Consider the following 57,377-nt stretch of genomic DNA (forward strand, 5'->3'; position numbering starts at 1 on the left):
GAGCCCGGAGCCCGGAGCCCGGAGCCCGGAGCCCGGAGCCCGGAGCCCGGAGCCCGGAGCCCGGAGCCCGGAGCCCGGAGCCCGGAGCCCGGAGCCCGGAGCAGATGATCAACGCCCGGCACGACGGCGGCGCGTTCGGGCCGGCAGTCGGCCGGCCGGTCGCCGTGGCACCGGATCAGGCCAGACCAGGCCGCTCCTGATAGACGTCCGGCACGCCGTCGGCATCGCTGTCACGTTCTTCGACCGTGCACAGCCGCCGGTAATGGCGGTTACGGGCGCGCAGCACGACGGTGGCCAGCAGTGCCGCCAGCACCGACCCGAGCAGTACGCCGATCTTGGTGTGGTCGTCGCGCTCGCTGCCGGCGCCGAACGCCAGCTCGCCGATCAGCAGTGAGACGGTGAAGCCGACCCCAGCCAGCAACGCCAGCCCGAACACGTCCCACCAATCGAGCCCCTCGGCGAGGCGGGCCCGGCTGAACCGCTGCACCAGCCAGGTGGCGCCGAAGACCCCGACGGCCTTGCCTGCGACCAACCCGACGATCACCCCCATGGCGACCGAGTCGGTGAGCGTCGCGCCCAGACCGCCCGCGCCGGCGATCGACACCCCTGCGGCGAAGAACGCGAACACCGGCACCGCCACGCCCGCGGACAGCGGACGGAACCGGTGCTCGAAATGCTCGGCCAGGCCGGGACCGGGCCCGGGCTGGCGGCGCAGCACCGGCACGGTGAACGCGAGGGTCACCCCGGCGACCGTAGCGTGCACCCCGGAGGCGTGCACGAGGGCCCACGTGATCACGGCCAACGGCAGCAGCAGCCACCAGGACCGGACGCGGCGCTGCACCAGCAGCCCGAACACCGCCAACGGCGCGAGCGCCAGCAGCAGCGGCCCGAAGTGCAGCGAACCGGTGTAGAACACCGCGATGATCACGATGGCCAGCAGGTCGTCGACCACCGCGAGGGTCAGCAGGAACGTCCGCATCGCCGCCGGCAGGTGCGTGTTGATCACGCCGAGCACCGCGAGGGCGAAAGCGATGTCCGTGGCCGTCGGAATCGCCCAGCCGGCCAGCGCGCCGTCACCCGCCCGCGCGTTGAAGATCGTGTAGATCACCGCTGGCACCGTCATCCCGCCGAGCGCTGCGGCGACGGGCAGGAGCGCCCGCCGTGGTTCGCGCAGGTCACCGGCGACGAACTCGCGTTTGAGCTCCAGGCCGGCGACGAAGAAGAAGATCGCCAAGAGACCGTCGGCGGCCCACTGCGCCAACGAGAGGTCCAGGTGCAGCCCCGCCGGGCCGATCTCCAGGTGGCTGATCCGCCGGTACGCCTCCGACCACGGGGAGTTCGCCCAGGCGAGCGCGAGCACCGCGGCGGCCAGCAGCAGTATCCCGCCGACGGTCTCGGTACGCAGGATGTCGCCGATTCGGCGTACCTCCGGCCAGCTGCCGCGGCTGAGCAGGCGCGGCGTGCGGTCGGTGGGCGTGGTCATGGGGTAGCTCCTCTGGCTGGGGTCGCTGACTGCACCGCCGACCAGACTTCCCGGCACACCGCTGTCAACCCTACCCGTTCGACGATCATCAAGCCGGGGCGGCCGTGCACGCTCGGTCCCGTACGCTGCTGTCTGCCAGCCGCGCGAAGACCTTGGATGCGGCGGCGACATGGAGAGAGGCGGCTCGAGCGTCATGAAGCCCTGGCATTTCGCCGTACTGCTGGTCGTCCTCGCCGTCGTCGGCTACCTGGCGTGGCTCGTTGCCGCCTTCAAGCAGGGGAAGCGCGGCCGCTGAGGCGGCGTCGCCTGCTCATCGGGTCTCCGCTGTCGGGCGGGTACTGCGAGCGGCCGGCTGGAGCCGAGGCATGCTCAGGCGGCGGCGAAGTGCTCGCGGTGGTCGCGGACGAACTCCGCGATGCTCCGCGGCGACCGCCCGAGGATGCTGGCGACATGGTCGTTGGTGAAGTCGCCGAACCCGGAGCCGTACGCGGTCCGGTACTCGGCGAGGGCCTCGGCCATCCACTCGTCGATCCCCGCCTGCAGCAGGCCGTCCCGGGTCTCGTCCGGGGTCTGCGGCACGTACCGCACCGGCCGCCCGACCGTGCGGCTGACCTCCTCCGCCGCCTGGTGCAGGGTGATGCTCTCCGGGCCGGTGAGCGTGTAGATCTTGCCGGCGTGCCGCTCGGGTGCGGTGAGGATCTCGGCCGCGACCGCGGCGATGTCCCGTACGTCGATACCGCCGACCCGGCCCTCACCGAAGACCCCGTACAACTCCTCGCCGTTCACGGTGAAGAGCAGGTTCTGCATGAAGTTGGACGGTCGCAGGATCGTCCACTCCATGCCCGAGTTCTGCAGTTCGGCGTCGGAGAGCGCGTGCAACCGTCCGTTGCGGGTGGGAGCGTCGTGGGCGGCCCCGATCGCGGAGAGCCGGACGACGTGCCGTACGTCGGCCTGCCGGGCGGCCCACACCGCGTTCGCGCTCTGGGCCGGTGCGAGCGGGCCCATCGGGGTCAGCAGCCAGAGTGTCGTCACGCCGTCGAACGCGGGCCCCAGCGTGCTCGGCCGGTCCAGGTCACCCTCGACGTGCTCGACGCCGTCGATCCGGGGTGCGCGGGACGTGTCCCGTACGAGGGCGCGCACCGGCGCCTTGCCGGCCAGCTCGCGCAGCACCTCGCTCGACACCATGCCGGTCGAACCGGTCACCAGAATGGTCATGACTCTCCTCAATGATCACAAAGGGGGTGTGATCCTGCTGCGGTTGTTCCACGGCAGGCTGCGCGACTGCGCCGGCGCTCGTCGGGTCGAGAATTGACCTGTGGCGAGTGGGTGGCTGCTGTCGCGCGCACCGGTCGGCCCTACTGTCAGTCAGGTACGGGGCGGTGGTGCCGCCACAGACGATATAGTCCAAACTCAAGACCGTCCAATGATTGGACTAAAGATGAGGCGTAGCACACGTAAGGAGCAGGATCCCGACCTCGGCATCCTGGCCGTCCAGCTCTCCGCGCGCGTCCAGCGCGAGATCTTCGCCCGCGCTGCCCAACACGGGTTCGAAGACGTCAGGCCCCGGCACGGTGCGGTCCTCGCATTCCTCGACGCGGAGGGCACCCGCCCCGGCGAACTGGCCCGGTTGGCCGGCCGCAACAAGCAGACGATGGGCGCGATCCTGGACGAGCTGGAACGCCTGGACTACGTTCGGCGCGCCCCCGACCCGGTCGACCGCCGGGCACGGCTGATCATGCCGACGGAACGCGGCCTGCAGTTCATGGAGCTCTCCGACGTCCTCGTGAGCCAGATCGAGCAGGACCTCTCCGAGGTGCTCGGCCCGGACCTCTACGGAAAGTTCAGAGACGGGCTGCGTCGTGGGGTGGCGAGCCTCCCGGCGACCGGCCGCGACACGGAGGGCTGAGGACAGGGCAGACGCCACATGGGGATCTCTCGTGACCGGTCGCCCGGCGCGGATGATCAGCTTGTCGCGGTGGCCGTACGCAGGCGACGGTGTGCTCGAACGGCGAACACCAGCAGGCCGATGGTCCCCACCCGGTGCGCGCCGATGGGGACCCCGGACGCTCGTCGAGGGCTACGGGGCCAGGGACGGTGTCGGTCCGCCGGCATCCTGGTTCGCGTCCGGCGGAGCGCTGCTGACCTGGGCGTTCCTGCCACGTAGGACGGTGAGGCTGGTGATGGTGGCGGCGATGAAGAGGACTCCGGCGACGAGGAACGCGGACCGGTACCCGGCCAGGTAAGCGCCGAGCTGGTCGCTCGGGTCCTCGCCGAGACGAGCTCGCGTGGTGGTGGTGTAGAAGGTGTTGAGCAGGGCCACTCCGAACGCTCCGCCGAGCTGCTGCGTGGCGTTGAGCACCGCGCTCGCCACACCCGCGTCGGCGGGGTCGACGCCGGTCAGCGCGGCGCTGTTCATCGGAGTGAACACCAGTCCGAGGCCCACGCCCATGAGCAGTTCCGGCAGCAGCGTGCCACCCAGCCAGGCCGGGGATCCGTCGATCGTGGTCAGTGTGAACATGCCGATCGTCGCCAGGGCCATGCCGAAGGTCATGAGCACCTTCGGGCCGGTCCGGGGCAGGATCGTGGGCATCGCGAGCGCCGCCAGGATGATCCCGGCGCTGAAGGGCAGGAACGCCAACCCCGCCCGGATCGGCTGGTAGCCGAGGTTGACCTGCAGGTAGTAGGTCAGGAACAGGAACATGCCGAACATGCCGGCGCCGGAGAACACGGCGGTGACGAACGAGCCGGCGCGGTTCCGGTCCGTCAGTACGCGCAGCGGCAGCATCGGATGGTCGGCGCGGGACTGCCGGAGCACGAAGGAGACCAGCAGCACCAGCGCGGCGCCGAGGGTGAGGAGAGTGGTGGGGCGGAGCCAACCCCCGTCGCCCTCGCCGGCGATCGTGAAACCGACGACCAGGGCCACGGAACCCGTCGTGGCCAGCACGGCGCCGAGGATGTCGTAGCGGCGGTCACCGGCGACGCGGCTCTCCCGCACCGTCGGGACCGCGCCGAGGACGGTGACGACCGCGATCGGGACGTTGATGAACAGGCACCACCGCCAGTCGAGGTATTCGGTGAGGGTGCCGCCGAGGAGGAGCCCGATCGCGCCGCCGAGGCCCTGCACGGCCCCGTAGACGCCGAACGCGCGGGCGCGTTCGCCGGGGTCGACGAACGTGACGGTGACCAGGGACAGTGCCGCGGGCGCGAGCGCGGCGGCGAAGACTCCTGCAACGCGCGGGCGGTGATCAGCATGGCGGGATCGACCGCGAACCCGCCGAGGACGGAGGCGAGGGCGAAGCCGGTCAGGGTGACGAGCATGGTCCGTTTGCGGCCGGCGATGTCGGCCACGCGGCCGCCGAGCAGCAGCAGACCGCCGAAGGTGACCGCGTACGCGGTGACGGCCCAGTGCCGGTTGGCGTCCGAGATGTGTAGCGAGTGCTGTGCCTGTGGGAGTGCGATGTTGATGACCGAGGCGTCCAGCACCACCATGAGGGTGGCGAGGGCGATCACGCCCAACGCGAGCCAGCGGCGTGGGTCGGGTCGTGCAGCGCTGGGGTGCGGGGCGCGGCCCGTGGTCGTCGGGTGGACGGACATCGGAGGCGTTCCTTCGGATCGGCGAGGGCGGCTCATGACAGGCGCAGTGCGACGGCAGCCGTGAGTTGGGATTCGAGCGGGAGCGAGTGGTCAGCCGCGGGCGCACAGAAGCCGCCGGTGACCGTCGACCGGCGCGGCCGCGGGGCAGCGGGACGCGCGGGTGCCCCGCGGGCGGGGCGATCAGGTCACCGACCATCGAGGCGGCCGCGCGGTCGGCCGGCGTACGTCTTCGCTTGCCGACGGGCGTCATTGACGCGGTCAGCTGTTGCGCGACGAGGCCGTCGAGTTGAGTTGTGCCGGCGGCGCGGTGGCGGCGCCCGTCAGGTAGGTCGTTCTGCGGGTTGAGCGGTGCGTCGCCCGCGCCGAGGCGGCGGGTGTTCTCGCAGCCCCTCGGCGCCTCGGCGATGTTTGTTCACGCGTCCTACTGTCCCCAGCCACGCCCCGGCTCGCAAACCACCTTGCGATTTCCGCAAACGTGCGCGGCGGGGTCACGAGTCCCGGATGTGGATCCGTTCGCCCTGCGGGCTGAAGAGCGCCATGACCTCGACCGGCTGCTGATCGGCGCTGGCGATGGCGTGCGGTGTGCGCGTGTCGAACTCCGCCGCCTCCCCCGCCACGAGAGTGGTGAGACTGTCGCCGAGGGCGAGGTGCAGGGTCCCGCTGAGCACGTAGATCCACTCGTAGCCCTCGTGGACCCGCTGCGCGATCCGCGCGTCCTCCTGGCGGGGCGGGAGGATCAGCTTGAACGCCTGCACGCCGGAGGTGTGACGGGTCAACGGGATGTAGATCATTCCATCGCGGCGGACGGGCTTGGGGTGAATCCTCGGGTCGCCCGACTGGGGCGCTCCGACCAGGTCGTCGAGCGGCACCCGGTACGCCTTGGCGAGGGGGAGGAGCAGGTCGAGCGAGGGGCGCCGGACCCCGGACTCGAGCCGGGAGAGAGTGCTCACCGAGATGCCGGTGCGCTCGCTGACGTCGGTGAGCGTCAACCGGCGCCGGCTCCTCAGGTGCCGCAGGCGCGGCCCGACTCCGGCCAGCGCCGCGTCCACGTCCTCGTCGGTCATCTCGATGCACCTCCCTTTTGCGGAGGTGGCAAGTCTACTTGCAGCGGGCGCGTGGTCGACGATGTGCCGGTGACGCACCGCGCGCTGACCGCACCGCGGGACAGCCGGACCGGCCGAGCATCGCGCGGCCCCGGACGAGGTCGGTGGTGATGGCCCCGCGCCCTGGGCCGGGATCTGGAGTACCGAAAGGCTTTCGCAAAGATTTCAGGCGTACGGGCCGCGCGCACGAACCTCCACTTCGCACAGGCGTAGTGCCCAGACTCGACACCGAGACGGCGAAGTCGGCCGACGAAAGCCGCTCTGGTTTTACCCGTTGGACACCTTGCCGAAATCGTTTTCGTGCGACACGCTAGCGGCGGACAGTGATACTCACCACCTCGGGCGCGGCGGAGACGATCGATGCGTTGGCCGCGCCGGATCCGGCGGGAGGCGGATACGCGATGGCGAGGCAGGAGGCATCGCGCGGCGGCCGTACGAGAAGCCGCCGTTCGCCCGTCATCGCCGCCGTAGCGCCCACCGCCGGCTCACCCAGCGGTTCGGTCCCGCCCGATCGGAAGCACCACCTGCACCACCGGATTGAGCCTCCACTCGCAGGGACCGCGTAGCGGCTCCCTCCGATCGATAGACCCGAGGAGAGGAATCATGAGGAAAGCCCTGGGCAGGCGCACTGCCCTGCGTTCGATGGCAGCGATCCTGGTGGCCGCGTTGACCATCGGCGCGGCCGCTTGCGGCGGTGACGAGCCGGAGGGCTCGACCGCCGCCGAGGCGGGACCGGACGGGGTCGATGACGGCAGCGAACTCACCATGTGGACCCGCGCTCCGCTGGAGAAGCAGGCGAAGCTCCTCGTCGAGGCGTACAACTCCAGTCATCAGAACAAGGTCAAGCTGACCGTCGTACCGAACGACGACTACGTGGCGAAGGTCGGTGCGGCGGCCGGGGCGGACGGTCTGCCGGACCTCTTCGCCGCGGACATCGTCTACGTGCCGAACTGGGTGAACCAGGGGCTGTTCCAGGACATCAGCGCGAACATCGACGGCCTCGGCTTCAAGGACTCCATCAACAAGGGACACCTCTCGGCCGGCACGGTCGACGGCAAGGCGCACGTCCTGCCGTTCGTGCTCGACCTGTCGATGCTGTTCTGGAACAAGCAGTTGTTCAAGGAGGCCGGGCTCGACCCGGAGAAGGCCCCGGCCTCGCTGGAGGAGTACGCCGCCGCCGCGAAGGCGGTGCAGGGCTTGAAGAAGGAGGGCGTCTACGGCACCGCCGCCGGCCTCAACTGTGGCGGCTGCCTGGTCTTCACCTGGTTCCCCTCCATCTGGGCCGACGGTGGCCAGGTGCTCAGCGAGGACGGCACCGAGTCCAAGCTCGCCGACCCCATCGCGCAGCAGGTCTACCGCACCTGGAACGACCTGTGGAAGTCCGGTGCGGTGCTGCCCGCCTCGGAGGGGGAGACAGGTCCGACGTGGACCGCGGCGTTCACCGAGGGCAAGGTCGGTCTGATGTTCTACCCGGCGACGCTGCTCTCCTCGACCCCGTTCGACGCGGGCGTGGCCGGCATCCCCGGCCCGAAGGGCGGCGCCTCCACCTTCGTCGGCGGTGACGGGATCGGCGTGTCGAAGGATTCGAAGAAGGCGGCGCAGGCCTGGAACTTCCTGAACTGGATGATGTCCGAGCAGGCACAGGTCGAGGTGTTGGCGAAGAACAAGGACGTGGTCTCCCGCGTCGACCTCGCGAACAACAAGTACGCCGCCGAGGACCCGCGGCTGGTCACCATCAACGAGGTGGCCGGCAAGGGTGAGACTCCCGTCGCGCTGAACTTCCAGCAGGCGTTCAACGCGCCGAACAGCCCCTGGCTGACCCTCGTCCGCAACCAGGTGCTCACCGGCAGCGGCGATCTGCAGAAGGACAACGTCGAGATCACCGGCGTACTCAAGCAGTAGCCGACGGCCGGCGCGGGTGGATGCCGACGAGAGGCCCGATCGGCACCCACCCGCGGCGTGGCCGCGACCCCGACGCGCTGAACGACCTGCCCCTATCGCGGAGAAACGAGAGGTTCCCCGATGACAGTCACCGCACCGTCTCGCCCGCCCAGTGCGGCGATGCGGGGCCGCGCCCGTCGCCCCGGCCGTCGCGGCCTGCTCGGCTGGCTCTACGCGACACCGACGGCGGTCTTCGTCGTGGCGTTGTTCGTGGTGCCGCTGCTGCTGGTCGTCAAGATGTCGCTGTCGAGATGGCCTCTGCTGACCGGGGACCAGGGGATCAACGCTCCGGACAACTTCACGAAGGCCGTCGACCACCGGTTCTTCACCGACTCGGTGGTGTTCACCATCAAGTACACCGTGCTGGCCACCGTGCTGCTGCTCGCTCTCGGGCTGGGGCTGGCCCTGCTGGTGCAGGAGTCGAGCCGATGGAACAGCCTGCTGCGCGCGTCGTTCCTGATTCCCAGCGCCCTCGGCCTGGCTTCGGCGTCGCTGCTGTTCTACGTGCTCTACTCGCCGTACGCGAGCCCGCTGGCACCCGTGATGGACAGTCTGGGCTTCACCTTCCTCGGTTCACCGACCGCGGCGCTGCTGTCCACGACCTTCCTCATCGTGTGGCGTTATGCCGGCTTCTACATGGTGCTCATGCTCGTCGGCCTGCAGGGCATACCGGCGGACGTGTACGAAGCCGCCCGCTCGGACGGCGCCAGCCGGTGGCAGACCTTCCGGAAGATCACTCTGCCGTTGCTACGTCCGACGCTGGCGCTGACGACCGTGCTCTGCGTGACCGGTTCGCTGCTCGCCTTCGAGCAGTTCTACATCCTCACGAAGGGCGGGCCGGACAACAGCACGATCACCGTCGTGCAGCTCATCTACATGGTGGCGTTCCAAGGTCAGAACGATCTCGGTGTGGCGGCTGCGCTCTCGGTCATCGTGCTGCTGGCCCTGATCGTCATGAACGCCCTGCAACTGCGCGCCTTCCGAGCCGAGGAGAGGTGACGTCGATGGTCACCGTTTCCCGTTCCCGTTCGACCGCCGCCGGCGGATCGACTCCGCACGGTGTGCCCGCCGGTCCGAGCAGATCGCGCGGCGTCACCATCGCCGGCATCGCGCTGCGGACGCCGTACTGGGTGTTCACCGGGGCGGTGGGCCTGATCTTCCTGGCTCCGCTGCTCTGGACGGCGGTGGCCTCGGTCGCCCCGCAGGCCGGCACGAACCAGGTGGACGGCTGGGGGCTTGGCAACTACCAGACGCTGGCGAACTACCAGGCCGGCATCTGGCGGTACCTGGCGAACTCGACACTCGTGTCGCTGCTGACGGTCGTGCTGACCCTGCTGGTGTCCCTGCTCGGCGGTTATGCGTTCGCCCGGTTCCGCTTCCCCGGCCGGAACATCCTGTTCCTGCTCACCCTCGCCATCCTGATGGTGCCCTACGCGACGTTGCTGATCCCGCTGTACGTGCTGCTCAACCAGGTCGGGCTGCAGAACTCCCTCGTCGGCGTGGCTCTGGTGCTCACGATGTTCCAGCTGCCGTTCGCCACCTTCCTGATGCGCATCTCGTTCGAGGCGGTGCCACGGGAGCTCGACGAGGCCGCGATGGTCGACGGTTGCTCGTCGTTCGGCGCGCTGCGGCGGGTGTTGTTGCCAGCCGTGAAACCGGGTCTGATCACCGTCGGGCTGTTCGCGTTCCTCGCCGCCTGGAACGACTTCATGGCGCCGCTGATCCTCATCAACGACAGCGAACGGATGACGCTGCCGCTCGCGGTGTCCAACCTGCGCGGCCAGGTCCAAGGTGTCGTCGACTACGGGGCGACCGAAGCGGGCGTCGTCGTTCTCGCCCTTCCGTGCATCGTCCTGTTCCTGCTGCTCCAACGACACTATGTGCGCGGCTTCATGTCCGGCGCGCTGAAGGGATGACCATGAGCGCACCCATGGCCGCGCCCGTCCTGCCGGTCCGTGGCCGACTACGGCCGCTGGGGCTGGACGACGTCCGGATCACGGGCGGCTTCTGGGCCGAGCGTCAGTCGACCAACGCCACCGCGACTCTCGCGCACATCGAGTACTGGCTGGAGCGCGCCGGCTGGCTCCGGAACTTCGACCTGGCCGCGCGGGGTGGCCTTCCCGACGGCCGCCGTGGGCGGGAGTTCTCGGACTCGGAGATCTACAAGTTCCTCGAAGCGCTGGCGTGGGAGATCGGGCGGAGCGGGGACGCCGAGCTCGAGTCGAGCTTCCGCGGCATCGTCCGGCGGGTGGCCGCGGCACAGGAACCCGACGGTTACCTCAACACCAGGTACGGCCGGCCGGGGCAGGCGCCGCGGTGGTCCGACCTCGAATGGGGCCACGAGCTCTACTGCGTCGGGCACCTCCTCCAGGCCGCGGTCGCCCGAGCGCGCACGCGTCCGGGTGCGGACGACGGACTGCTCGAGGTCGCCTGCCGCGCCGCCGACAACGTGTGCGCGACGTTCGGGCCGGACGGCATCGACGGCGTCTGTGGGCACCCGGTCATCGAGACGGCGCTGGTCGAGCTGGCCCGGGCCACCGGCGAGGACCGTTACCTGGCGCAGGCTGCGCTCTTCGTCGACCGCCGGGGCCATGGCCGGCTCAGCGACGTGGAGTTCGGTCGGGAGTACTTCCAGGACGAGCGTCCCGTCCGGGAGGCGACGGTGCTGCGCGGGCACGCGGTCAGGGCGAACTATCTCGCCGCGGGCGCGGTGGACGTCGCGGTCGAACTGAAGGACGCCGGCCTGCTGGAGGCGGTACGCAACCAGTGGAGCAACACGGTGGCCAGCCGCACGTACGTCACGGGTGGGCAGGGCTCGCGCCACCAGGACGAGGCGTTCGGCGAGGACTGGGTGCTGCCCCCGGACCGCGCCTACTCGGAGACCTGCGCCTCGGTCGGTTCGGTGATGTTCGCTTGGCGGCTGCTGCTCGCCGACGGTGACCCCCGGTACGCGGACCTCATCGAGCGGACGCTGTTCAACGTGGTGTCGACCTCGCCGGCGGCGGACGGGCGGAGCTTCTTCTACACGAACACGCTGCACCGCCGTGAGCTGGGCACCCGGCCCGACGCCGATCGGCCCAGCCTCCGCGCGGCGTCGTCGCTGCGTGCGCCATGGTTCGAGGTCTCCTGCTGCCCGACCAACGTCGCCCGTACGCTGGCCAGCCTGGCGGCGTACGTCGCCACCTGCGACGACGAGGGGCTTCAGCTCCATCAGTACATGCCCGCCACCGTCGAGCACCGTCTCCCGGACGGGCGTGAGGTGCGCCTGACCGTCGCGACCGGCTACCCGCACGACGGGGAGATCCGGGTGCGCGTCGACAGCGACGAGGACCGCCCCTGGTCGCTGTCGTTGCGGGTGCCGGCCTGGGCCGACAACGGCGCGACGGTCACCGTCGACGGAGACGTCCGGCCGGTCGGCCCTGGCTTCGTCACCGAGCGCCGGACGTGGCGATCCGGCGACGAGATCGTCCTGTCGCTGCCGGTGGCGCCCCGGTTCACCTTCCCGGACGAGCGCATCGACGCCGTGCGGGGCTGTGTGGTGGTGGAGCGCGGCCCCCTCGTGCTCGCGCTGGAGTCCGTGGACGTGCCCGGTGTGGACACCGTCGACGAGCTTCGCGTCGACGTGGCCGAACCGCCTCGTCTGGTGGACGGCCGGGTCACCGTCCGGTGCCGTCGGGTGCATCCCAGTGATCATGAATGGCCCTACCGGCCGGAGCGCGACGGAGCCGCGCTCGTCGGTGAGGTGCTCGACGGGGTGGCCCTGGTGGAGTACCACGCGTGGGCGAACCGCGGGCCGTCCACGATGCGCGTCTGGCTTCCCGCGATCGCCGACGACACCGAACTGGACTGACGGGCGGGCCTGAGGTCACCGCCTGACCGGTCCGGTTCTTCCACCCCTTGTTGTTAACGCTAACACCGACGTCCACTCCCTCCGGCCACGACAACGCCAGTCCGCGCGACCGACCACCGAGGTGCAGCACGGTGCCTCCTCAGCAGCCCAGCAGCACCGACGACAAGGAGGAAGGAACATGACCCGTAGACGCGTGAGAAGGGCACCCCTCTGGGCCGCCCTGGCCGCGCTCGTGGTGGGAGGGACGATCGGCGTGGGATCACCGGCCCACGCCGACGGCCCCGTCCTGCCCGGCAACGAGGGTGACGTCGGGATCTACACCGACGGGCAGAGCCACGTGATGGACATCGGCGACCCGGTCTACAGCAACGTCGCCGACGTCGCCGACCGGCTCAAGCCCGGCGTGCCGTTCACGGCCGGGAACATGCACCAGTCCATCTTCGACAAGGACCTGGCCGCCGGCGGCACGGACTACTACCTCGACCGTGTCCTGGGCGTGCAGGGAACGATCGGGTCGGCGGTGCTGATGACCCGAGGCCGCTCCCTGTACATGCGCGGCGCGAGCAACAACAACTTCACCGTCATGGGCTTCGCCGGCAGCGCGTACGTCGGCGGCCCCAACAACCTCGGCAACCTCTACACCGTCACGGTGCCGGGGCAGACCGTCACCGAGGTGAACGCGAACCGGTTCAACGCGCCCAGCCACGCGAAGAGCCGGTACACCATCGGCGCGACCGGGGTCACCGCCGACCTGACCAAGTTCATCACGTACGACAACGTCGCCGTCACCGCCATCGACTTCAGCAACCCCGATGACGACCCGGCCACGTTCACCGTCCGCGCCGCCGCGCCGCTGGCCACCGAGGCCGGAAGGAGCGCGGCCGAGCTCACCGGCACCCGCACCATCACCAGCGGATCCAACAACGGCCTCGTCGACACCGCGTGGAACTCGATCAAGGTCGACCTCACCGCCGCGGGCTTCACCCGGACCGGCACCAACCTCGACCGCGAGGTCACCGTGCCCGCCGGCGGCTCGGTGTCGCTGTCGGTGGTCGGCGCCGTCTCCTCGGCCACGCTGCCCGAGACGGTCGAGAGCTACCAGGACTACGCCGGGCTGTCCCCGGCCGAGGCGGTGCACACCGGCATCACGGCGTTCCACCGCCGCTGGGCGCAGGACGTTCCCTACATCGACGTCCCGGATCCCGCGCTGGAGAAGGCCATCGTCTACCGCTGGTGGGGTGAGCGGTACAACACCCTCGACGCCAACGCGTCCGGTCACGTCTACCAGTACCCGACGACGATCGAGGGGGTGAACCTCTACCAGAACGCCGTCGCGCTGACCCAGCCGATGCACCTGCAGGACACCAAGTGGCTGCGTACGCCGTACCTGCCGTACGGCCAGGTGCTCAACATCGGCGAGTTGTCCGGCTCGTCGGCCTTCCTGGACAGCCCCGGGCACACCAGCTGGAACAACCACTACTCGCAGTACATCGGCACGGCCGGCCTGGAGGCGTACAACGTGCACGGCGGCGGCAAGGAGATCGCCCGGAAGTTCGCCGGCTACTTCGAGGGCGACGGCGTCGGCCAGCTCGAACACTACGACGGCAACGACGACAACCTGATCGCGTACGACACCAACTACATGCCCGGCAACGACGCCGACGCCATCACCTTCGGCTTCCCGAAGGCCAACGCCGGTGCGCCCGGGGCGCGGACCATCGAGCGTCCCGAGTCGGCGTACGTGTGGGGCGCGTTCGACGCGGCCCGCCAGCTCTACCAGATCGCCGGGGCCGATCAGGCCAAGGTCGACCAGATGGCGGCCGGCGCCGACGACATCCGCGAGGCGATCCTCGACCGGCTGTGGAGCCCCGACATGCGGATGTTCCTCGCCGGCACGTCCCACGGCGCCACCAGCGCGGCCAGCGCCAACGGTCGGCCCAACCCGCTGCCCGAGTCGGCCCGTGACCTGATCCCGGCCCGGGAGTCGAACCTCTACGACGTCTACGCCGAGAACCTCATCCCGTTCGACCAGTGGCAGAACTACGTCGACGGGTTCCGCTTCCTCACCTATGGCGACAACTTCCCGATCTTCCCGTTCTACACCGCCAACCAGTACGACCGGACGGCGTACGGGATCGGCGGCTCCAACAACTTCTCCAACATCAACTTCACGGTGCAGTACCGCGGCGTCCGGTCGGCGCTTCGCCACTACGACCCGGAGCAGAAGTACATCACTCCGGCCTACGCCAAGCGGCTGCTCGACTGGATGGCGTGGAGCATCTACCCGAACGCGGACCTGCGCGCCCCGAACCAGGCGGAGTACTACTCCAACTGGAACGCCACCACGAAGACCTACAACCGCAACAACCCGAACCACGTGATGCTCGGGAACATGAACTACATCTTCGTCGAGGACATGGCAGGCATCCAGCCGCGCTCCGACGACAAGATCGAACTCTGGCCGATCCAGTTCGGGTACGACCACTTCATGGTCAACAACCTGCGGTACCACGGGCAGGACGTCACCGTCGTCTGGGACCCCGACGGCAGCCAGTACGGGCTGGGTGCCGGTTACAGCCTGTTCCTCAACGGTGAGAAGAAGGTCAGCACCGACCGGCTGGGCAAATTCACCTACGACCCGAACACCAACCAGGTGCAGGCCGAGGAGGGCCTGACCGTCACCTTCACCGCCGACGGCGGCAGCCAGTTCCCGAGCGCGGTGAACACCCCGATCTCCGACGACCGGGTCGTCTCGTACCTCAAGACGGCCGGCATCGACCTCACCGAGGACGCGCCGAACCTGGCGACGGGCGCCGAGCTCAGCTCGTCGCACACCCAGCAGGGTGTGCGGCCCACGCCGTGGCGGCAGTTCCACACCCCCGGCTGGAGCACCACCTCGATGAACTACACGCCTGGCGCGATCAAGGAGACCGAGCGGCCGGTGTCGCTGAGCGCGGTGACCGACGGCATCACCGCCAACGAGCCGTACTGGGGCAACTACGGCACGACCGACCGCAACGGCTACGTCGAGCTGGACCTGGGCTCGGCCAAGTCCTTCGACAACGTGAAGGTGTTCTTCGTCAGCGACCGGCAGGCCGGCGGCTACCGCGAACCCGCCCGCTGGTGGATCCAGGTGCCCGACGGCGACGGCGGCTGGAAGGAGCTGCCGAACCAGTTCAAGAACCCCACCGTCCCGTCGGCGAAGTTCAACGAGGCGCTGTTCCACACCACGACGTCGAACAAGCTGCGCATCGCGTTCACCAACAACCCGACCTTCTTCACCGCCATCTCCGAGATCCAGGTCTTCGACTCCGGTCGCGACGTACCGGACGTCGCCAACCAGGCGCCGGTGGTCACCGCCGTGCGGGACGGCTCGGCGGACGGCAACCTGTCCACCCGGCTGGTCGGCACCGCGACCGACGACGGCGTCCCCTACGACAGCGAGCTCAGCTTCGGCTGGGAGACCGTGTCGACGCCGACCGGCGCCGGCGTGATCTTCGCCGACGCGACGGCGCCGGCCACCCGGGTGACGGGCACGGTCCCCGGCGACTACGTGTTCCGCTTCCACGCCGACGACGGTGAGAAGCGGTCGGAGGCGACCGTCGCGGTGACCCTCGCCGAGCGGGAGGTCGTCGCGGAGTTCGGCCGCTCGGCGACGATCACCACCAGTGGTACCGCGTCGTGGGAGAACCACCAGCGGGTCAACGAGAGCAGCACGCCGAACAGCTCGAACCCGGGCACCGGCAACGGCTGGGGCAACTGGGGCCAGCCGCAGAACGGCACCAGCCCCGAACGGGCGGCGTGGATCCAGTACCGGTGGGACGCGCCGGTGCGGCTCTCCTCGACCGACATCTACTGGTACGACGACAACGGCGGCACCCGCCGGCCCACCGCCACGACGTACGCCGTCGAGAGCTCCGCGGACGGCACCACCTGGACTCCGGTCACGCTGACCGGCGGATCGGCGTACGCCGACGCGCTGGCCACCAACAGGTACAACCACCTCGAGTTCGAACCGGTCTCGACCAGCTACCTGCGGATCCGCATCTTCGGTCTGATGGGTGCGGGCGCGGGCACGGGTGTGCTGCGCTGGCGGGCCAACGGCGAAACCGTCGACTCGGTGCGCTCGCCGGTGCTCATCCGCACCGCCGTGGGCCAGGTACCGACGCTGCCGAGCACGCTCGACGCGGTCTACGCCAGCGGCGCGCGCGGCGACGTCGCGTTCAACTGGCAGCAGATCACGCCCGAGATGGTCGCCGAGACCAACGTCGAACCGTTCGTGGTCTACGGCACGAACGACGCGTACGGCCTGATCGCCGAGGCGCGCGTCTACGTGCGGCCCGAGACCGCGCCGGGCGGCATCTCCATCCAGGGAGCCGAGACGTTCGAGCAGGCCGTCGAGGTGGGGGAGCTGCCCTACCTGCCCGGCAAGGTGGAGGTGTCGTACAACGACGGCTCCCGGGACAACCAGGCCATCGGCGTGGACTGGGACTTCGACGAGAGCATCGTCGAAACGCCCGGTCGCTACACCGTCATCGGCAACCTGATCCTGCCCGAGTACGTCAGCGAGGCCGGCACCACCCGGACCACGTTGACCCTGACCGTGGGTGACCCGCCACCGGCCCCCGCCTGGAACGTCGAGGCGCAGGCCCGCACCCAGTGCACCGGCGGCAAGGTCTACGTGCTGGTGACCGCGCGCAACGCCGACGACGTGCCGCTCACCATCGAGCTGGTCACGCCGTACGGGTCGCGCACGGTCTCCGACGTCGCCCCCGGCAAGTCCGCCTACCAGGCGTCCACCAGCCGGGCCGTGGCGGTGCCGGCCGGAACCGCCACGGTGAAGGTCACCGGGACCGTCGACGGTGCGCCGGTCACGGAGCAGATCGAGGCGCCGTTCGGCGCGCTCAGCTGCGAGTAGCCCGTCACGGGGTGGCGGCGTCGCAACGGCGCCGCCACCCCACCCGGCCCGACAGTGAGGAGATCGACACCGTGAACACCAGCGTGGTGCGCGGCGGCGCCCCACCAACCCCCCGACCGTCGCGCCGGTTCGGCAGGGGGGTCGCCGCGGCCGCGGTCGCCGGACTCGTCGCCGGCGGCCTGGTCGGCGTCGCCGCGCCGGCCCACGCCGCCGACTCGTACACCTTCACCAACACCACCAATCCGATCCTCGGCGACGGCAGCTACTACTCGGCCGATCCGGCGCCGGTCGTCGTGCCGGCCGGCGCCGCGGGCAACGACAGCGGCGAGGACCAGCTCTACATCTACACCGGCCACGACGAGGCCGGACCGTCCACCAACGACTTCGTCATGAACGAGTGGGGCGCGTTCCGTACCACCGACGTCGAGGCCGGCGAGTGGACCCACTACCCGTCGCTGATGCGGCCGGAGCAGGTCTTCGCGTGGGCCACCTCGGGACGCGCGTACGCCGGCCAGGTGGTCCAGGGGGTGGACGGCCGCTACTACTGGTACGTCCCGATCAACGAGCGGGACAGCCCGGCGTCCGACAAGTTCGCGATCGGGGTGGCCGTCTCGGACAGCCCGACCGGCCCGTGGACCGACCACGCGGGCGGGCCGATCATCTCCCAGCGTGTGCCCACACCGAACACCATCCACAACATCGACCCGACGATCCTGATCGACGGCACGGCCCCGAACCAGCGGGTGTACCTCTGGTGGGGCTCGTTCAGCCAACTGCGCATGATCGAACTCCAGCAGGACATGAAGACCCCGGTCACCACCCAGCGCTCCGTCACCGGGCTGACCGGCTTCTTTGAGGCGGCCTGGGCGTTCAAGCGCAACGACACCTACTACCTGGCGTACGCCGGGAACAACGCCGGACCGACGTCGCAGTGCACGCCCGCGAACTACCACGCCTGTATCGCGTACGCCACGGCGTCGTCGCCGCAGGGACCGTGGACCTACCGGGGGACCGTCCTGGCGCCGGTCTCCTCGACGACGAGCCACCCGGGCATCCTGGAGTTCGACGGATCGTGGTACATCGTGTACCACACGGCCGACGCCGCGGGCGGCGGTCACTTCCGCCGGTCCGTGGCGATCGACCCGATCGAGTGGGACGACACGCAGAACCCGCCGCGGATGAAGCGCGTCACCACGACACCGGTCCGGGGGCCCGACCTCACCCCACGACCGAACATCGCCCAGGCGGCGAAGGTCACCGTCTCCAACGAGCCGGTGCCCACCCAGTACTGGGTGAAGGCGCTCAACGACGAGATCGTCCGGCTCAACCCGCTGCCGCCGGACATGTGGGGGACCTGGACCGGCTCCAATCCGCCCCAGCAGTGGGTGCAGTACACCTGGGACCAGCCGATGCGGATCTCCGGCTCGCAGATCGAGTTCTGGAACGACAGCCCGCAGGGCAGCGGCGTGGGTGTGGCCGCGCCCGCGAGCTGGCGCATCCAGTACTGGGACCTCGACGCCGGGCAGTGGGCCGACGTGCCGAACCCGAGCGGTTTCCCGACCGGCACGCGGGGCTTCCAGGCCACCGGCTTCGACCCCGTGACCACCACGCAGGTCCGCGCGGTGTTCGACGCGTCCACCAACGGCAGCACCTACTCAGCGGTGGCGGTCGAGGAGTGGAAGGTCCTCGCCGCCCAGCCGGAAGCCGCCGTCACCGCGCCGGACATCAAGGTGGAGGTGGGGGAGACCGAACTGCCCGACAGCATCCCCGTGTCGTTCGGCGCGGAGACACTGCGGATTCCGGTCCTCTGGGACCCGGTGCGGCCGGAGGACGTGGCGGCACCCGGCACTTTCGGCATCCGGGGCACCGTGCTCGGGTACGCCGCCGAGCGGGTCTCCGCGCAGGTCACCGTCGTCTCACCGGACGACACCGACGGCGACGAGACCGCGCCGACGCTGACGCTCACCGCACTCGGCAGCGCCGGTGGCGCCGGCTGGTTCCGGTCCGTGGTACGGGTACGCGTCGCCGGCGTCGACGACCGCGACGGCCGGCTGACCATCGAGTCGCGGGTGGACGACGGCGCACCGGTCGCCGCGCGCGACGTGCGGTCGGTCGACGTCGACGTCACCGGGGACGGCCGGCACACGGTCACGGCGACCGCGACCGACCGGGCGGGCAACAGCTCCGCCCCCGCCGACCTCGCCGTACGCATCGACGCCACGGCGCCGGTCAGCGCGGCCACGTTGAACGCCGACACCCGGACGGTCACGGTGACCGCGAGCGACGCGACGTCCGGGGTCGCCGGGATCGAGTACGCCATCGGCGCCGGGGCTTGGACGGCGTACACCGGTCCGGTGGCGGTACCCGACGTCAACCGGCAGACCGTGGCGTTCCGCGCGCTCGACGTGGCCGGGAACCTGGAGACCGCCCGGACGGTCACCATCCCGGCGGACCTGTCCGGGCCGCTCACCGGTAACATCGGGCCCGTCGCGACGCCGACCGCCTCCTACACGGCGGGCTGGAACAGCGTCACCGCCCTCAATGACGGCACCGACCCGTCGAACCCGAGCCAGGCGCAGATCTGGGGCACCTGGTCCGGGAACCGTCCGGCGACCCAGTGGGTCCAGTACGACTGGTCCCGTCCAGCGCGGCTCACCGGCACCGAGCTGAAGTTCTGGCGGGACACCAACCGTGGCACCGGCGACGGTGTGGCCGAGCCCGACGGGTGGGTGTTGCAGTACTGGGACGAGGCCGGATCGGCCTGGCACGACGTGCCCGGCGCGTCCCCCTACGGCACGAGCACCACATCGTTCAACACCGTCACCTTCGAGCCCGTCGTCACGCCGCGGGTACGCGCCACGGTCCGGGCCAACGGCAACGGCACCACCTACTCGGCGGTGGCGATCCCCGAATGGCGGGTCTTCGCCGACGACCCGGGCGCCCCACCAGAGCTGCCGGTGACCGTGAGCGCACAGGCCCGGTGCGTCGCCGGCAAGGCGTACGTCGCGGTGCAGGCCCGCAACGACCACGACGCGGCCGTGGACATTGCACTGGAGACCGCGTACGGCGAGCGGTCCGTCGCGGACGTCGCCGCGGGCGCGAACGCGTACCAGTCGTTCGGCACCCGGGCGACCTCGGTGGCGGCGGGTTCGGCGACGATCCGCATCAGCGGATCGATCGACGGCGACGACGTGACGACGGTCCGCACCGCCGAGTACCCCGGCGTGGACTGCGCCGGCTGATCCCCCTCAAACCCAGTAACGACAACGACAACGGAGCGTCGAATGAGAACGTGGAGTCGCAAGCGGTGGGTCGCGGCGGGCGCCGCCGGTGCTGTCCTGGCAGGAGGCGTGGCGTTGCCGGCGCCGGCCGTCGCCGAGCCCGGCGACAGCACGGACGTGCAGGTGACGGTCGACATCGAGGAGATCGAGGAACCGGGGGTGCTGGCCATGTCGGTCGCCGGTGACTCGGTGGCGCTGGCGGAGGACGGCTCGACCCTGCTGCTGCGCCAGTTCGTCGGCACCCTGCCGACGGTGACGGTCACGGACACCCGTACCCCCGAGGAGGTGCCCGACAACGCGGCGTGGGCGGTGCTCGGTAGTGCCACCGACTTCGTCGGCGGCGCCGGGCAGGCGCCGATCAGCGCCGGCCACCTGGGCTGGAAGCCGCGGCTGATCGACGGCGGCGACACCGGTCTCGTCGCCGAGGGCGAGGAGGTGGTCACCGTCCTCGACGAGCCGACCCAGCCCGGCAACAACGTGGGCCTCGTCGACCAGGAGCTGCTGGTGTCGACGTTCGACTCCGGAGCGGTGGCCGGCGACGCCTACACGGTCGACGCCGACCTGTTCCTGCGTACCCCGGCGGACATCGAGGCCGGTTCGTACACCTCGACGTTGACCCTGTCCCTCTTCGAGTAGAAGCATGGTGGGGGCCGCGCGGCAGCGGCCCCCACCGCCACCCCGCTGCCCCGGAGGACTCGTCATGACCCGAATCGCGTCGCGGTTGCTCACCGTGCTGGCCGCGGTGCTCGTCGCCGTGCCGCTCGCGCCCGCCGGCGCGCGGACACAGCCGACGAGTCCCACCCTGACCTGGGCGGTGCAACCGGCCGACGAGAAGGGGCCGGACGGTCGCCGCTGGGTCGAGGTGGCCCTCGATCCCGGGCAGGTGGTTACCGAGCACCTGGCCGTGCGTAACTTCAGCGACGGGCCGGTGGTCTTCGCGTTGAAGGCGGCCGACGGCTACCTCACCGACAAGGGGCGGTTCAACATGCTCCCGTCCAACCGCGCGTCCGTGGACGGCGGGACCTGGATCGAGGTGCAGGAGACGGTCACCGTCGGGCCCAAGCAGACGAAGGTGGTGCCGTTCACCATCACCGTGCCGCGCGACGCCACTCCGGGCGATCACCCGGCCGGTATCGCGGCCACGGTCACCAGCAGCGGAGGCACGGTCGCCGTCGAGAGCCGGGTCGGCTTCCGGGTCATGATGCGCGCCACCGGCACGGTCACGGCGGCCCTGGCGATCGGCGACGTCGCGGCCAGGTACGAGCGTTCGTGGAATCCGTTCTCAGCCGGGACCGTCCACGTCACGTACACCGCGACGAACGACGGCAACGTCGCGGTGACCGGAAACGGCCGGGTGACCGCCGCCGAACTGTTCGGCCTGGCCGAACCGAAGGCCCGCACCGCCGTCGCGGAGCTGCTGCCCGGTGGCAGCAGGAGAGCCGAGGCCCGGGTGGCCGGGGTGTGGGGGCTGGGGCCGGTCCGCACGACCGTCGAGGCCGTACCCTCCGTCCTCGCCGGCGACGCGGCGGGCGCCGAGATGCGGCCTGGCTCGGCCACCGTGACGGTCTGGGTCCTGCCCTGGCCGCAGTTGGCTCTCGTGGTCGTCCTGGCCGCGCTCGTCATCGCCTGCCGCATCGTCGTCCGGCGACGCCGGCGGCGGCTCGCGCAACTGCTCGCCCAGGCCAGGGACGAGGGTCGGGCCGAGGCCCGAGGGTCCGTGCTCGCCGGCGGCGCGCCAAAGACCTCGTGAGGATCGAGGCGCGGACGCGTTCTCTGCCGTGGTGGGCTCGTCTCCACCGATCTTGACCATTGATCTTCGTCGCTGATAGCGTCGGCGCGAAGGAAGCCGTCGATGTGGCGGATCTCTGCCGGGCCTACGCCGGCCGCCCGTCGCGTGGACGACTCACGCTGCTCGAAACCGCCGAGGAGTCCCCGTGTGTGAGGCCTGCGCCACCCCGCCCCCCAGCCCGACCCTCACCCGCGCCCAGCTCCTGAGACTGCTCGGTATCGGTGTCGGCGCCGCCGTGCTCCCGGCACTGCCCGGCAGCGCTGCCCAGGCCGCCACGTCGCACGGCACCGGCCGAGGGCCGGTCCTGGTGGAGAACGTCCGCGGCTACACCCTCACCCGCAAGGGGCGGCTGCGCGAGTTCTCCAGCATCCTGATCGCCGCGAACGGAAAGGTCGCCGGGCTCGACGCGCACGCGGGCCGGGGCGTACGACGCGTCAACGGCAAGGGCCGCGTCCTGCTCCCCGGCATGCACGACGCCCACGGCCACCTGTGGAGCTACGGCGCCCTGGCCTCGGAACTGGACCTCAGCGGCACCCGGACCCTCGCCGAGGCGCAGCAGGCCCTCGCCGCGTACGCCGCCGCCAACCCGGACCTGACCTGGATCACCGGACGGGGCTGGAACCAGGTCATCTGGGGACTGGGCCGATTCCCGACCGCGGCCGACCTCGACGTGGTCGTCAGCGACCGGCCGGTGTGGCTGACCCGGGTCGACGGCCACGCCGGGGTGGCCAACACCGCGGCGCTGACTCTCGCCGGCGTCACCCGGGACACCCCGGACCCCGCCGGCGGCCAGATCATCCGCGACGCGGACGGCAACCCGACCGGGACGTTCATCGACAACGCGATGGGCCTGGTCTCCTCGAAGCTTCCCGCACCGACGATCGAGGACGTACGCCAGCGCGCCCTCACCGCGCAGCAGAAGCTCAACGCCGTCGGCATCACCTCCATCTCCGACGCCGGGACCGACGCCGCCGGCTACCTGATCCTGCGCGAGCTGGCCGGCGCGGGCACGCTGACGATGCGGGTGAACGCCTTCCTGAGCTGGGACGCGTTCACCGAGGTCGGCGCCGACGTCCGCACGGACTCGTTCGCGGACGACATGCTTCGCGTACGCACCGTGAAGCTCTACGTCGACGGGGCGCTGGGCAGCCGGGGCGCCGCCCTGCTCGAGCCCTACAGCGACGACCCCGCCAACACCGGCCTGCTGCGCATCGAACCCGAGGAGCTGGACCGGAGGGTCGTGGCGATTCTCCGCCAGGGCTACCAGGTGGCGGTCCACGCCATCGGCGACCGCGGTAACCGGCTCGTCCTCGACGCGTATGAGAAAGCCTTCCGTCGGGTCGGGGACCGGGGCCTGCGGCACCGGATCGAACACGCCCAGGTCGTCGCGCTCGACGACATCCCGCGGTTCAAGAAGCTGGACCTCATCGCGTCGATGCAGCCGGTGCACGCGACCGACGACATGAACATGGCCGAGGACCGGGTGGGCCCGGAGCGCATCAAGGGCGCGTACGCGTGGCGCAAGATGCTCGACCAGGGCACCGTCATCGCCTCCGGCTCCGACCTGCCGGTCTCCTCCGCCCTGCCCTTCGAGGGCATGCACGCCGCCGTGACCCGCACCGACCGGGAGGGCCGACCGGCCGGCGGGTGGTACTCCGAGGAGGCCATGACCCCCGTCGAGGCGCTGCGGTCGTTCACCCTGGACGCCGCGTACGCCGCACACCAGGAGCGGGTGATCGGCACTCTCGAACCGGGCAAGTGGGCCGACTTCGTGATCACCGACCTGGACCCGTTCCATCTGCCGGCCAGCCGGGCGATGTGGCAGACCGGGATCCTGCGCACCTGGGTCGGTGGGCGGCAGGTCGGCGAGTACGGCGACCTCTGAGCGTACGGGCGGGCGGGGGCGGGCGCTCAGCGCACGGTGAGCAGCAGCTTGCCCGGGTAGGAGGTCCGCAGGCGTCGATGCGCCTCCGCCGCCCGTCCCAGCGGGAACTTCTCGGCGACGTGCACCTGGAACGGGCCCGCCTCGATGAGCTGGTTGAGGCGCTGCAGCTGCTCGGGGCCGGTCCGGCCGTCGTACGCCTGGACCGTCATGCCGGGTCGCTCGTTCGGCACCGGTTGCACCCCGTTGGCGTACGCGAGCACGGCACCGTCACGCAGCGTCTCGCTGAGCCGGTCCACCGTGTTGCCGCCCGCCATGGCGAGCAGGCCGTCGACGCCGTCCGGCGCGACCTCGCGGATCCGCGCCAGCACGTCGGCGATGTCGCCGTGGCCGTCGAGGGCCACGTCGGCGCCGAGCCGGGTCACCAGTGCCACGCCGTCGGCTCCGGACGCCACGGCGATCACGTTGAGGTCCTGCCGTTTGGCCAACTGCACGGCCAGATGTCCCTGACCGCCGCTCGCGCCGAAGATCAGCAGCCAGGCTCCGGCCGGCAGCCCGAGGACGTCCAACCCCGCCAACGCGGTCAACGCGTCGGTGGGCATCGCTCCCGCGTGTTCCACCGGGACTCCCGCCGGGAGCTTAGCGGCGTACTGTGCCTTGGTCGCCGCGTACTCGGCGTAGAAACCGCCCTTCGGGCGGGCGGCGTCGTACACGTAGACCAGGTCACCGACGGCCACGTCGGCCACCTGACCGCCCGCGGCGACGACCGTCCCCGCGCAGTCGGTGCCGGGCACGATCGGGAACGAGGCACCTTCGGGCACCAGCATGCCCTCCCGCTCGAGGGCGTCCCACACGCCCACGCCGGCACTCCAGACCTTGATCAGGATCTCGTCGTCGGCGATCTGCGGCACGGGCAGTATGCGCGGAGTGATCACCTCCGGACCGCCGAACTCGTCGAGGGCCGCCGCCTGCATCCGGTCTGGCACGTCGCCGTCTGCCATCTGGAATTCCTCTCCACCCCGGCATCGTCGATCGCAGCATGCCGTAAGCCCATCCCGGCTGGTCCGTGCTGAGCGCCGTTCACCCGGTCGGGCTACCGCCCACGGGCTGGTGTCGGGAGCATCTTGGCGACCTCGGCTTGACCTCAAGCATTGTTCAGCTTGCAAGGTTGTTCACATGACGGATTCAGTGCTTGACGAGGTGTACGAGCGGGTGCACCACACCGGCCCGGAGCGGAACGGCTGGCTGTCCAACCACGCGCCGATGGCGGCCGAGGCGCTGGTGCAGCGCGGACACGAGCGGAGCGTTCACCGATGGTTCGACTCCTACGCCCACCAGTTGGAAGAGCGACCACGAGGAATCCGCACCATCCCGGAGGACGAGTGGCGTGATCCGCTCGGCGACCCGGTACGTACCGGCGACTGGCTGAACTTCTTCGACCGCGCGCTCGCCGGTGAACAGTGGCGAACGGTCCTCGTCCGGTGGTGGCCGCGGTTGCTGCCCGGCATCGCCGCGGGCGCCACCCACGGGGTGATCCGCGTCGGCCACGCCGTGCGGGCCCTGCTCGACGGCGAGACCGGGCCGCGGGTCGCCGAACTGGGCCAGGGACTGGCCTACTGGGCGGCGCGGTGGCAGCCCCTCGCATCGCCCGGCGCCGGACCGTACCGGGCAACCGACGCGCGGTCCGCGCTCGACGCGGTTCCCCGCGTACCCGACCAGCGCTCCGGCATCCGGGCTCGCCTGGCCCAACTGGCGGACCTGGCTGCCTGGCCGGCGGCGGCCGGCGCGGTGCCCGGCAGTTCCAGCGACGACGTGTCGACCCGGCTCGCCGACGTCGTGGACGCCGCCGTGGCCCGGTACGGCACGCACGGGTACGCCAACCCGATCATGCTGGTGCACGCCGCCACCGCGCCGAACGCCGTCCTGCGGGCCCTACCGGCCCTGCCGTCCGCCCTTCGGGCGCCGAGCCTCGCCGCCGCCTGGGCCGCGACGGCCGCGGTCACCGCCGCCTACGCCCCGGCCGAGGGGCGACCCGTCCCGACCGTCGGCGGTGGGCTGAACCTCGACGAGATCATGCTCCGCGCGCTGGACAGCGGGGACGCTCACGCGATCAAGTTCGTCGACACCGCCATCGACGCGTACGCCCGCACCGGCGACCCCGCACTGCTCGCGGTCGCCGCCCAATCGGTGGCGCAGATCGCCGACTGACGCGCCCGGCTACCGGGGTGCGTCGCGAATGGCGAGCGCGGCTTGGACGAGCGCAGCGTGGGTCAGTGTCTGCGGGTAGTTGCCGAGGTGGACTCCGGTCGCGGGAGCCATCTCCTCGGGGTAGAGACCGAGCGGGCTGGCGAGGTCGAGCATGGCCCGGAACAGCTCGATCGCCTCGCTGCGACGTCCGGTGCTGGCCAGAGCCTGGACGAGCCAGAACGAACAGGGCAGGAACGCGCCCTCGGTGCCGGGGAGGCCGTCGTCTCCCGGACGGTAGCGGTACAGCAGCGGACCGCCGGCGGAGAGCCGGTCCCGGATGGCGTCGATGGTGCCCCGGACCCGGGGCGAATCGGCGCTGTCCATGCCGAGCAACGGCAGGACCAGCACTGCCGCGTCGAGGTCCCGGGATTCGTAGCCACGGACGTAGCTGGCCGCCGTCGCGTCGAAGCCGGACACCCGGACCTCGGCGGCGATGGCGTCTCGTGCCTCCTGCCAGCGTCGGCGTTGCCGGTCGGGCAGGGGGTGGGTGTCGGCGATGCGCAGGGCCCGGTCCAGGGCGAGCCAGCCCATGAGTTTGGAATGTATGTGTTGGGCGGGTTCGCGGACCTCCCAGATGCCGGCGTCGGGCTCCTGCCAGCATCGGGCGACCACGTCGGCGAAGCCGCGCACCGCCCGCCACGTCTCGCTGTAGAGGCGCTGCCCGGCCTGCACGAACGCCCAGGCGGCGTCGATCACCCAGCCGTAGCCGTCGAGTTGGTGTTGCCCGGCGGCGGCGTTGCCGATCCGTACCGGGACGCTGTCGAGGTAGCCGGGCCAGTCGGGCAGTTCCCGTTCGGGCGGTACGTGCCGGCCGTGCAGGGTGAGCAGGGCCGGCAGTCGTGGCCGTTGCAGCCGGCTGGCGTGCAGCAGCCAGGCGAGGAAACCACGGGCCTCGTCGGGTTTGCCGACGCTGAGGAAGGCGCTGACGCAGATGCTGGCGTCCCGGGGCCAGACGAAGCGGTAGTCCCAGTTCCGGGTTCCGCCGGGATCCTCGGGCAGCGACGTCGTGGGTGCGGCTACCGGGGCTCGTGAGGGCGAGTAGGTCAGCAGCCGCATGGTGAGCAGGCTTCGTACGACGTGTTCCCGGAAGGGCAGCGACTCGTCGATCTCGGCGGTCCAGGCTCGCCAGCGTTCCTCGTCCTCGTTGAGCAGTTCCCAGGCGACCGCCGGCTCGACGTGGATCAGCGGTTCGCGGTGCGCCACGGCCAGCACGAGGGTGACCGGCCGACCGGGCCGGACCGTGATCACGGTAGGCCGGCCGGGTTCGATGGCGAGCGTCGGGCTGCTGCTCAGCGCGACGGCGAGCGACCCCCACTGACACACCAGGGCCTGGTTCCGGTGCTGGACCCGGGGTCGGCGGTGCCGTACGCCGAGGCGGGGGTCGAAGTCGACGACGGCGTCGACGGCCGCTTGCTCGGTCGAGAGCCGCCGCACGATCAGTGTCGTGGGTAGCAGTCGGCCGCTGACCTCGGCAATCATGGCCTCGGTGAGGGTGAGTCGGCTGTCGCCCACCGCCCAGGTCGTCTCCAGGGTGGCGCTGTGCCCGCGGTAGCGCCGTTCGACGACGGGGGCTGGTTGGGCCGGACCGACCCGGTACGTTCCCGCGTCCGGCCCTCCGATCAGCCGACCGAACAGGGGCTCGCCGTCGAAGCGGGGAACGCAGAGCCAGTCGACGGCGCCGTCGGCGGCGACGAGGGCGGCGGTGCGGGTGTCGCCCAGCAGGCCGTAGTCGCTGATCGGCGTGGGGGATCGGGGACTGGTCGCGTCGGACCGGCCGGTCATGGAGATCGCCTCCCGAGAAGTCGCCGGACGCGGGTCAGTGCGGATGGAGAAGCACTCCGAGGACCACCCCGTACATGATGTGGACGACGGCCGCGATCGCCGGGGTCTGGTTGCCGTAGTTGAGGGCGAACAGGCCGGGCGGCTCCAGCACCGCCGTGCTGGCCGGGCCCGCACGTTGGGAGGCCATGTGCGGGTGTACGCCCGGCAGCAGCGGCAGGAGCACCGTCAGCGCGATTCCGACGTGAACGGCCCCGAGCAGCGCCCCGATCCACCAGGTGGCGCGGTGCAGCAGGGCGAACGCGGCCGTGTAGCCGAGGGCGAAGCCCTGACCGGCGCCGAGGTGCAGGAAGAAGCCGACGACGCGGGCGCGGTCGGGGTCCTCGGTGACGAGGGTTCCGAGTAGCAGCGGAAAGTCGATACGAGTGAGGCCGGCCAGTTGGGCGGCGGTCAGCGCCGCGGTGAGCGCCGTGGTGGCGACCAGCCCGAACAATGCCCATCCGGCCCAGTCCATCTCAGCGGTGGTGGACGGCGGGCGCGTTCGGTGTCGGCGCGGTGTCGGCCGGGCGAGCGCTGGCGACGGCCGCCTCGGCGGGCGACCTGCTGGCGCGGGAGGGTTGATCCGTCGGCACCCGGCACCGCGACGTCAGCTTGGTCATCGCTCCGCCCTCCGGCTGGACGAGGTGAGGTCAACGGCCATGATCGTGATGCTCGCGTCGCGCCGCCCGTGGGCCGACGGCGGGCGTGCCGGCTCTTCACCATAGGCCACGGAGCTTCGACCTGTGGCCTGCTTCCGGAGACGCAACCGGGCCGCGGCGGCACCCACGAGGCGGACGGCACGGTCGCCCCAGGTTTGGGCAGATCCGCATCGGGGACACCCCCGCGTTGATTTCCCTGGGGGTGGTCATGGCCTTGGTCAATCCGGCACCCGACTATTTCGAGCCTGCCGACGGCATGTTTCTCGCGACTCTGCTCATCGTCCGGGACGTGGAGCGATCCCGCGAGTTCTACGAGCGGGTCTTCGGAGCCACGTGTGTCCACGAGAGCAACCCACTGATCATGAGATTCTTCAACAGCTACATCATCATCAACGTCGAGGGTGGCCCGACGGACGACAAGCCGATGGTGCAGGCCAAGGCGCCCCCGGATCCCAACATTCTGAGCTGCGCGATGAACATTCGGGTCCGGAACATCCGGAAACTTCATTCGGAGTGGAAGGCCAGGGGCGCGGACTTCATCACCGAGCCGAAGGACCACGGCACGGAGATCCGCTGCTATCTGCGTGACCCCGACGGGTACCTGGTGGAGGTCGGGCAGGGCCTCTGACGGGACGTCGTCCGTCAGGTGTCGAGGTCGGTGTGGGCGGGCGGTCAGATCCCGAAGAGTCGGAAGAACTGTTGGGCGACTTCCCGGTCGCCGGACACCTCCACGTCGCCGGCGTCGACGGCCGCCGCGACCGTGCGGTCGTTGAAGATCAGCGCCCAGAGGGTCGGAATGTCGGCGCGTACCGTGGCCTGAACCTCCGGCCCGCCGCCGCGGTACGAAGCACGAGTGTGTCGGTCAGGTAGGCACGTTCCGTGCTGAACCCGCCTTCCGGTCGGATCTCCCAGTGCCCGGCGTTCTCGTCGAGCAGGTTGGCGAAGACCGACGGAGCGTCGAACCGTGCGGGGCACCACCAGTTCACCGAGCCGTTGCGGTCCACCAGCGCCGCGCGGCGGCCATCGGCCAGGAAGCCGTGCTCGGCGATTCGTCCGCCCTCCATGGGCGGGGACTACCCGAGCGGAGCGGAGTGACACCACGTCGGATCGGCCAAGCTCCTACCGGAGCGCCGCCGACAGGCAGCCCGGAGACGCCCGGATGACCGTGCCCCCGCCGCGAGACGGTCGCGCAGCTGGGCGTCGTGTTACCTACCGGACCCGGTCCGGTCCAGCCAGTCGGCGTACTTGATCTCCCCGAGCACCGCCCCGTCGTCCGGCACCAGACTCCGCTCGTCCAACTCGGAGCCGAAGTAGCGGGCGTGCGGGTCGGTGGCCACCTCTCGCGGATCACCCAGAGCAGCCAGGGCGTTGCGGAAGAACTCGTCCATCCGGAGCTGCTCAGGACCGGCGATCTCGACCCGACCGTTCACCGGCGAGCCAACCGACACCCGGCCGAGAGCCTCGGCCACCTCGTCGCCGGCCATGGGCTGGAAGAGTACGGGTGCCATCCGGACCGTGTCACCGTCCGCGGCGGAGTCGGCGATGCCCTTGACGAACTCGAAGAACTGCGTCGCGTGCACGATCGAGAACGGGATCGACGAATCTTCGATCAGCTTCTCCTGCGCGAGCTTCGCTCGGAAGTAGCCGTTCTCGGGCAGTCGATCCGTCCCCACGATCGACAGGGCCACGTGGTGCCCGACACCGGCCGCCGCGTCCGCGGCCAGCAGGTTCCGGGTGGAGGTCTTGAAGAACTCGAGCACCGCCTCGTCCTCCCATGAGGGGGCGTTCGCCACATCGACCACCACGGACGCGCCGGCCAACGCCTCGGCCAGGCCCTCGCCGGTGATGGTGTTGACGCCGGTCTTCGGCGACGCGGGCACCGCGTCGTGACCCTGTTCGCGAAGCTTCGCCACGAGCTTCGACCCGATCAGGCCGGTGCCGCCGACCACCACGATCTTCATGTCGATCCTTCCTGTTGACCGGGGCACCAGTTGCCATCCGGTCACTAGTTAAGACCGGGAACATCCCGGCCTGTGACATCTCCAGAAAAGTGCCGCCCATAGGCGCGCTACCGGTGTCCCGGCGGTGTAAGCGGGGTCCTGCCTCACCGGCCGCAGGCCCTCAGGCGGGAGCCTCGTTCTGATGCAGCGCACGGTAGATGCGGCGGTCGGGGACGACCCACATGATCACGATGAGGACGAAGCATGTCATGGCGATCCAGACACCGACCTGCCCGTCCCGGTCGATCGTCAGGGCACTGAGGACGCCGGCGACGTCGAACGCGATGGAGAGCTTGCCCTTGAGGTCGGCTCCGACGGCCCGGTGCAGCGGTGAGTCCGGTCCCTCCTGCCGGATGATCACCGTTTGGAGTACGACGTAGGCGATCGCGGCGCTGAGCAGGTTCAGGCCGTAGATGACGACCGGAGTCTGTTCGAACTTCGATTCGGAGACCCAGGCGGTCGTGAACGGGACGAGCGAGAGGCAGAACAACAGCCCTAGGTTTGCCCACAGCGCACCGCCGCTGACCTGGCGAACCAGGTGGAACATCTGATGGTGGGTGTTCCAGTAGATGCCCACGAACACGAAGCTGAGCAGATACACCAGCAGCCCGACTCCGCTGGTGTGGATGAGGTCGAAGTAGCTGTGCCCCTCCGGGACCTTCAGCTCCAGCACCATGATCGTGATGATGATGGCGAGCACGCCATCACTGAACGCCTCAAGCCGGCCGGTTCTCACCGCGGCACCCGTCCTTCTCCTGCTGATACGCGACGCCGTCGTGGCTTCGGGGATTTCTCCAGCAGCCGAGACAGGACTGCGACGCCGTCCGTGACGCGGTGTGCTCGCCGTCACAGCGGCCGGGCCGGGATGCGACCACGCGCGGCGGACGCGACGTGGCCGACCGCACCGGCGACCCGAGGGGCAGGTCCAGCTGGGGGATACCCGCCGGTGGGAGCGCTGCCGCCCGGTGCGGTGCTCGGCCGGCCGACGGTCGCCGTCAGGAGAAGTGCGTCTTCGGCCGGGTGAGCCGCTGGCCGTCGACGACCAGGTCGACTTTCTCGTTGTAGAAGGCGACCAGCCCGGCGATCGGGAGGAGCGCGCTGGTGGGGAACTCGTACGACCAGGCGAGGTCCGGGTGGACGGTGTCGCCGACGCGTACCGACCAGTAGCGGCTCGTCCGGCCCTTGTACGGACAGGCGGTCGTCGTCCTCGACCCCACGAGGTGCTCGAAGTTCACCTCGGTCCGGTTGAGGTAGTAGCGGGTGGGCAGCCCGGTTTCGAAGACCAGCACCGGTGACGCCGACTCGGCCAGTACGAGCCCGTCGAGTTCCACCCGTACCCGCCGGGTGGACCGCAGCGCATCGACCCGGGTGTACGGGTCGCGGGGGTGCACGAAGACCTCTTCGTCCTCCTCGAACCAGCTGTCCATCGCAGCCCAGTCGAACCGGATCGTGTCCGCCAGTCCGGGCAGCGCGTCGCCTCCGTAGCATCGAGCGGACGACGGGCGGGACGTCTCACCGACGCGCAGCCCGTGCACCTGTCCGGTCCCACACGGGATCCGCTCCGTGCGGTGCTCATCGACCAGCAGACTGCGGTTCACGTCGCTGAGCGGGATGTAGTAGTGGGGGTAGAACGGCCACTCCCACACGTACTGTGCCCGCCTGGTGTCCAGCACCAGCTCGCCGGCGAGGTACGCGCGGACCCGGCGAGGCACTGGCTCGACGCGGTCGTCCGGGGCCATCGCCTGCGGATGATCTCGCACAGTTCCTCCAGCTCACGATGGGCCGGCTCGAAGCGGCACCGGCTCAACGATCAAGAAGCCTTCGACGTCTCGCGGCGGTCGACGCCGGCCACACCCGACCCGTGCGGCGGCGCCGCGGCCGCGCCGACATGTCGCGCGTGCCGCTCACGATTGTGTACCGCCAGGAGGGTCAGTGGTCGGCGCCTCGGTCCGGCTGGGTTCTGGCGCGAACAGCGGCCTCCAGTCGCAGGCCGAGACCGATGAGGACGAACAGCCAGGCCAGGATGAACGGGCGGTCAGTGGTCGTGCCGAGGGTGAGCATGGCGATGAGCAGCCCGACCGCGATGGCCGCGGTACCGACGTTCCGCAGGGTGACGGTGATCAACACGCCGCTGAGTGTGTCAGGCCAGGGCGACCGGTGGTTCGGCCGGTGCCGCGGCGAACGTCCGCGCGGGGCGAGGAATCCTCACCCCGCGGCCGGACGCCACCTTTCCACCGCTCAGCAAGACGCCGGCGGGATACTCTGCTCGTACTGGAAGACGTTGTGCGGGTCGTACTTCCCCTTGATCCTGCGCAGCCGATCGACGTTCGGCCCCCAGTAGGCGGTTTCCCACTCCGCCATTGCGATGTTCGGCACGTTGACGTACGCGCCGTCGACGTAGGGCCGCAGCGCCTGACTGAACTCGGCGATCCAGTTCTGAGCGACCGGGGTGAGCGCGTCGCCGCTGTCTGGCACCCCGCGGGTGCCCCAGCCCGCGCCGGGCTCGGAGTAGAAGAGCGCGTCGCGGTGCGGGAACGCGGTGCCGCCGCGGGGCTCGCTCCGCTGAGCCCCCGTGCCGAAGGCCTGCGTGAAGAAGTTGCTGGCATCCGAGGGGGCGTCCTCCATGAAGGCACGGATCACGCTGATCGCCTTCTTCGGAAGCGGCTCATTGGTGAACTGCGAGAAGAACTTCCAGTTCGCCGGATCGTCCTCACTCGGGGTCTGGAATCCGGCGTATATGTCGCCCCAGCCGCCGGTCTGCACCGTGATCTCGGGGTTCCCGATCGAGAGGATCGGGCGGAGCAACTCCTTTACCTCTTCCTCCGAACCATCCGCGAGCACGCCGAACAGCAGGATCTGGGATTTGTGGATTTCGAGTTGGGTTCCGAGGCGGCGGTCGCTGAACGGCGCGGTGCGCTGCCAGGTGTCGAAAACCCCGTGCAGGTCGTCGATGCCTTCCCAGGTGGCTTGCAGGTAGGCCACGCTCCTGAGTCGAGCCGCCTTGTAGGTGAGTGAGGTGACGATCCCGAAGTTGCCGTTTCCCGCTCCGCGCAGCGCCCAGAGCAGGTCCGCGTGGTTGTCCAGGTCGACCTCGATCGCCCTCGCGCCGTCGGCACCGGAGGCGACGACGATTTCCGCCCCTATCAGGCTGTCGCAGGCCATGCCGAGGTAGCGGGTGAGGAAGCCGAAGCCGCCGCCGAGGGTCGCGCCGGACAGGCCCACGCTTCCCTCCGTTCCAGTCGTGACTGCGAGGTCGTGCTCGGCGAGCGTGGTGACCGCCTCCAACTGATTGAGCCCGGCGCCGACTTTCGCGATGCGGGTGGCAGCGTCGATGTCGGCGGACTTCAGCTCGCTGACGTCGATCACGATGCCGTTGTCCACGTTCGACCAACCCTCGAGGCTGTGCCGGCCACTGCGTACCCGCAGGGCCACGTCGTGCTGCCGTGCCCAGGTGAGGGCGTTGACCACGTCCTGGGTCTCCTGGGCGAAGACGATGACCAGCGGATTGCGTACGAAGAGTTCGTCCCAGCCGAGGCTCGCGGTCGGATATTCGGGGTCCCCGAAACGGACGACGCGGCCGGTCAGTTCTGCCGGCGGGCATTTCGCGCCGGAGGACAGATCCCTGCCATCTGCGGCGAGGGCGGAAGTGCCGTCGGCGAGGATTCCCGGGAAGACGACCGCCCCGGCGCCGACGGCCGCCGCCGCGCCGAGCAGTTTGCGACGAGAAAGGTCGTGCATGGTCCGCATTCCTCTCGATTGGGTTACGCCAGCATTCGACCAAGAAGAATTCTTGCCCTGCATCTGACGCGCAGCCTCAAGTTAGTACGGAGGACGTTCGGCAGGATATGAGACGTTCTGCATGAACCCGGTCGAGTGATGCCGTGTCGCTCGTTGCGGCGCTAACCGGACGATCGTGTCGGGTGGACGAGCTGGCTCCAGCTCCGAGGAACGCTGATTCCTCGGAGCCGAGAGTGTTGACCACCGGCGCCCGTCATCCCTAGGGTCCCTGAATGTTTCGGTCGGGTTACCGCCGCTTCGGGCGAGGATGGGACAAACGATGAACAGTGCTGGCCGACGGCCGACGCTGAGGACCACATTGGTGGCAACGACAGCCCTCGCGATCTCGGCCGGGCTCTTCGCGGCGCCGGCGTGCGCGAACGAGCCGGTGGCTCCAGCCGCACCGGCGGCTGTGACCGCGGTGCCCGAGAGCGCCGGGCAGGTGGTGAAGTCTCCTGACGGATCGCTGGCCGTCGCGATCAGCGCGGACAGCGGACGGCTCACCTACAGCGTCACGAACCGCGGCAAGGTGGTCGTCGGCGCTTCCGGGCTCGGCATCGACCTTGCGGGACGACCCAGCCTGACCCAGGCCATGAGCATCGAGTCCGTCCAACGCCGCACGATCGACGAGACGTGGAAGCCGCTCTGGGGGACCGACAGCAAGGTCCGCAACCACGCTCGTGAACTCACGGTCCACGCGGTGCAGGCTGACACCGGACTCCGTCTGGACCTCATCGTGCGCGTCTTCGACGACGGCGTCGGGTTTCGATACCACATCCCGGCCCAGCCGGGTCTCGACGCCTACACGGTGACCGCCGAGCGAACCGAGTTCGGTCTGGACCCTGCCTCGCGAAGCTGGTCGCTAGCCGCCGGCACGGACTGGAACGCCGACGAGCAGCACTATCGTGACCAGCCACTGTCGGCCGTACCGACCGCACAGACGCCCATCACTCTGGCGGCCGGCAACACCTACATGGTGGTGCACGAAGCCGACCTGACCGACTACCCGAGCATGACGCTGAAGGCGGTGCCGGGTCGGCCCGGCCTGTTCTCGAGCGACCTGATCAGCCTGCCGGACGGCACCAAGGCCAAGCTGCGCGGCGAGTTCTCCACTCCGTGGCGGACCCTGACCATCGGTGAGCGGCCCGGTGACCTGGCCGAGTCCCACCTGATCGAGAACCTCAACGATCCGTGCGCGATCTGCGCCGGCGACACATCCTGGATCAAGCCCGCCACGTACGTCGGCGTGTGGTGGGAGCTTCAGCGCCGCCAGACCACCTGGAACTACGGGCCGAACCATGGTGCCACCACCGATCGCGTGAAGCAGTACATCGACCTGGCCAAGCGGGCCGGTTCCAAGTACGTGCTGGCCGAAGGCTGGAACTCGAACTCCGGTGGTGCCTGGGCGAACCAGGACTTCCTCACCCCGCAGCCCGACTTCGACCTTCCCGCGGTGCTCGAGTACGCCGAGCAGAACGGCGTCGAGTTCATCGCGCACAACGAGACCCGGGGCGACGTCGACTACTACGACGCGCACATCGAGGAGATCTTCTCCCGGTACGAGGAACTCGGCATCCACGCGATCAAGACCGGCTATGCCACCAAGTTCCTGTTGGGCGGGGTGAACCGCAGCCACTTCGACCAGGAAGCCGTCCGGCACTACCAACGCGTGATCGACGCCGCGGCCCGCCACCACATCACGATCGACGCCCACGAGGCGATCAAACCGACCGGGCTGGCCCGCACCTACCCCAACATGATGACCGGTGAGGGCGTCGCCGGGATGGAACAGCAGAACTACAAGGGCGTCAACGGCAACCCGCCGGCGCAGGCCACCATCCTCCCGTTCACCCGGTTCATGGGTGGTCCGGCCGACTACACCCCCGGTGTCCTGAACGTGACCTGGGACCCGGCCAAGCTCGGCACCCGCGTCCAGACCACCTCGGCCGCCCAGCTGGCGCTGTCCACGCTCTTCTACAGCCCGATGCAGATGCTCGCGGACACCCCCGAGAACTACGCCGCGCATCCGGGCGTCGCGTTCCTGAAGGACATGCCCACCACCTGGGACGAGAGCCGGATCCTCGACAGCGCGATCGGTGACTACACGACGGCGGCCCGGCGGCACGGCGAAACCTGGTACCTCAGCGCGATCACCGACGAGAACGACCGAACCCTCAAGATGCCCCTGTCGTTCCTGTCGCACGGCGAATACGTAGCCGAGATCTACGCCGACGCGGCCGGGACGACCTGGCGCGGGAACCCGTTGCCGATCGAGATCAGCAAGGTGCTCGTCCGCTCGTCGACCACGCTCAGCATGTCCATGGTCGCCGGAGGCGGGCAGGCGGTCCGGATCCGGCCGGCCACCAGGGAGGACCGACGCACGCTCGACCGGTACACCCCGCCCCGCCCCAGCTTCGGGGCCGCCCAGGCCACCCTGGACGCGGACACGCAACGCCTGACCGTGACCGCGCCGCTCACCAACTCCGGAAGCACCGTGGCGGCTGTCCCCACCCAACTGGTCCTCGACGGGCGTGCCGTCGGCGAGCCGCGGACCGTACGGATCGCCGGAGCTGGAATCAGCAACGTCGAGCTGACCCTGCCGGCGAGCCAGGTCCCTGACCAGGATTTCAAGGTCGCCGTCGGCTCGCCGAACGGCGAACGCGGTAAGCCGACCCGGGTCACGCAGACGCGGTCGATGCTGCAGCTGATCCGCCAGCTGCACAAGTCCGGCGCGGTGACGCGGACGGCGTTCACGACGCTGCAACGCCGAGTGGACAAGGCCGAGTCCGAGCTGCGTCACGGAGACGTGACGGGACGGCTGCTCGCGCTTCAGGACTTGCGCATGGACCTCTACCGGCTGCCGGTGCCGCAGGTCGGTGCGCAGGCACGGACCGCGATCGACGACCTGCTCAGCATCCGGCTCGGCTCTCCTCGCGGGTTGCTCTCGATCGCCGGAGACGTACGACTGGCAACCGATCAGGGGAGTATCGTCCCCGCACTGTCGCAGCGGCTGCTCGACGAGATCACCGCTGCGGCCCAGTCGGCATCCGGAGACGACAACGCGGCGATGCGGGACGCACTGGACCGGTTCGGTGCCCTCGTCGCTACCGCTCCGGCTGGACAGGTCACCCCTGACGTCGCTGCGGACCTGCTCGCGTCCATCGGCGTGATCACCGCCGGTCCTCGTACCTACGAGGCGGAGGCCGCACAACTGCTCGGTTCGGCCTGCCTGCGTACCGATCACACCGGTTACACCGGCACCGGCTTCGTGGCCTGTCTCAAGACCAAGGACAGCGGCCTACGCTTCAACTCCGCGGTAGCGGCGGACGGTTACTACACGCTGCGAGTTCGGTACGCCAATGCCATGGGCGATACCCGGACCATGACCCTGAGCAGCGGAACCGAGTCGTACTTGCTCCAGTTGCCGACCCTCGCGAACTGGGACGCCTGGTCCGAGCACACCGTCACACTCCCGATCGCCGCAGGCGAAGCCGTGAACCTCGTGTTCGGGCCCAACGACGACGGCAACGTCAACGTCGACTCGATCACCCTCGAGCCGGACCTGGGGGTCGTCAAGCGAGCATGAGGTTGACGACGGGGAGGGCCGGCCCAACGGGTTTGCCCTCCCCGTCGTTTCTGCCCGCCGTCGGGCCGCCTCGACGTGGTTCAGCAGCCGGGTTCTGGAAGATGCGCTTCGGGGCTCTCCGGCGGTCGTCGCCGCGGCCCGAGCCGCTCAGAACGACAGCAGTCGGAACGTGCCCACGGTGCGGAAGCCCAGGTTGCGGTAGACGGGCTCGCCGATGGCGGTCGAGGTGAGGGCCGCGTTGCGTACGCCGTGCTCGCGGGCCAGGTCGAGTGCCGCCCGGGTCATCGCGGCGCCGATGCCCTGTCGCCGATGTTCGGGTTGGGTGCCGACGTAGTAGAGCGTGAGCAGGCCGTGGCTGAGCCAGGCGACGGCAGTCCCGACGATCCGGCCGTCGTCGGCGCGGCCGGCCAGCCTGACCACTGTGCCGTTTCCGGTGAACGACCGTTCCCGGTTGATCGCCGCCGGCACGCCGGCCGCCGGTATGCCGGACACCCGGGCGTAGGCCGTTACGAACTCGTCCACGTCGGTGGTCTCCGTGATGCGGACACCGGTGGGGACGGGGGTGGGGGAGGCCTGAGCGATCGGCACCGCCATGATCGGCAGGGTCATGATCGGGATGGCCCCGAGGGACGCCAGGGCGTCGGCCGTGCCGACGTCGCTGTCCGGTCCGACCCACCAGACCCGCGGCACGCCGTCGAGGCGTCGGCGGGCCTCGGCGAGGGCGTCCGCCGGGTCGCGCCCGTGCAGGCGGAGCACGCCGTTGAGCGGCGGGTGCGGCACGTCGCTGCGGTAGGTCACCAGGCCGGTGCCGCCGGCCTCACCGATGTTCCAACCGAGCAGGTACGCCCGGTGCGCCGCGAGCAACGTGTCGATCGACTCCACGAGTTGATCTTATCGAGACCCGGCTGGCAGACGTTGTGACCTGGGCCAACTCTCACAGATGACGACCCTCGGGTGCCGGGGCGGGTTCGGGCGTTCGGGGCCGCAGTTCGGATTGGCGCTGGCGCCAACTGGTTTGTTATGGAAACCTATTGGCATGACCACTCATCCAATGGCTGCAGGGGGCGACCCTCACCGGTTGCTCGCACAGGTGCGGCACCTCGCGCGTCGGGTCCGGCTCGCCCAGCGGGTGACCTGGCTGCCGCTGCTGGTGCTGGCCGTGATCACGTTCGCGGCTGTCCCGGCCCACCGCTACGGCTGGCAGGTCACCTGCGTGCCGGTCGCCGACGGCGAGATGTGCCACGGACGCAATCTCGCGCTGATCGCCTACTGGCAGGTCGCGACGGCGATGGCCTACGTGGCGATCGCCTATGGCTACCTGCGGGCCGCCCGGGCCCGGGGGTTGGGCGGCCGGGTGATGCCATACGTCCTCACGGGCATCGCGCTGAACGTCCTGGTCCAGCTCGTGGCGCTGCTCATTGCGAATGAGGGATGGGGAATGTCCGAAGGTTTGGAACGGCCCGACGGGCTGGCGATGTTCCTGACCCGCCTCATCGACTGGGGCCCCGCGATCGGCGTGGCGTTGCTGGTCCTGGCGTGGCTGGAACGCCACCTCGCGCTGCTGCTGTTCGCCGCCGGATACCTGGCGGTGCTGCTGGTGCCGGTCAACTTCGGCTGGGGCACCCACTGGGGAGGCAACTGGCAGTTCCTGCCACCGTTGGTCATCCAGGGCGTCGTGCTCCTGCTCGGCGGCCTTGGCTTCGTCCTGGCGCAACGACCGTGGCAGCACCGATGAGCGACCCGCTCGACGAGCCGGAGCCCACCGCCACACACCCGGCCAACGGGCTCGACGACGTGGTGCACCAGCGGGTCCGGCTGGGCATCCTCACCATCGCCCGCGAGGCGCGGCGGGTCGAGTTCGGGTTCCTGCGTACCCAGTTGGCGCTGACCGCCGGCAACCTGTCACAACACCTCGGCGTCCTCGAGTCGGCCGGCCTGATCGAGGTAGAGAAGGGCTACGCGGGCCGGCGCGCCCGCACCTGGATCACGCTCACCCACGCCGGGCAGGCCGCGCTCGCCGACGAGATCGCCCGGCTCAAGCAGCTCATCGTCCGGGTCGAGACCGCCGACGGCCGCTAGCGACGACCAGCGCCCAGAAGTCCGACACCGGCACCGTGCTGGTCACGGGTCCTGCGGCCGTGTTTCCATGCCGCAGTGATGAGCGAGGACGTGTCCGGCGTGGACGTACCCCCGATTGTCCGACAGCGGACTGATCGCGACCTCGCCGCCTGTGTGCGGGTGTTGGCAGAGGTCCATGAGCGCGACGGTTATCCGGTGAACTGGCCGAGTTTTCCGGACGCCTGGCTCACGCCGCCGTCGCTCATGGCCTCCTGGGTGGCGGAACTGGATGGCCGCGTAGCCGGCCATGTCGGCCTTTCCCGGAGCGACGTGGGAGACGCGGCACCAGGGCTGTGGGGTGCCCGTGCAGGCGTGAGGATCGACGCGACGGCCGTGGTCAACCGACTGTTCGTTGCACCGTGGGCCCGCGGGCGTGGGGTCGGTGCGCTGCTGATGGCGCAGGCCGTCAGCGCAGCACAGGATCGCGGCCTGCATCCGGTGCTCGACGTGGTGGCTTCTGACACTGCGGCGACGGCCCTGTACGAGAGGCTCGGCTGGCAGTTGCTGGCCACGGTCGAACAGCAGTGGAGCCCCGAGCAGACGGTCGCCGTCCGGTGTTACGCGTTCCACGGTACGTTCGACCGGTGCTGCCCGGCCCGACCCGACGCCCCTTGATATTCCTCGATGTGGACGGGCCGCTGATCCCGTTCAAGGCCCGGCTGGTCGGCCGCAAGCATTCCTTCCGCCGTGCCGTCACGCAGCCGCCGGCCGATGCGGGCAACCCACTTCTCGATCGGCTTGACCCGGATGACGGGCGCCGGCTCTCGGCTCTCGGGGGTCAGCTGGTCTGGGCGACGACGTGGATGGCGGAAGCGAACGAGGTCGTCTCACCACGGCTCGGGCTTCCGGATCTGCCGGTCGTCGAATGGCCCGACAGCGACGACGATCCGAAGCACGGCCTGCACTGGAAAACGATGCATCTGGTCCGTTGGGCAGCTGGGCACCCATTCGTGTGGCTCGATGACGAGACGACCGATGTCGACCGCCGATGGGTGGCCGCGCATCATTCGGAGCGGGCGCTGCTACGCCGCATCGACCCCTACGTGGGTCTCACCGAAGCCGATCTCTCGGCCGTCCGTCAGTGGCTCGTGCAGGATGAAGGTGCAGCTTGATCACCTGCACCTTCACTCCGCCAATCGAATGTTTCCGCATGTCCAGCGGCGGTCAGCTCCAGAACGCACGTCCTGGAGTGTCATCAGGGGATCTTGGCATCGGATGATGCAGCGCGTGGGTCATCGCGGTGAGTCGTCCGACGTCGAACGGACGGGGACGTCCTTCAGGCGCCGGTCGCGGCCGGCCAGCCGGCGTGTTCCACCGCCCACGCCAGGACGTCGTCGGCGACCTCCTCCCACGCCTTCTGTGCGGGCAGCGGCCCGGTGAGGTGTGACAGGAAAGGATTCTGGCTCCTTGGTGCGCGCCCGACGCCGCCTCCCCTCGATGGGCGAGGTCGGTTTGGACGTCGGCGCGCGCTGACCTACCACGCGACGCTCTTCGCCGTCGACGGGCTCAGCTCCTGCGAGTAGCGGACCACGGCTGACGCGTGCCGGCCCGCTAGTGTGCGGCGAGCCGCTCCAGCAGGGCGGCGCTCTGCGCCAGCAATGCCCGCTCCTCATCCGTGAGTTCGGCCTCGATGGCCTGCGCGAGCCAACCGGCCCTGCGGCCGCGTTCCGCTTCGAGCGCGGCCCGGCCGGCGTCCGACAGTTCGACCAACGACTTGCGGCCGTCGGTGGGGTGCGCCCGGCGGGTGATCAGGTTCTGTTCTATGAGCAGCCCCACCGTCCGGGCCATCGACTGGGGGCGTACGCGCTGATCGGCGGCGAGGTCGCTGGTGGTCATGGCGCCGTCGCGGTCGAGTGCGCCGAGCACGGCGACCTGGCCCAGCGGGATCCGGTCCTCGTGTTTGACACGTCGGGTGAGCTTGCCGATCGCGGTGCGCAGTTCGGCGGCGACGGTGGCGGCTTCCGGGGTGGGCATGCGGCACTTTACCTCGTTGGCCAGCTGTGCAGCCGGCCTGTACAGCAACACTGAACAGCATTGCTGTAGGGTTTGTCGCTGTCGGGCTCAGCGCCAGCGTTGTCGCAGCCGGGCCACGGCACACGGCAACGGGGAGGAACACCCATGCCCGCAACGGCAGTCGGAACCATCGACGCAGCCATCGAAACCGTCACCGCCCGCCGGATCATCGACAGCCGGGGAAATCCCACGGTCGAGGTCGACGTCGTCCTGGCGGACGGGTCCCTGGGGCGCGCGGCTGTGCCCTCGGGCGCCTCCACTGGTGCCCGGGAGGCCCTGGAACTGCGCGACGGAGACCCCGCGCGCTGGCACGGCAAGGGCGTCGACCGCGCGGTGGCCCACGTCAACGGAGAGATCGCGGCGTCCGTGCGTGGCCGGAACGCGGCGGACCAGGCGGGTCTCGACACCGCGCTGGTCGCCCTCGACGGCACCCCCACGAAGTCTCGGCTCGGCGCGAACGCGATCCTCGGCGTCTCCCTCGCCGCCGCGAAGGCTGCCGCGGCGGCCCACCGCCAGCCCCTCTACCGCTACCTCGGCGGCGCCGACGCCCACCTGCTGCCGCTGCCGATGATGAACATCGTCAACGGCGGCGCCCACGCCGACAATCCGCTGGACTTCCAGGAGTTCATGATCGCGCCGGTGGGCGCGGAAACCTTCGCCGAAGCCGTCCGCATGGGCAGCGAGGTCTTCCACACCCTGCGCCGCGATCTGCTGGCCGCCGGGCACTCCACGGGCGTCGGCGACGAAGGTGGCTTCGCACCCGCGCTGCGCACCGCTGAGGAGGCGCTGGACTTCGTGATGGCCGCCGTCGAACGCGCCGGCTACCGGCCCGGCACGGACATCGGCCTGGTCATGGACCCGGCGTCGTCGGAGTTCTTTCGCGACGGGGTGTACGACTACGCGGGCGAGGGAGTGCGCCGTACCTCCTCCCAGCACGCCGACTACCTGGCCAGGCTCATCGACGCCTACCCGGTCGTCTCCATCGAGGACCCGATGGCGGAGAACGACCTGGACGGCTGGCGCGAGCTGACCGCCCGCGTCGGCGACCGCTGCCAGCTCACCGGCGACGACGTCTTCTGCACCAACGAGACGCTGCTGCGCGAGGGCATCCGTACCGGCGTCGGCAACTCGGTTCTGGTCAAGGTCAATCAGATCGGGACCCTGACCGAGGCGCTGGCCGCGGTGGCCACGGCCCACCAGGCGGGCTGGACGGCTGTCATGTCGCACCGCTCGGGCGAGACGGAGGACACCACCATCGCGGATCTGGCGGTGGCGACCGGCTGCGGTCAGATCAAGACCGGCTCACTGTCCCGCTCCGACCGCACCGCGAAGTACAACCAGTTGATCCGGATCGAAGAGGAGTTGGGCGACTCGGCGCGCTTCGCAGGCCGCTCGGCACTGCGGCGGGCGTGAACAGCAGGTAGAGGTGGAGGCTGTGCGGAGCCCCCGAGCACGATCGGGGGCTCCGCCCCGTTTGGCGGCGGGCTCGTGGGACAGACAGAGCGTTGCTCGTGAGGGCTCAGCAGGGGAGATGTCAATGCTCAAGATCAAGGTGTCCCGAGTGCGACCGGACAAGGTCGAGCAGCTCAAGGCCTGGCTCGCCGAGGCTACGCGGCGGGCCGACGAGATCCGGGAGACGTTCGTCAACGAGGGCGTCACCCACGAACAGGGTTTCATTCTCGAAACGACGGATGGGCCGGTCTTTGTCTACGCCGTCGAGTCGGCCGACTACGAGGCGGCTGTGCGGGCTTTCCAGGAGTCGCCGTTCCCGATCGACGCCGAGCACAAGGCGGTCCTGGCCGAGGTGCTCGACGGCGAAGTGAATGTGCCACTTCTACTCGATGTACGCCTCTGATCGACTGTCACTGAGCCATTTCATCGTGACGGTGCAGGTCACGGCAGGTGCAACTCTGGCGCGGCAGCGCTGCGGCGCCCCGCCTCGTCCGCTGCGAAAATCGCTGTTCGCTTGTCGGGCGCATTGGTAGAAAGCCGGAGTGGCAAATACTTTGACGTTCTCCGATCATCTGCGGCTGATCGACGAACGGTCGACCGCCTTCCGCGTCGCGGTCGCTGCGGCGCCCAGCCTCGACGTGCCGGTGCCGAGCTGTCCGGAGTGGACGCTGTTCGATCTCGTGCAGCACCTGGGCATGGGCCGCCGCAGGGCGGCCGCCATCGTCGCCGCCGGGCCGGCCGACGCTCCCCCGGGCAAGTCCGCTTGGGACGACGGCACGGGTGCGCCTCGGGAACGCGAGGCTCTCCTGGCCTGGTGGACCGAGTCCCTCGAGCGACTGACGAGCGCGCTGCGCGAGGCCGGCCCGGACCGCGGTTGTTGGACGTTCTGGGGTGACTCGCAGTCACCGGAAACCTCCGGTGCATGGGCTCGGCGCCAGGTTCCGGAGATCGCGGTGCACACCTACGACGTCCAACTCACCGTGGGGGACCCGGAGCCGCTGCCGGACGAGGTCGCCCTCGACGGCTTCGACGACTGCCAGTTCACCCTCTGCTCGACGGATGTCGCCTGGCCGCACGAACCCGCCGTCGTCGATTACCACGCCACCGAGGGCCACTCTTGGCGCCTTCGGCTGTCCCGCAACGGCGCATGGGCCGCCCGCCTCGGCGCGCCGGCTGCCAGCGACGACCCGGACCCGGACCCGGTCGACGCCTCCGCCCGGGGCACGGCCAGTGACCTGGTCCTGTTCTTCTACGGCCGCATACCGCCGGATTCGCTGAAGTTGGAGCTGGACGGCGACCGTCGCATCTTCGATCAGCTCATCGCCTGGGACCCGTCCGTTTGAGGGTTCCTAACAAAATGATCGCTGGGCGCCCACCCCCGGAGGCGCTACCGGCCCCGCCATGCTGCCCGCGCGGGAATGACCGGAGAGGTCAGCGGGCCTGCCTCTGGCGTCGATGCCACCACACCCGCAGGACGGCGGCGACGCCGATCAGGGTCAACAACACCCACTGGCCGATCCCGAACTCCCGCTCGAGGTGGTGGTAGGAGGCGGAGGCGAGATAGCCGAGCAGGGCGACTCCGGTCGCCCACACCAGCGCCCCGGACAGATTCGCCCACAGAAACGTCCGCCGGCGCATCCCGCCTGCGCCGGCGGTCAGGGGCACCATCACCCGCACGACCGTGACCCAACGGCCGAACACCACCGCCCATGTCCCATGCCGGGCGAACAGGCGACGGGCCCGCGCGATGTCGAGGTGACGCCGCAGCGGCCCAGGGACGTGCGCCAGCACACCCGGCCCGTACCGTCGTCCGAGGGCGTAGCCGACCTGGTCGCCGAGGCACGCTCCGACAGTCCCGGCGCCGGCCACCGCCCAGAGCGGCAGCGCGCCGTGGTGGGCCACCAGGCCGCCGATGAGGATCGCTGTCTCTCCCGGTACGACCAGCCCGAGCAGGGTCGACGACTCCAGGGCCGGTAGGACGAGCACCGACGCCAGGACGAGCAGCGGTGGCAGCCCAGCGAGCACGGTGACCACCCTGTCCATCCGCTGATTGTCGCCCCGAACGGGTCGATGATCAGGCAGGAATCCCGTTCGGCGTTGGGCCGTCTCCTGCGCTAATGCGACGTCGTCCTTACCGACGACGGAAGACCCGGAGATCATTCTGAAACTCCACGTGGCCGCGACCGCTCCGCCACGATTAAAAGGCGCGCTATCGGCGATCCGCGTCGCCGTATCGGCCCATCGGGGATCCGCCGGGGCGGTCATGCTCCGGGGTCGCGCGTGCCCTGACCATGAATAACATAACGCCGATCTTGGTGAGGCGCCATCGGGCGCGCGACCGACTGCGCAGGTCAGCGGGCGTGGCTATGTTCGTCCGATGCCTACTCATGAGATCACTGCGGCATCGGCGGGTACGTGGACGCTCGGCGACATGACAGTCAATCGGATCGGGTTCGGCGCGATGCGGTTGACGGGCGGCGCCGCGTTCGACAGCGACGGCACGCCGAGCGACCGCGATCGGGTCATCGGCGTGCTGCGCCGTGCCGTCGAGTTGGGTGTGAACCACATCGACACCGCGGCGTTCTACTTCTCGCGGCTGCGTTCGGCCAATGAGCTGATCAACCGGGCGCTGGCGCCGTACCCGGACGATCTGGTCATTGCCACAAAGGTCGGTCCGGGTCGCGATCCGTCCGGCGACTGGTTGCCACTGGCCCGGCCGGATCAACTACGGGGCCAGGTCGAGGAGAACCTGCGGCAGCTCGGCCGCGACCACCTGGACCTGGTGAACCTGCGCCAACACGGTCTCGACTCGATCGCCGAACACTTCGGCGCGCTCGCCGAACTGCGCGACGCCGGCCTGATCCGGCATCTGGGCATCTCCAACGTCCGCCCGCAACATCTCGCCCAGGCCCAGGCGATCGCTCCCGTCGTGTGCGTACAGAACGCGTACGGCATCGACAAGCGCCTCAGCGAGAAGACCCTCCGCACCTGCGGCGAGCAGGGCGTCGCGTTCGTGCCGTTCTACTCGATCGCAGGTGACGGACGTGACGCCGGCGGTGTCGCCGACAGCGAAGCGATCCGCGCTATCGCACGTGCGCATGGCGCCACGCCGGCGCAGGTCCGAATCGCCTGGACGCTGGCGCGCGGCCCGCACGTGTTGGCCATCCCGGGTACGGGCAACCCGGATCACCTGGTCGAGAACGTGGCCGCCGGCGCGCTTCGCCTGTCCGCGGACGAGCTGGCGAGCCTGGACTGACGGCCGCCGGGCGGCTGCGATCCGGCCGAACTCGACACGGGGATCGCCCGGCGCCTGCCCGCCGACGGCGCGAGGAGCCGTGCGCCGCCCACACCTGAGGCGCGTCCGCGCCGGCCACCTCGAGCCGGACACCCGCACGATTCTGCCGGTGCCCCGACCGAAGCCCGGTGGTGACCCACCTCGTTTGATGATCGTGCGCCTGCCGCACCGCCGCCGGCTGCCCGGCAGGCGCACGATCACTACCGATTCGGAGCTGAGCCCGGTGCGGCCCGGACGTGCACGCGTTCGCCCTGCCTGCCGATGAGGCTGAGGTACTCGACGGGACCGGCGCTGGTGGACCCGAACCAGTGCGGGGTGCGGGTGTCGAACTCGGCGGCTTCGCCGGCTCGAAGGATGAGATCGTGCTCGCCGAGGACCAGACGTAGCGTGCCGTTGAGGACGTACACCCAGTCGTAGCCCTCGTGGGTGCGCAGGTCCGGTTCGCGGTCGTCGCGTCCGGTGGGAAGGACGAACTTGTAGGCCTGGATTCCTCCGGGCCGGCGGGTCAGCGGCAGGATGGTCGATCCGTCGCCGGCGGCGATGGGGCGCAGGTTGACGCGGGGATCACCGGTCGGTGGCGCGCCGACGAGCTCGTCGATGGTGACGCCGTAGACGCGGGCGAGCGGGAGGAGTTGTTCGAGCGTAGGGCGCCGCAGGCCCGCCTCGAGCCGGGAGAGCGTACTGACGGAGATGCCGGTCTCCTTCGCCAGGTCGGTGAGCGTGACGTCGCGGCGGGCGCGAAGCGTCTTCAGCCTCGGGCCGACGGCGTCGAGCGTGCGGTCCACGTCCTCGTTCATCGCCCCAGTTTTCCATTCGGCAAAGAACTTTGCCGGTTCGTCCGATACGCGGTCAGGATCGCCCCATGACCCACGCATTCGACAAGGACTACTGGGACCAGCACTGGCACCAGAAGCACGGCGACTCGCCAGCCTCCGCGGCCGGCGAACCGCCGAACCCCTACCTGCCACGGGAAACCGGCGACCTGATGGTCGGCAGCGCGCTCGATGCCGGGTGCGGTGCCGGCGCCGAGGCGATCTGGCTCGCCGCGCACGGCTGGCGGGTCACCGCGGTCGACATCGCCTCCGAGGCCCTCGCCCTCGCCACCGAGCGCGCGGCGAACAGCGGCATGGCCGGGCGTGTGCAGTGGATCGAGGCGGACCTGACCAGCTGGGAGCCGGGCATGCGGTTCGATCTGGTCACGACGCACTACGCGCATCCGGCGATGCCGCAGTTGGCCTTCTACGACCGGATAGCCGCATGGGTGGCGCCCGGCGGCACCCTGCTGATCGTCGGGCACCTGCACGCTTCGACGGCAACCGGGCACGGGCACCACCCGCCCGCCGAGGCCTCGATCACCCTCGAGGACATCACCGCGCGCCTGGACCGCGCCCAGTGGGAGATCAGCACCGCCGAGGAACAGCTCCGCGCGGCCGCCGGCGGGACGGTCCCGCTGCACGACGTCGTCGTGCGTGCCACCCGGCGCGCCTGATCACACCACCTGGTCAGCGACGGGGTATGAGATCGCCGCGGTCCGCCGTCGGCGCGCCCGTTGCTGGCGAAACGGGCGCGTCGAACGTGACGATCACGGCTGGTCCGTCACGGAAGCCGGCCGGCAGGGTGCCTGGGCTTCAGGAACTCATCGCGGCTCGGTCGGACTCGCTGCGAAGGACACAGAATTCGTTGCCTTCAGGGTCGGCGAGGACTGCCCAGCCAGAGCCATCAGGATTCCGGCGATCGGCGACGAGCGTGGCGCCGAGGCCCAGCAGCCGCTCCACCTCCGGGTCACGTGAACTCTCCGGGCGCAGACATACATGGACCCGGTTCTTGACCGTCTTGGGCTCGGGCACCTGGTTGAAGTACAGCGCCGGGCCCTCCGCCAACAGCAGCTGAATCTCCGGGTCGCCCGGTTTGTCGTCCGGATGCAGCGGGCGGCCGGTCACCTTGCTCCAGAACTGGGCCAGCGCGTAGGCGTCCGCACAGTCGATCGCCACGTTCTGCAAAACCGAAACCATGCGCGTAAGACTTCCTGACTTCTGCTCCGGACGCCATCAGGCTGCGCTCAACCGTTGCACACAGCCGAGGTCGTCGGGCTTCACTCGATGTGGGACACATCGACTCGCTTGGACGATTGACGGCTCATGGTCAATCGCGTGGCAACTGCTCGATGAGCTGGTGGAACTCGTCCGGCGGGAAGATCTGCTCCAGTTGCCCGTTCTTCATCTCGGCACGCAGGGGGTGTAGACGGCCCTGGTGGAACCAGTGCACGTCGAGACTGACCCGATCGAGGGCATCCGATCCGACGTTGTGCACCAGTCGCAGTACCGGCTCGATGGTGGCGAGATCACGAGCCTTGCGGATCGGGACGGCGATGATCTGGTGCTCACGGGGGACACCGATGATCGCTCCGTGCGGAAGGTCGTCGCCCAGTAGCTCGTTGAGCCGCACCAGCTGCGCGACACCGGACACGCCCTGGTCGGCGATGACGTACAGCGGTGAGTATTCGCCCTGGTCGTAGGGTTCGACCACGACGTCGTCACGCCGCATGTTCGCGATCGCCCGCATGATCAGATCGGCATGCGAGGTGTTCCAGCGGGACGTCAGATGGCCGAGGACGGGATAGGCCTGCTGAAATCGGCCGGATTCGTCCGGCCCCATCGCGACGAGGAGCGCGACCACCTCGTCATTGAGGTGGACGTATATCCCGTCCGGGCCGAGGTCCGAGCTTCTCGCAGGAATCAGGCGGAGCAGGGAGTCACGCTGAGCGGCGGGCATCGCCAGCAGCTCGCGGCACGGGCTGTGCCTCGTACAGTCGTCGGCCGGGGCTGCCGGGGCAGCGGTTTCCGGCGACCTGTTTCCCAGCCCGGCGCGCAGCCGGATCGTGACCCGCCCGGCCTGGTCGGTGTCCAGGGGATAGATGGTGTTATTCATGATCGGACCCGTGATGACGGCGGGGCCGGTGATCGGGGGCGCGCCGTACTCGGCGGCGAGCCCGCTCGCGGCAGGATTGGGACGGCCAGCCCGGGGCCGGCCAGGGTTGTCTTCGGCGTGCCACAGGGTCAGGTCACCGCCGAGCCGTGTGGACCGGATGTTCTCCGAACCGAGCAGGCGGGCCACCTCCTGCACCAGATCCATCCCGAAGGAGTTGGTCGTCCGCTGCTGAGGGCCGTCAGCGGTCACGAGCACGAGCTGTGAAGCGCTGCCTTGAGCTGCCATCCACGAATGATATGGCGGACATCGAAAACCGCGATAGCCGGATCGATGGCCCGAGCCTCATTCTCGGGGCGGTGGGCGGTCGGAAGCGCCTGTCTGCAACAGAGAGTCACCGGCCTCCGACGCATCCTTCGGTACGCGGTACGTCAGGCTCGGTCGAGCCTGACGTACCGTGTCGTGGTCCTGTCAGGAGCGTCGTCCCGGCATCCACGCCACACGTTCCGGGCAGCTCGTCGGGTGGTCGCGAGTTGTGCCGGCCGGGTGCGGGAGCGAGAGCCGGTTCGTGGTCAGGTGTTCGGTGAACTCTGAAGGATCGGGCTCTGCCGGACGTCCTTGACGAAGAGGAGTCCGTCGATCTCGGCCAGGTGTGCGGGGTCCAGTGGCGCGTAGCCGTACCAGGGGGAGACGCGGTGAGCGGGCGTCGTGCCGGCAAGCGCGGCGGTCAGCCCATGGGTGTCGACCAGGCAACTCCGCTGCGGTAGCGCGTACAACCGGCCCTCGATGGTGTCCGGAGCTGGGGTGTCGACTCCCCGGTGGGGGATCGTGCCGAGGGCGGTGGCGAGGAAGGCGTATTCGTCGCCGAGGTGGGCGCTGACGATCGCGCCGGCGCTCCACCATCGCACCGGTAGATCACCCAGCCGCATGGTGCTCTCGTCCCGTTGCAGGTGGCTGTTGTGGGCGTTCACCAGTGTCGGGCCCCGTTCGGCGAGGCCGAGCAGGTTGGCGGCCATCATCGAGTCCCGCAGGCCGACCAGCCGCGGGATGCGGCCGGGTGACGTGTCGGCCATCCAGAAGTGGTAGCGCAGCAGCCCGACGGCGGTGCGACCGTACAGGCGTGCCCGGTCCCAGTCGTCCGGGGCGGACGTCGCGATCAGGTGTGGGGTCTGCGCATCGAGCAGGGCTACCAGGTCGTCGGCGAGCAGCCGCAGTTGGTCGGCCTCGGATGTCTGCCCCACGGACCGGGTCGGGTCCATCATCGCGACGCTGTCGGTCCATCGGTCGTCGGAGTCGAGCAGGCGGTCGAGCGTTTCCGCGGTGCAGGGAAGCAGGTTGGCGTCGACCCGGGCGGCGAGATAGGTGTGCAGCGCGGTGATCGCCTGCCGTGGGCTTGCCGCCGCGGTGATCTCCAGCGGGCCGTCGAAACCGGCGAAGCGCACCTGCTCCGACGTGGGCCGGCCGTCGTTGTACGCGCGCATCCAGCGGACCAGTTCGCGGTTGCCCGCGAAGGCGCCCCACTCGTGGCTGAAGCCGTGGCGCATGACGTGGTCGAGGATGCCGGTGCCCGAGGTGACGTAGTCGTCCACGAGTTGGCCCGTGATGCAGTCGCTCTCGATCGCGATCGTCCGGTAGCCCTCCTGCTCGACGAGTTGCCGAAAGAGATCGTTTCGCAGTTCGAGCAGGTCCTTCTCGCCGTGGGTGGGCTCGCCCAGGGCGAGCAGCCGCGGCTTGGCAGCGAGCAGTTTCACGACGGTCGCAGCGTCGACGGCATGGGTGGTTCCTGTGATGCCAGCAGTCATGACCTCGACGGTATCGTTGAACCAACGGTGGAAACTTCGCGTTGATTTCAGCGGGAAGATGCGGCGAAACCCTCAAAAGTGGGGTCAGCGCAGACTGGGGGTCCGGAGTCGAGCACACGGCGGAGATCCGGCACCGTTCGCGTTGACGGGTTCAACCTGGAGACGCTCACCGTGTCTCGCCTCGAACGTGTGCCACGATCCTGGCCATGCCGCACGCCCGACTCTTCTTCGACCCAGGATCCGGAGGCGTCCTGTGGCCGTCCGGTCCGCAGGACCAGCAGACCTTCGGCTATCCGGCGAGCCTGGCTGCGCTACCGATCAGCGCGGCCCTCCGGGATGAGCTGGCCCGGTTGGTCGAGTGGTACGACACCTCGTTGAACTGGGACTGTCCGCCTGACCCAGGACCTTGGCGCGAGCCGGAGTGCCGGGCGTTCAACGCGGCCGTTCGGCGTGCGTTCGACCAGCTGCACGTCGAACTCGGAGACCGATGGATCATCGCGAACGACTTCCAAGAGGTGTACGAGGATCCCGACCTCGATCGGTACCTCGCCGGCCCGGTCGACTTCCGGCGATGACCGGTCGGCCGTGAACGACGATGGCCGAGCTGGGCTCGGCCATCGTGATCCACGGGGTACCCGGGCCGGGACGGCTCAGGGTCGTCCGGGCTGGCCCGGCCCGACCACCGGCGACCATTCGCGTACCGAGGTCACTTCGACGCCGGGCGTGGTGTAGTAGGGATCCTCGGCGAGAATCTGCTCCACCCTCGCCCGGTCCGCGATGAAGACGAGCAGAGCGCCGGAGTCGTCCGCCCAGGGGCCCGAGGCGAGTACTTCGCCTGCCGCGTAGAGGGCGTGCAGCTGCTCCCGGTGGGCCGGTCGGGCATCGAGGCGCCGCGGATCGTCGGTGAAGCTGAGTTCGACACAGATCATGACCAGTACGGTAGGCAGCCGTTGACCGCGCCGCTGTATCGCGGGATACAGTCCGCGCAATGAGGGATCCGGGCCTGGCCAGGGTGCCGATGTTCCGGACGCTCGACGACACCCGGCTCGGCGAGATCGCGCGGCGGCACACGGCCCGGTCGGTTCCCGCCGGCGTCGTGCTGGCCCATGCCGGGGACCCGGCCGGACATCTTCTGGTCGTCGAGAGCGGCACCGTGTCCGCGGCCTGTCACGGTCGTGACGGGTCCCGGGTACGGTTCCCGACGGTCACCGGGCCTGCGGTGGTGGACAAGGCGGCGGTACTGGGCGGCGGCGGGCACACGGCGACCTGGACGACGACCTCCCCGTGCCGAGTTCGGCGGCTCCCGGCGACCCTGCTGCGCCAACTCATCGACACCGTGCCGTCGTTGCGTGATCACGTGCTGCGCCACCTGTCCGAGCAGGTCAACCAGGACCGGCGGGCCGTGGTCCGGCGTTCGTCCGGCCGTCCGGCGGTTCGGGTCGCTTCCTGGATCCTCGAGACCGGCCGGGAGAGGGCGGGCCGGGTCGGGCTACCCGGCTCGCAAGAGGGTCTCGGCGAGGAAATCGGTCTGTCTCGGGTGACCGTCAACCGGGCACTACACGACCTCGCCGCGTCCGGTCTGCTCCGGGTGGAACCAGGTGCCGTGGTGATTCTCGACCCTTCAGGGCTCGCCGCCGTCAGGGACGGCTAGCGCGCCTGGCCCCGTCCCAGCGCCCACCCACGTCGTGCCGCCGACCGTTACTGCGTCAAGCGCTGCCGCAGCTGGTCGAGCACCGCCGGTCAAGGACATCGACGTCCACGCCGCGGACCGCTTCGCACGTCAATCGGTCCGGGCGGGGAGGCCCCGCACCAGGGCGGGGATCATCACCGACGCGGCGACGAGGTGTAGCCCCAGAAGAGTGATGGTCGTGGTGGTGTCGGCCCCGGCGAGGACCGGTGGGACCATCGAGATCGCGGTCAGCGTCACCGCCGCCCAGAGGAACCGTCCGGCGGGGCGAGCGCTCCGCCGAAGCAGAGTGGCGGCGATGACGACGCCCACGACCGAGAAGACTCCGGTCACCACGGCGAAGCCGGGCAACGGGATCTTCTCACCACCGTCGGGGATCTCGAAATCGACACCGACGGCCTGGGCAAGCGCGGCAGCGAGGGTGGTGGCCGTCATCGCTGCGAGCGTGGCGAAAAGGCCGGTGACGGTGAGCCCGCGGAGTCGTCGGGTGTGGCTGACCCGGCCCGATGTCGGGCCTGCGATGACCGCGGTGTCATCCGCGCTGTTCATGTCGTCCTCCATCAACGGGCGTCGGGATGTGTCGACCGGCATGCGGGGCCATTGCGCCGCGACCACCGCGACACGCGCCCGCCGTGCAGCGTGAGCGTGCGCACCGGGACTACTCGGTGCCGTCCGCCGGCAGGTGCTCCGGCAACCCGAGCCGTGGGAACTGGTCGTCGTGGAAGATGGTGATCTCGGTGATCGCCTCGCCGGTGATGCGCAATACGTCGATGGTCAGCGGCAGGTACGCCCGCTCCTGCTCGCGCCAGAGGTAGAAGGCCATGGCGGGCTGCCGGTTGACGCAGGTGGGAACGGCGCGCATGCGCCCCAGGTCCGCGAAGCCGTCCGCGATCCAGTCGTTCACCACCGCGTCGCGGCCGACGTGCAGGCCCGGCGTGGGCGGCATCGAGTAGCGGACGTCGTCGCGCAGCATCACGGCGAGACCTTCGACGTCCTTGGCGATGCTGGCGTCGGCGAAGCGGCGTACCAGCTCGCGGGTCCGGGTGTCCATCTCGCGGCCGGTCCAGTCCTGCCGTTCGGCGGGCAGGTGCTCCCGCAGGCCGGCGCGGGCCCGCTGGAGTGCGCTGTTCACCGAGTTGACGGAGTCGCCGAGGAGTTCGGCCACGTCCTTCGCCGGCCAACCGAGCACGTCCCGCAGGATCAGCACGGCCCGCGGACGTGGTGCGAGGTGCTGGACCGCGACCAGGTACGCCAGCTCGATCGTCTCCCGCGCGACGGCGACGGTCTCCGGATCGTCCGCGTCGCCGGCGGGAAGCTCGTCGAGTAGCCGGTCGGGGTAGGGCTGCAGCCACCGCACCTCGCCGCCGGTCGCGGGCTGCGGGCGGCACTTCGCGAGCAGGTCCAGGCAGGCGTTGGTGGCGATCCGGTACAGCCAGGCCCCGAACGTCGACCGTCCCTCGAAGGTCTCCCGCCGCCGCCAGGCACGCAGGAACGTCTCCTGCACGGTGTCCTCGGCGTCTTCGAACGAACCGAGCATCCGGTAGCAGTGCACGTGCAGCTCCCGCCGGTGCCGCTCCGCCAGCCCCGAGAACGCCGGCTCGTCGACCTCGACCGAACCGCTCACGCCCAGCCCCTCCAGCCGCGTGTCCGCACTCATCAAGTCATCCTTCCGCCTCGTCGTCTTCCGTCGTAGGTATGACGGGTGCGGCTCATCACCCGGGCCGGCATGGCCGATCCGGTGACGGAGCGTTCCGAAGAAGTTGGGCCGTCACGGGTGCGGCCAGTGAGTACGTCGGCCGGTGTCCTCGCGGACGTGTCTACGTCGGTGCCGTCCGAGGCTGACGAGGTCCGGTGGTGGCCTGCCCTCACGCGCAGATCCGCCAGTCGTCGTCCTCCTTCACCAGGCTGAGCACCTGCGTCCCGCCGGAGCCGTCCGCCAGTACCCACCGCACGTGGACGTCGCCGCGAACTCGGCCGTTCATGTTGGTGACGTTCAGGCCGACGATCTCATAACTGGTGGCCGTGAACTGCCCGGACTGCTGGCGTACGAAATCGGCCTGGCTCTGCCCGCCTTGCAGCTGACCGCAGAGTTGCCCGTAGGCCGTCGGGAAGTCCCGCTCGACCATCGCCCCCGCGAAAGCGTCCACAGTCTCACGCGCCGGCCCATCGGCCTCCTGAGACAAGTTCCGCAGCATGATGCCGACGATCACGCCACCGACACAGCAGAGGGAGAGCACGACACCGACGACGACCAGCACCGTCCGCCTCGTACGCGGGTTCTTCGGTGGCACCATGATCGGTTCATATGCCATGTCAGCTCCGTAACCGGGCAACCAGAAGTGTCAGATGAAGGGGCCGACGCTGCCGGCGCCGAAACTGCTCGGCCAGGTGGTGGGATGCCAGGTCGACGACCGGTCACCCGGCGACGACGGCTCCTCGGGTGGCCAGGGATCCGGGCGGCCGGCCCTCGTCGCGACGACCCGGAAATGCTTGCGCCTGTACTCAGGACCTCGGTCCGTCAGGACGGCGCGTAGCTTCGTGCCGTCCGGGTCTTCCCGGTCGTACCGTTCGAACTGCTCGGTGAGGAAGAGCAGCGGGAGCAAATCCTGCTCGTCGTCTTCGGGCAGGTAGCCCGCGTCGACCACGGCGGCGACCGCCTCCCGCTTGAGCTTGAGGGCGCGATCGAGGATCGCCCTTCGCATCCATCGGCGTTCGAGATTGTCGACGGAGGGGTCGTCTGCGGGGCCGAGGTCGCGCAGCGACCGCCGCACGGCCGCGGCCACGTCGTCCGGCAGGTCCGTACTCAGGATCGCCAGGACCCGGCGGACGACCACGTCCACCTTGATTCTCGGCTCACGGGCGGAGCACGCCAGTTGCAGGACCCGCCGGTCCGGATCGGCTTCGCGATAGGCCGCGAACTGCCGGGTGAGCAGCAGGAAGACAGGCACCCAGGCGGGGTTGGCCGGCCTGTACCCGGCATCGCGAGCCGCGGCAATGGCTTCGGGGTCACCGTGCATCGCCCGGACACACACCACCGCGGCGCCCTCGCGGGACGACAGGTCATGCAGCGCGCGGCGGCACCGTTCGTGAACCTGCCCGGGCAGCCAGGTGCCGAGATACTCCAGCAGGCGCGGGGCCAAGGCACGCTCGTCGAATGCCGGCAGCAGGTCGAGCCGGTCCTTCAGCAGCGTGAGCAGAGCCAGGTCGATGTCGTCCGGTTCGGCGGGTCGCCGGGGCAGGTTCGGGTTGGCACTGATGAGCTCCAGGAAGGAGTTCGGTTCGCCTCCCAGCCACAGGCTGCATCGGGTCTCGTGGCCGGGCGGCGCCGCGCCGACGTAGGTCGGGCCTGGCCGCGCCCGCCACCGGAACTCGATTTCCAGGGCGTCCAGCAGGCCGGGCTGGTCGGTGACGGACAGCAGGTCGGCCAACCGTTGACGCAGTTCGGGGTCGGGGAACCCCAACGCGGCGTCGACCAGCTCCCGAACTTTCGGGTCGCCCGTGTATACGCCGTCCGGCGGGTCGACGGCGGTCTGCGGGAGGCACGCGGTCAGCCGGACCTGCGGCTGGTACGGGGACGTGGGGTCGGCCTCGAGCAGGAACTCCAGCACCGGGGCGACCCGCTTCGGTCGCTCGTGGGTGCCGAACCTGAAGCCCGCGTCGATCAGCAGGAACCATGCGCCGCGCCAGACCTCGTCGCGTTCGGCTCCACCGGCCGCCCACCACCGGTCGATCCGCTCGCGGGCCCGTCTGTCGCGCTCGTAGAGGGCGGCAGCCAGCACGTCCTGTACGCGCTTCTTTGCTCGCCATCGGCTGAACGGCATCTATCTATGATGCGTTGCTCGCGTATCGAAGGCCAGCGACTTGTTTGTCCCGGTGATCTTGACCAGGCCGCTGTTGCTCGGGAGAGTTCAGTCGACGTACGCGTGACGGTCTGTCGCCTCCCGCGTGCGCTGTCGTACCCGCTGGACCCGCCGTCCGAACCGGCACCGGTCGAGTTCATGGTCTTCCGAGCGGGTGATGGCAGACCGGTGTGAACCCTCCTGCTGGCCAACGGCCGCCGGCCGTACACCTGCCGTTGGCCGGCCTCGGCTAGCTTTCGCTAAACCAGGCCAAATCAACAGGAAAGTAGAGCAACATGAGCGCAATCCTCATCAAGA

48 protein-coding genes and 1 pseudogene are annotated in these 57,377 nt (G+C 69.8%); 24 read left to right on the plus strand and 25 right to left on the minus strand.

The window, feature by feature from the left end:
* Positions 1–175: 175 nt before the first annotated feature.
* Both nhaA and ABZS42_RS22535 read right to left on the minus strand, forming a co-directional pair.
* On the minus strand, positions 176–1,483 hold the full coding sequence (gene nhaA / locus ABZS42_RS22530; RefSeq protein ID WP_355148257.1) for a Na+/H+ antiporter NhaA: 1,308 nt from the start codon (positions 1,481–1,483) through the stop codon (positions 176–178).
* 369 nt (positions 1,484–1,852) lie between these two features.
* Positions 1,853–2,698 (minus strand): SDR family oxidoreductase, encoded by an 846-nt coding sequence (locus ABZS42_RS22535; RefSeq protein ID WP_355148259.1) that lies wholly within the window; start codon positions 2,696–2,698, stop codon positions 1,853–1,855.
* Between the two features lie 223 nt (positions 2,699–2,921).
* Here ABZS42_RS22535 and ABZS42_RS22540 point away from each other — a divergent pair, with 223 nt between their 5' ends.
* Positions 2,922–3,389 (plus strand): MarR family transcriptional regulator, encoded by a 468-nt coding sequence (locus ABZS42_RS22540; RefSeq protein ID WP_355148261.1) that lies wholly within the window; start codon positions 2,922–2,924, stop codon positions 3,387–3,389.
* Positions 3,390–3,560: 171 nt separating this feature from the next.
* Here ABZS42_RS22540 and ABZS42_RS22545 read toward each other — a convergent pair.
* Positions 3,561–5,113 (minus strand): annotated as a pseudogene (locus ABZS42_RS22545) (MFS transporter).
* 452 nt (positions 5,114–5,565) lie between these two features.
* The gene (locus ABZS42_RS22550) at positions 5,566–6,141 is read right to left on the minus strand and encodes an XRE family transcriptional regulator (protein WP_355148263.1); all 576 of its coding nucleotides are present in this window, start codon (positions 6,139–6,141) and stop codon (positions 5,566–5,568) included.
* Between the two features lie 642 nt (positions 6,142–6,783).
* Here ABZS42_RS22550 and ABZS42_RS22555 point away from each other — a divergent pair.
* The 9 genes from ABZS42_RS22555 (at position 6,784) to ABZS42_RS22595 (ending at position 23,844) form a co-directional block, all read left to right on the plus strand.
* Complete coding sequence (locus ABZS42_RS22555) at positions 6,784–8,082, plus strand: sugar ABC transporter substrate-binding protein (protein WP_355148265.1); 1,299 nt, start codon at positions 6,784–6,786, stop codon at positions 8,080–8,082.
* Between the two features lie 120 nt (positions 8,083–8,202).
* Entirely contained in the window at positions 8,203–9,120 is a 918-nt protein-coding gene (locus tag ABZS42_RS22560; RefSeq protein ID WP_355148267.1) for a sugar ABC transporter permease, read from the plus strand.
* 5 nt (positions 9,121–9,125) lie between these two features.
* The gene (locus ABZS42_RS22565; protein WP_355148269.1) at positions 9,126–10,037 is read left to right on the plus strand and encodes a carbohydrate ABC transporter permease; all 912 of its coding nucleotides are present in this window, start codon (positions 9,126–9,128) and stop codon (positions 10,035–10,037) included.
* A 2-nt stretch (positions 10,038–10,039) separates the two neighbouring features.
* On the plus strand, positions 10,040–11,971 hold the full coding sequence (locus ABZS42_RS22570) for a beta-L-arabinofuranosidase domain-containing protein (protein WP_355148271.1): 1,932 nt from the start codon (positions 10,040–10,042) through the stop codon (positions 11,969–11,971).
* A 178-nt stretch (positions 11,972–12,149) separates the two neighbouring features.
* Positions 12,150–16,889 (plus strand): discoidin domain-containing protein, encoded by a 4,740-nt coding sequence (locus tag ABZS42_RS22575; RefSeq protein WP_355148273.1) that lies wholly within the window; start codon positions 12,150–12,152, stop codon positions 16,887–16,889.
* Positions 16,890–16,960: 71 nt separating this feature from the next.
* Positions 16,961–20,131, plus strand: coding sequence for a family 43 glycosylhydrolase (locus ABZS42_RS22580; RefSeq protein WP_355148275.1), 3,171 nt, complete (start codon positions 16,961–16,963; stop codon positions 20,129–20,131).
* 42 nt (positions 20,132–20,173) lie between these two features.
* Positions 20,174–20,806: a hypothetical protein gene (locus ABZS42_RS22585; RefSeq protein ID WP_355148277.1), complete on the plus strand. Its 633-nt coding sequence runs from the start codon at positions 20,174–20,176 to the stop codon at positions 20,804–20,806.
* Between the two features lie 64 nt (positions 20,807–20,870).
* The gene (locus ABZS42_RS22590; protein ID WP_355148279.1) at positions 20,871–21,920 is read left to right on the plus strand and encodes a DUF916 domain-containing protein; all 1,050 of its coding nucleotides are present in this window, start codon (positions 20,871–20,873) and stop codon (positions 21,918–21,920) included.
* A 184-nt stretch (positions 21,921–22,104) separates the two neighbouring features.
* Positions 22,105–23,844 (plus strand): amidohydrolase, encoded by a 1,740-nt coding sequence (locus tag ABZS42_RS22595; protein ID WP_355148281.1) that lies wholly within the window; start codon positions 22,105–22,107, stop codon positions 23,842–23,844.
* A gap of 26 nt (positions 23,845–23,870) precedes the next feature.
* Here ABZS42_RS22595 and ABZS42_RS22600 read toward each other — a convergent pair whose 3' ends face one another.
* Positions 23,871–24,842: an NADP-dependent oxidoreductase gene (locus ABZS42_RS22600; protein WP_355148283.1), complete on the minus strand. Its 972-nt coding sequence runs from the start codon at positions 24,840–24,842 to the stop codon at positions 23,871–23,873.
* Between the two features lie 175 nt (positions 24,843–25,017).
* Between ABZS42_RS22600 and ABZS42_RS22605 the strand changes: the two genes are divergently transcribed.
* Positions 25,018–26,049, plus strand: a complete 1,032-nt coding sequence (locus ABZS42_RS22605) for a questin oxidase family protein (protein ID WP_355148285.1) — start codon at positions 25,018–25,020, stop codon at positions 26,047–26,049.
* Between the two features lie 9 nt (positions 26,050–26,058).
* Here the strand turns inward: ABZS42_RS22605 and ABZS42_RS22610 are convergent, their stop codons facing one another.
* Positions 26,059–27,870: a glycoside hydrolase family 15 protein gene (locus ABZS42_RS22610; protein ID WP_355148287.1), complete on the minus strand. Its 1,812-nt coding sequence runs from the start codon at positions 27,868–27,870 to the stop codon at positions 26,059–26,061.
* Between the two features lie 34 nt (positions 27,871–27,904).
* Positions 27,905–28,381, minus strand: coding sequence for a hypothetical protein (locus ABZS42_RS22615; RefSeq protein WP_355148289.1), 477 nt, complete (start codon positions 28,379–28,381; stop codon positions 27,905–27,907).
* Positions 28,382–28,821: 440 nt separating this feature from the next.
* On the opposite strand from ABZS42_RS22615, the gene ABZS42_RS22620 reads away from it, so the two are divergent.
* A complete protein-coding gene (locus tag ABZS42_RS22620; RefSeq protein ID WP_355148291.1) occupies positions 28,822–29,193 on the plus strand; it encodes a VOC family protein in 372 nt (123 codons plus the stop codon).
* Between the two features lie 148 nt (positions 29,194–29,341).
* On the opposite strand, the gene ABZS42_RS22625 is transcribed toward ABZS42_RS22620, so the two are convergent.
* The 6 genes from ABZS42_RS22625 to ABZS42_RS22650 form a co-directional block, all read right to left on the minus strand.
* Positions 29,342–29,629, minus strand: a complete 288-nt coding sequence (locus ABZS42_RS22625; protein ID WP_355148293.1) for a trehalase-like domain-containing protein — start codon at positions 29,627–29,629, stop codon at positions 29,342–29,344.
* A 141-nt stretch (positions 29,630–29,770) separates the two neighbouring features.
* Positions 29,771–30,526, minus strand: a complete 756-nt coding sequence (locus ABZS42_RS22630; protein ID WP_355148295.1) for an SDR family oxidoreductase — start codon at positions 30,524–30,526, stop codon at positions 29,771–29,773.
* Positions 30,527–30,686: 160 nt separating this feature from the next.
* The gene (locus ABZS42_RS22635) at positions 30,687–31,301 is read right to left on the minus strand and encodes a TMEM175 family protein (RefSeq protein ID WP_355148297.1); all 615 of its coding nucleotides are present in this window, start codon (positions 31,299–31,301) and stop codon (positions 30,687–30,689) included.
* A 259-nt stretch (positions 31,302–31,560) separates the two neighbouring features.
* Positions 31,561–32,325, minus strand: coding sequence for a DUF427 domain-containing protein (locus tag ABZS42_RS22640; protein ID WP_355148299.1), 765 nt, complete (start codon positions 32,323–32,325; stop codon positions 31,561–31,563).
* Between the two features lie 169 nt (positions 32,326–32,494).
* Complete coding sequence (locus ABZS42_RS22645) at positions 32,495–32,692, minus strand: hypothetical protein (protein ID WP_355148301.1); 198 nt, start codon at positions 32,690–32,692, stop codon at positions 32,495–32,497.
* A 111-nt stretch (positions 32,693–32,803) separates the two neighbouring features.
* Positions 32,804–34,303, minus strand: a complete 1,500-nt coding sequence (locus tag ABZS42_RS22650; protein ID WP_355148303.1) for an FAD-binding oxidoreductase — start codon at positions 34,301–34,303, stop codon at positions 32,804–32,806.
* Between the two features lie 361 nt (positions 34,304–34,664).
* On the opposite strand from ABZS42_RS22650, the gene ABZS42_RS22655 reads away from it, so the two are divergent.
* Positions 34,665–37,928: a glycoside hydrolase family 97 catalytic domain-containing protein gene (locus ABZS42_RS22655; protein ID WP_355148305.1), complete on the plus strand. Its 3,264-nt coding sequence runs from the start codon at positions 34,665–34,667 to the stop codon at positions 37,926–37,928.
* A 147-nt stretch (positions 37,929–38,075) separates the two neighbouring features.
* On the opposite strand, the gene ABZS42_RS22660 is transcribed toward ABZS42_RS22655, so the two are convergent.
* Complete coding sequence (locus ABZS42_RS22660; protein WP_355148307.1) at positions 38,076–38,810, minus strand: GNAT family N-acetyltransferase; 735 nt, start codon at positions 38,808–38,810, stop codon at positions 38,076–38,078.
* 154 nt (positions 38,811–38,964) lie between these two features.
* On the opposite strand from ABZS42_RS22660, the gene ABZS42_RS22665 reads away from it, so the two are divergent.
* From ABZS42_RS22665 to ABZS42_RS22680, 4 genes are all read left to right on the plus strand, one after another.
* Positions 38,965–39,663 carry a hypothetical protein gene (locus ABZS42_RS22665; protein ID WP_355148309.1) on the plus strand — a complete coding sequence of 233 codons (699 nt, stop codon included), beginning with the start codon at positions 38,965–38,967 and terminating at the stop codon, positions 39,661–39,663.
* Positions 39,660–40,007 (plus strand): transcriptional regulator, encoded by a 348-nt coding sequence (locus ABZS42_RS22670; RefSeq protein WP_355148311.1) that lies wholly within the window; start codon positions 39,660–39,662, stop codon positions 40,005–40,007. Before ABZS42_RS22665 ends, ABZS42_RS22670 begins: the two co-directional genes overlap by 4 nt.
* Positions 40,008–40,085: 78 nt before the next feature.
* Positions 40,086–40,661, plus strand: coding sequence for a GNAT family N-acetyltransferase (locus ABZS42_RS22675; RefSeq protein ID WP_355148313.1), 576 nt, complete (start codon positions 40,086–40,088; stop codon positions 40,659–40,661).
* On the plus strand, positions 40,631–41,158 hold the full coding sequence (locus ABZS42_RS22680; RefSeq protein WP_355148315.1) for an HAD domain-containing protein: 528 nt from the start codon (positions 40,631–40,633) through the stop codon (positions 41,156–41,158). Before ABZS42_RS22675 ends, ABZS42_RS22680 begins: the two co-directional genes overlap by 31 nt.
* 439 nt (positions 41,159–41,597) lie before the next feature.
* Here ABZS42_RS22680 and ABZS42_RS22685 read toward each other — a convergent pair whose 3' ends face one another.
* The gene (locus ABZS42_RS22685) at positions 41,598–42,020 is read right to left on the minus strand and encodes a MarR family transcriptional regulator (RefSeq protein WP_355148317.1); all 423 of its coding nucleotides are present in this window, start codon (positions 42,018–42,020) and stop codon (positions 41,598–41,600) included.
* A 144-nt stretch (positions 42,021–42,164) separates the two neighbouring features.
* Between ABZS42_RS22685 and eno the strand changes: the two genes are divergently transcribed.
* The 3 genes from eno (at position 42,165) to ABZS42_RS22700 (ending at position 44,854) form a co-directional block, all read left to right on the plus strand.
* Entirely contained in the window at positions 42,165–43,472 is a 1,308-nt protein-coding gene (gene eno / locus ABZS42_RS22690) for a phosphopyruvate hydratase (protein WP_355148319.1), read from the plus strand.
* Between the two features lie 124 nt (positions 43,473–43,596).
* Positions 43,597–43,914, plus strand: a complete 318-nt coding sequence (locus ABZS42_RS22695) for a DUF6176 family protein (RefSeq protein ID WP_355148321.1) — start codon at positions 43,597–43,599, stop codon at positions 43,912–43,914.
* 139 nt (positions 43,915–44,053) lie between these two features.
* On the plus strand, positions 44,054–44,854 hold the full coding sequence (locus ABZS42_RS22700; RefSeq protein WP_355148323.1) for a maleylpyruvate isomerase N-terminal domain-containing protein: 801 nt from the start codon (positions 44,054–44,056) through the stop codon (positions 44,852–44,854).
* 88 nt (positions 44,855–44,942) lie between these two features.
* On the opposite strand, the gene ABZS42_RS22705 is transcribed toward ABZS42_RS22700, so the two are convergent.
* On the minus strand, positions 44,943–45,554 hold the full coding sequence (locus ABZS42_RS22705; RefSeq protein ID WP_355148325.1) for a DedA family protein: 612 nt from the start codon (positions 45,552–45,554) through the stop codon (positions 44,943–44,945).
* 334 nt (positions 45,555–45,888) lie between these two features.
* On the opposite strand from ABZS42_RS22705, the gene ABZS42_RS22710 reads away from it, so the two are divergent.
* Complete coding sequence (locus ABZS42_RS22710; protein WP_355148327.1) at positions 45,889–46,767, plus strand: oxidoreductase; 879 nt, start codon at positions 45,889–45,891, stop codon at positions 46,765–46,767.
* Between the two features lie 239 nt (positions 46,768–47,006).
* Here the strand turns inward: ABZS42_RS22710 and ABZS42_RS22715 are convergent, their stop codons facing one another.
* Positions 47,007–47,603 (minus strand): XRE family transcriptional regulator, encoded by a 597-nt coding sequence (locus ABZS42_RS22715; protein WP_355148329.1) that lies wholly within the window; start codon positions 47,601–47,603, stop codon positions 47,007–47,009.
* Positions 47,604–47,668: 65 nt separating this feature from the next.
* On the opposite strand from ABZS42_RS22715, the gene ABZS42_RS22720 reads away from it, so the two are divergent.
* On the plus strand, positions 47,669–48,295 hold the full coding sequence (locus ABZS42_RS22720; RefSeq protein WP_355148331.1) for a class I SAM-dependent methyltransferase: 627 nt from the start codon (positions 47,669–47,671) through the stop codon (positions 48,293–48,295).
* 139 nt (positions 48,296–48,434) lie between these two features.
* On the opposite strand, the gene ABZS42_RS22725 is transcribed toward ABZS42_RS22720, so the two are convergent.
* The 3 genes from ABZS42_RS22725 to ABZS42_RS22735 all read right to left on the minus strand — a co-directional run bounded on the left by ABZS42_RS22725 (position 48,435) and on the right by ABZS42_RS22735 (position 51,533).
* Complete coding sequence (locus tag ABZS42_RS22725; RefSeq protein WP_355148333.1) at positions 48,435–48,818, minus strand: VOC family protein; 384 nt, start codon at positions 48,816–48,818, stop codon at positions 48,435–48,437.
* Positions 48,819–48,948: 130 nt separating this feature from the next.
* Positions 48,949–50,019, minus strand: coding sequence for a hypothetical protein (locus tag ABZS42_RS22730; protein ID WP_355148335.1), 1,071 nt, complete (start codon positions 50,017–50,019; stop codon positions 48,949–48,951).
* A 284-nt stretch (positions 50,020–50,303) separates the two neighbouring features.
* The gene (locus tag ABZS42_RS22735) at positions 50,304–51,533 is read right to left on the minus strand and encodes an erythromycin esterase family protein (protein ID WP_355148337.1); all 1,230 of its coding nucleotides are present in this window, start codon (positions 51,531–51,533) and stop codon (positions 50,304–50,306) included.
* Between the two features lie 206 nt (positions 51,534–51,739).
* Here ABZS42_RS22735 and ABZS42_RS22740 point away from each other — a divergent pair, with 206 nt between their 5' ends.
* Entirely contained in the window at positions 51,740–52,108 is a 369-nt protein-coding gene (locus tag ABZS42_RS22740; protein ID WP_355148339.1) for a hypothetical protein, read from the plus strand.
* Positions 52,109–52,183: 75 nt separating this feature from the next.
* Here the strand turns inward: ABZS42_RS22740 and ABZS42_RS22745 are convergent, their stop codons facing one another.
* Positions 52,184–52,462 (minus strand): YciI family protein, encoded by a 279-nt coding sequence (locus ABZS42_RS22745; RefSeq protein WP_355148341.1) that lies wholly within the window; start codon positions 52,460–52,462, stop codon positions 52,184–52,186.
* A gap of 59 nt (positions 52,463–52,521) precedes the next feature.
* Here ABZS42_RS22745 and ABZS42_RS22750 point away from each other — a divergent pair, with 59 nt between their 5' ends.
* Positions 52,522–53,184, plus strand: a complete 663-nt coding sequence (locus ABZS42_RS22750; protein ID WP_355148343.1) for a Crp/Fnr family transcriptional regulator — start codon at positions 52,522–52,524, stop codon at positions 53,182–53,184.
* A gap of 129 nt (positions 53,185–53,313) precedes the next feature.
* On the opposite strand, the gene ABZS42_RS22755 is transcribed toward ABZS42_RS22750, so the two are convergent.
* From ABZS42_RS22755 to ABZS42_RS22770, 4 genes are all read right to left on the minus strand, one after another.
* Positions 53,314–53,769, minus strand: coding sequence for a DUF6069 family protein (locus ABZS42_RS22755; protein ID WP_355148345.1), 456 nt, complete (start codon positions 53,767–53,769; stop codon positions 53,314–53,316).
* A gap of 109 nt (positions 53,770–53,878) precedes the next feature.
* On the minus strand, positions 53,879–54,877 hold the full coding sequence (locus ABZS42_RS22760; RefSeq protein ID WP_355148347.1) for an RNA polymerase subunit sigma-70: 999 nt from the start codon (positions 54,875–54,877) through the stop codon (positions 53,879–53,881).
* 208 nt (positions 54,878–55,085) lie between these two features.
* Positions 55,086–55,532 carry a hypothetical protein gene (locus tag ABZS42_RS22765; protein WP_355148349.1) on the minus strand — a complete coding sequence of 149 codons (447 nt, stop codon included), beginning with the start codon at positions 55,530–55,532 and terminating at the stop codon, positions 55,086–55,088.
* A gap of 30 nt (positions 55,533–55,562) precedes the next feature.
* Complete coding sequence (locus tag ABZS42_RS22770; protein WP_355148351.1) at positions 55,563–57,041, minus strand: hypothetical protein; 1,479 nt, start codon at positions 57,039–57,041, stop codon at positions 55,563–55,565.
* Between the last annotated feature and the right edge of the window lie 336 nt (positions 57,042–57,377).

The sequence above is a fragment of the Micromonospora sp. NPDC005367 genome (assembly GCF_040606825.1).
Taxonomy (GTDB): domain Bacteria; phylum Actinomycetota; class Actinomycetes; order Mycobacteriales; family Micromonosporaceae; genus Micromonospora.

Excerpts from the sequence above, each read along its gene's own strand:
- nhaA (WP_355148257.1), bottom strand. The coding sequence starts at position 1,483 with ATGACCACGCCCACCGACCGCACGCCGCGCCTGCTCAGCCGCGGCAGC.
- ABZS42_RS22535 (WP_355148259.1), bottom strand. The coding sequence starts at position 2,698 with ATGACCATTCTGGTGACCGGTTCGACCGGCATGGTGTCGAGCGAGGTG.
- ABZS42_RS22540 (WP_355148261.1), top strand. The coding sequence starts at position 2,922 with ATGAGGCGTAGCACACGTAAGGAGCAGGATCCCGACCTCGGCATCCTG.
- ABZS42_RS22550 (WP_355148263.1), bottom strand. The coding sequence starts at position 6,141 with ATGACCGACGAGGACGTGGACGCGGCGCTGGCCGGAGTCGGGCCGCGC.
- ABZS42_RS22555 (WP_355148265.1), top strand. The coding sequence starts at position 6,784 with ATGAGGAAAGCCCTGGGCAGGCGCACTGCCCTGCGTTCGATGGCAGCG.
- ABZS42_RS22560 (WP_355148267.1), top strand. The coding sequence starts at position 8,203 with ATGACAGTCACCGCACCGTCTCGCCCGCCCAGTGCGGCGATGCGGGGC.
- ABZS42_RS22565 (WP_355148269.1), top strand. The coding sequence starts at position 9,126 with ATGGTCACCGTTTCCCGTTCCCGTTCGACCGCCGCCGGCGGATCGACT.
- ABZS42_RS22570 (WP_355148271.1), top strand. The coding sequence starts at position 10,040 with ATGAGCGCACCCATGGCCGCGCCCGTCCTGCCGGTCCGTGGCCGACTA.
- ABZS42_RS22575 (WP_355148273.1), top strand. The coding sequence starts at position 12,150 with ATGACCCGTAGACGCGTGAGAAGGGCACCCCTCTGGGCCGCCCTGGCC.
- ABZS42_RS22585 (WP_355148277.1), top strand. The coding sequence starts at position 20,174 with ATGAGAACGTGGAGTCGCAAGCGGTGGGTCGCGGCGGGCGCCGCCGGT.
- ABZS42_RS22590 (WP_355148279.1), top strand. The coding sequence starts at position 20,871 with ATGACCCGAATCGCGTCGCGGTTGCTCACCGTGCTGGCCGCGGTGCTC.
- ABZS42_RS22600 (WP_355148283.1), bottom strand. The coding sequence starts at position 24,842 with ATGGCAGACGGCGACGTGCCAGACCGGATGCAGGCGGCGGCCCTCGAC.
- ABZS42_RS22605 (WP_355148285.1), top strand. The coding sequence starts at position 25,018 with ATGACGGATTCAGTGCTTGACGAGGTGTACGAGCGGGTGCACCACACC.
- ABZS42_RS22610 (WP_355148287.1), bottom strand. The coding sequence starts at position 27,870 with ATGACCGGCCGGTCCGACGCGACCAGTCCCCGATCCCCCACGCCGATC.
- ABZS42_RS22615 (WP_355148289.1), bottom strand. The coding sequence starts at position 28,381 with ATGGACTGGGCCGGATGGGCATTGTTCGGGCTGGTCGCCACCACGGCG.
- ABZS42_RS22620 (WP_355148291.1), top strand. The coding sequence starts at position 28,822 with ATGTTTCTCGCGACTCTGCTCATCGTCCGGGACGTGGAGCGATCCCGC.
- ABZS42_RS22625 (WP_355148293.1), bottom strand. The coding sequence starts at position 29,629 with ATGGAGGGCGGACGAATCGCCGAGCACGGCTTCCTGGCCGATGGCCGC.
- ABZS42_RS22630 (WP_355148295.1), bottom strand. The coding sequence starts at position 30,526 with ATGAAGATCGTGGTGGTCGGCGGCACCGGCCTGATCGGGTCGAAGCTC.
- ABZS42_RS22650 (WP_355148303.1), bottom strand. The coding sequence starts at position 34,303 with ATGCACGACCTTTCTCGTCGCAAACTGCTCGGCGCGGCGGCGGCCGTC.
- ABZS42_RS22665 (WP_355148309.1), top strand. The coding sequence starts at position 38,965 with ATGACCACTCATCCAATGGCTGCAGGGGGCGACCCTCACCGGTTGCTC.
- ABZS42_RS22670 (WP_355148311.1), top strand. The coding sequence starts at position 39,660 with ATGAGCGACCCGCTCGACGAGCCGGAGCCCACCGCCACACACCCGGCC.
- ABZS42_RS22675 (WP_355148313.1), top strand. The coding sequence starts at position 40,086 with ATGAGCGAGGACGTGTCCGGCGTGGACGTACCCCCGATTGTCCGACAG.
- ABZS42_RS22685 (WP_355148317.1), bottom strand. The coding sequence starts at position 42,020 with ATGCCCACCCCGGAAGCCGCCACCGTCGCCGCCGAACTGCGCACCGCG.
- eno (WP_355148319.1), top strand. The coding sequence starts at position 42,165 with ATGCCCGCAACGGCAGTCGGAACCATCGACGCAGCCATCGAAACCGTC.
- ABZS42_RS22695 (WP_355148321.1), top strand. The coding sequence starts at position 43,597 with ATGCTCAAGATCAAGGTGTCCCGAGTGCGACCGGACAAGGTCGAGCAG.
- ABZS42_RS22705 (WP_355148325.1), bottom strand. The coding sequence starts at position 45,554 with ATGGACAGGGTGGTCACCGTGCTCGCTGGGCTGCCACCGCTGCTCGTC.
- ABZS42_RS22710 (WP_355148327.1), top strand. The coding sequence starts at position 45,889 with ATGCCTACTCATGAGATCACTGCGGCATCGGCGGGTACGTGGACGCTC.
- ABZS42_RS22715 (WP_355148329.1), bottom strand. The coding sequence starts at position 47,603 with ATGAACGAGGACGTGGACCGCACGCTCGACGCCGTCGGCCCGAGGCTG.
- ABZS42_RS22720 (WP_355148331.1), top strand. The coding sequence starts at position 47,669 with ATGACCCACGCATTCGACAAGGACTACTGGGACCAGCACTGGCACCAG.
- ABZS42_RS22725 (WP_355148333.1), bottom strand. The coding sequence starts at position 48,818 with ATGGTTTCGGTTTTGCAGAACGTGGCGATCGACTGTGCGGACGCCTAC.
- ABZS42_RS22730 (WP_355148335.1), bottom strand. The coding sequence starts at position 50,019 with ATGGCAGCTCAAGGCAGCGCTTCACAGCTCGTGCTCGTGACCGCTGAC.
- ABZS42_RS22735 (WP_355148337.1), bottom strand. The coding sequence starts at position 51,533 with ATGACTGCTGGCATCACAGGAACCACCCATGCCGTCGACGCTGCGACC.
- ABZS42_RS22740 (WP_355148339.1), top strand. The coding sequence starts at position 51,740 with ATGCCGCACGCCCGACTCTTCTTCGACCCAGGATCCGGAGGCGTCCTG.
- ABZS42_RS22745 (WP_355148341.1), bottom strand. The coding sequence starts at position 52,462 with ATGATCTGTGTCGAACTCAGCTTCACCGACGATCCGCGGCGCCTCGAT.
- ABZS42_RS22750 (WP_355148343.1), top strand. The coding sequence starts at position 52,522 with ATGAGGGATCCGGGCCTGGCCAGGGTGCCGATGTTCCGGACGCTCGAC.
- ABZS42_RS22755 (WP_355148345.1), bottom strand. The coding sequence starts at position 53,769 with ATGAACAGCGCGGATGACACCGCGGTCATCGCAGGCCCGACATCGGGC.
- ABZS42_RS22760 (WP_355148347.1), bottom strand. The coding sequence starts at position 54,877 with ATGAGTGCGGACACGCGGCTGGAGGGGCTGGGCGTGAGCGGTTCGGTC.
- ABZS42_RS22765 (WP_355148349.1), bottom strand. The coding sequence starts at position 55,532 with ATGGCATATGAACCGATCATGGTGCCACCGAAGAACCCGCGTACGAGG.
- ABZS42_RS22770 (WP_355148351.1), bottom strand. The coding sequence starts at position 57,041 with ATGCCGTTCAGCCGATGGCGAGCAAAGAAGCGCGTACAGGACGTGCTG.